This is a genomic window from Novispirillum itersonii (assembly GCF_014205675.1).
In the GTDB taxonomy this organism is placed as follows: domain Bacteria; phylum Pseudomonadota; class Alphaproteobacteria; order Rhodospirillales; family Rhodospirillaceae; genus Novispirillum; species Novispirillum itersonii_A.
On sequence record NZ_JACIIX010000011.1, the window covers coordinates 115,344 to 171,585 of the forward strand.

Annotated in this window: 52 protein-coding genes, 2 tRNA genes, 1 pseudogene and 1 riboswitch (2 of these 56 only partly in view); of the genes and pseudogenes, 26 read left to right on the top strand and 29 right to left on the bottom strand. The window is 64.7% G+C overall.

All coding sequences use genetic code 11. The features are described 5' to 3' along the window. The 10 genes from panB to ccoN all read right to left on the bottom strand — a co-directional run. Positions 1–182, bottom strand: partial view of a 3-methyl-2-oxobutanoate hydroxymethyltransferase gene (gene panB, locus FHS48_RS14390; protein ID WP_184264272.1) — the start only. 661 nt of this gene lie to the left of the window's left edge; the window shows 182 of its 843 coding nt (coding positions 1–182); its start codon is at positions 180–182; its stop codon lies off the left edge, out of view. Positions 183–472: 290 nt separating this feature from the next. Further along, positions 473–1,207: a Crp/Fnr family transcriptional regulator gene (locus tag FHS48_RS14395; protein WP_184264273.1), complete on the bottom strand. Its 735-nt coding sequence runs from the start codon at positions 1,205–1,207 to the stop codon at positions 473–475. Beyond that, a complete protein-coding gene (ccoS, locus tag FHS48_RS14400; RefSeq protein WP_184264274.1) occupies positions 1,204–1,440 on the bottom strand; it encodes a cbb3-type cytochrome oxidase assembly protein CcoS in 237 nt (78 codons plus the stop codon). The genes FHS48_RS14395 and ccoS overlap by 4 nt, the downstream gene beginning before the upstream one ends. Beyond that, positions 1,440–3,845 (bottom strand): heavy metal translocating P-type ATPase metal-binding domain-containing protein, encoded by a 2,406-nt coding sequence (locus tag FHS48_RS14405; RefSeq protein ID WP_184264275.1) that lies wholly within the window; start codon positions 3,843–3,845, stop codon positions 1,440–1,442. The genes ccoS and FHS48_RS14405 overlap by 1 nt, the downstream gene beginning before the upstream one ends. 69 nt (positions 3,846–3,914) lie before the next feature. After that, positions 3,915–4,442 carry a FixH family protein gene (locus tag FHS48_RS14410; protein ID WP_184264276.1) on the bottom strand — a complete coding sequence of 176 codons (528 nt, stop codon included), beginning with the start codon at positions 4,440–4,442 and terminating at the stop codon, positions 3,915–3,917. Between the two features lie 119 nt (positions 4,443–4,561). Then, entirely contained in the window at positions 4,562–6,067 is a 1,506-nt protein-coding gene (ccoG, locus tag FHS48_RS14415; protein ID WP_184264390.1) for a cytochrome c oxidase accessory protein CcoG, read from the bottom strand. A 542-nt stretch (positions 6,068–6,609) separates the two neighbouring features. Next, positions 6,610–7,497: a cytochrome-c oxidase, cbb3-type subunit III gene (gene ccoP / locus FHS48_RS14420; protein WP_184264277.1), complete on the bottom strand. Its 888-nt coding sequence runs from the start codon at positions 7,495–7,497 to the stop codon at positions 6,610–6,612. Next, a complete protein-coding gene (locus tag FHS48_RS14425) occupies positions 7,481–7,666 on the bottom strand; it encodes a cbb3-type cytochrome oxidase subunit 3 (protein ID WP_184264278.1) in 186 nt (61 codons plus the stop codon). Before FHS48_RS14425 ends, ccoP begins: the two co-directional genes overlap by 17 nt. Before the next feature lie 9 nt (positions 7,667–7,675). Continuing rightward, complete coding sequence (gene ccoO / locus FHS48_RS14430) at positions 7,676–8,422, bottom strand: cytochrome-c oxidase, cbb3-type subunit II (RefSeq protein ID WP_184264279.1); 747 nt, start codon at positions 8,420–8,422, stop codon at positions 7,676–7,678. Positions 8,423–8,440: 18 nt separating this feature from the next. After that, on the bottom strand, positions 8,441–9,919 hold the full coding sequence (gene ccoN / locus FHS48_RS14435) for a cytochrome-c oxidase, cbb3-type subunit I (protein ID WP_184264280.1): 1,479 nt from the start codon (positions 9,917–9,919) through the stop codon (positions 8,441–8,443). Positions 9,920–10,290: 371 nt separating this feature from the next. On the opposite strand from ccoN, the gene FHS48_RS14440 reads away from it, so the two are divergent. Beyond that, positions 10,291–11,484 (top strand): class I SAM-dependent rRNA methyltransferase, encoded by a 1,194-nt coding sequence (locus FHS48_RS14440; RefSeq protein ID WP_184264281.1) that lies wholly within the window; start codon positions 10,291–10,293, stop codon positions 11,482–11,484. 61 nt (positions 11,485–11,545) lie between these two features. Here the strand turns inward: FHS48_RS14440 and FHS48_RS14445 are convergent, their stop codons facing one another. Genes FHS48_RS14445 through FHS48_RS14455 form a run of 3 tightly spaced genes read right to left on the bottom strand, consistent with a single transcriptional unit; the run spans position 11,546 to position 15,343 of the window. Continuing rightward, positions 11,546–13,000 (bottom strand): sensor histidine kinase, encoded by a 1,455-nt coding sequence (locus FHS48_RS14445; RefSeq protein ID WP_184264282.1) that lies wholly within the window; start codon positions 12,998–13,000, stop codon positions 11,546–11,548. Continuing rightward, positions 12,997–14,481 (bottom strand): dihydrolipoyl dehydrogenase family protein, encoded by a 1,485-nt coding sequence (locus tag FHS48_RS14450; protein ID WP_184264283.1) that lies wholly within the window; start codon positions 14,479–14,481, stop codon positions 12,997–12,999. The genes FHS48_RS14445 and FHS48_RS14450 overlap by 4 nt, the downstream gene beginning before the upstream one ends. A gap of 46 nt (positions 14,482–14,527) precedes the next feature. Next, positions 14,528–15,343, bottom strand: a complete 816-nt coding sequence (locus FHS48_RS14455; RefSeq protein WP_184264284.1) for a TVP38/TMEM64 family protein — start codon at positions 15,341–15,343, stop codon at positions 14,528–14,530. 373 nt (positions 15,344–15,716) lie between these two features. Here FHS48_RS14455 and rpmH point away from each other — a divergent pair, with 373 nt between their 5' ends. The 7 genes from rpmH to FHS48_RS14490 all read left to right on the top strand — a co-directional run bounded on the left by rpmH (position 15,717) and on the right by FHS48_RS14490 (position 21,372). After that, on the top strand, positions 15,717–15,851 hold the full coding sequence (gene rpmH / locus FHS48_RS14460) for a 50S ribosomal protein L34 (protein ID WP_081628516.1): 135 nt from the start codon (positions 15,717–15,719) through the stop codon (positions 15,849–15,851). A 116-nt stretch (positions 15,852–15,967) separates the two neighbouring features. Beyond that, positions 15,968–16,492, top strand: coding sequence for a ribonuclease P protein component (rnpA, locus tag FHS48_RS14465; RefSeq protein ID WP_416046514.1), 525 nt, complete (start codon positions 15,968–15,970; stop codon positions 16,490–16,492). Beyond that, a complete protein-coding gene (gene yidD / locus FHS48_RS14470) occupies positions 16,479–16,841 on the top strand; it encodes a membrane protein insertion efficiency factor YidD (protein WP_184264285.1) in 363 nt (120 codons plus the stop codon). The genes rnpA and yidD overlap by 14 nt, the downstream gene beginning before the upstream one ends. 216 nt (positions 16,842–17,057) lie before the next feature. Further along, positions 17,058–18,779 (top strand): membrane protein insertase YidC, encoded by a 1,722-nt coding sequence (gene yidC / locus FHS48_RS14475; protein ID WP_184264286.1) that lies wholly within the window; start codon positions 17,058–17,060, stop codon positions 18,777–18,779. 90 nt (positions 18,780–18,869) lie between these two features. Further along, a complete protein-coding gene (gene yihA, locus FHS48_RS14480; RefSeq protein ID WP_260402499.1) occupies positions 18,870–19,439 on the top strand; it encodes a ribosome biogenesis GTP-binding protein YihA/YsxC in 570 nt (189 codons plus the stop codon). A 111-nt stretch (positions 19,440–19,550) separates the two neighbouring features. Continuing rightward, the gene (argB, locus tag FHS48_RS14485) at positions 19,551–20,483 is read left to right on the top strand and encodes an acetylglutamate kinase (RefSeq protein WP_184264288.1); all 933 of its coding nucleotides are present in this window, start codon (positions 19,551–19,553) and stop codon (positions 20,481–20,483) included. Positions 20,484–20,652: 169 nt separating this feature from the next. Further along, the gene (locus tag FHS48_RS14490) at positions 20,653–21,372 is read left to right on the top strand and encodes a pyrimidine 5'-nucleotidase (RefSeq protein WP_184264289.1); all 720 of its coding nucleotides are present in this window, start codon (positions 20,653–20,655) and stop codon (positions 21,370–21,372) included. 25 nt (positions 21,373–21,397) lie between these two features. Here the strand turns inward: FHS48_RS14490 and FHS48_RS14495 are convergent, their stop codons facing one another. After that, positions 21,398–22,234: a tetratricopeptide repeat protein gene (locus FHS48_RS14495; protein ID WP_184264290.1), complete on the bottom strand. Its 837-nt coding sequence runs from the start codon at positions 22,232–22,234 to the stop codon at positions 21,398–21,400. A 119-nt stretch (positions 22,235–22,353) separates the two neighbouring features. Between FHS48_RS14495 and FHS48_RS14500 the strand changes: the two genes are divergently transcribed. Next, the gene (locus FHS48_RS14500) at positions 22,354–23,238 is read left to right on the top strand and encodes an SDR family oxidoreductase (RefSeq protein ID WP_184264291.1); all 885 of its coding nucleotides are present in this window, start codon (positions 22,354–22,356) and stop codon (positions 23,236–23,238) included. A 10-nt stretch (positions 23,239–23,248) separates the two neighbouring features. On the opposite strand, the gene FHS48_RS14505 is transcribed toward FHS48_RS14500, so the two are convergent. Then, on the bottom strand, positions 23,249–24,427 hold the full coding sequence (locus FHS48_RS14505) for an anhydro-N-acetylmuramic acid kinase (RefSeq protein WP_184264292.1): 1,179 nt from the start codon (positions 24,425–24,427) through the stop codon (positions 23,249–23,251). Positions 24,428–24,548: 121 nt separating this feature from the next. Between FHS48_RS14505 and tyrS the strand changes: the two genes are divergently transcribed. After that, a complete protein-coding gene (gene tyrS, locus FHS48_RS14510; protein WP_184264293.1) occupies positions 24,549–25,817 on the top strand; it encodes a tyrosine--tRNA ligase in 1,269 nt (422 codons plus the stop codon). 270 nt (positions 25,818–26,087) lie between these two features. On the opposite strand, the gene FHS48_RS14515 is transcribed toward tyrS, so the two are convergent. Then, positions 26,088–27,236: a YbfB/YjiJ family MFS transporter gene (locus FHS48_RS14515; protein WP_184264294.1), complete on the bottom strand. Its 1,149-nt coding sequence runs from the start codon at positions 27,234–27,236 to the stop codon at positions 26,088–26,090. An 80-nt stretch (positions 27,237–27,316) separates the two neighbouring features. Here FHS48_RS14515 and FHS48_RS14520 point away from each other — a divergent pair, with 80 nt between their 5' ends. The 5 genes and pseudogenes from FHS48_RS14520 to FHS48_RS14540 all read left to right on the top strand — a co-directional run bounded on the left by FHS48_RS14520 (position 27,317) and on the right by FHS48_RS14540 (position 31,753). Further along, the gene (locus FHS48_RS14520; RefSeq protein ID WP_184264295.1) at positions 27,317–28,156 is read left to right on the top strand and encodes an AraC family transcriptional regulator; all 840 of its coding nucleotides are present in this window, start codon (positions 27,317–27,319) and stop codon (positions 28,154–28,156) included. Between the two features lie 245 nt (positions 28,157–28,401). Next, a pseudogene (locus tag FHS48_RS14525) lies at positions 28,402–29,151 on the top strand (methionine ABC transporter ATP-binding protein); the annotation flags it as partial. A 41-nt stretch (positions 29,152–29,192) separates the two neighbouring features. Next, entirely contained in the window at positions 29,193–29,852 is a 660-nt protein-coding gene (locus tag FHS48_RS14530; protein WP_184264297.1) for a methionine ABC transporter permease, read from the top strand. Positions 29,853–29,905: 53 nt separating this feature from the next. Continuing rightward, positions 29,906–30,691: a MetQ/NlpA family ABC transporter substrate-binding protein gene (locus tag FHS48_RS14535; RefSeq protein WP_184264298.1), complete on the top strand. Its 786-nt coding sequence runs from the start codon at positions 29,906–29,908 to the stop codon at positions 30,689–30,691. 276 nt (positions 30,692–30,967) lie between these two features. Further along, entirely contained in the window at positions 30,968–31,753 is a 786-nt protein-coding gene (locus tag FHS48_RS14540) for a MetQ/NlpA family ABC transporter substrate-binding protein (protein WP_184264299.1), read from the top strand. Between the two features lie 87 nt (positions 31,754–31,840). Here the strand turns inward: FHS48_RS14540 and FHS48_RS14545 are convergent, their stop codons facing one another. After that, positions 31,841–33,931 carry a methyl-accepting chemotaxis protein gene (locus FHS48_RS14545; protein WP_184264300.1) on the bottom strand — a complete coding sequence of 697 codons (2,091 nt, stop codon included), beginning with the start codon at positions 33,929–33,931 and terminating at the stop codon, positions 31,841–31,843. Between the two features lie 380 nt (positions 33,932–34,311). Next, on the bottom strand, positions 34,312–36,153 hold the full coding sequence (gene thiC, locus FHS48_RS14550) for a phosphomethylpyrimidine synthase ThiC (RefSeq protein ID WP_184264302.1): 1,842 nt from the start codon (positions 36,151–36,153) through the stop codon (positions 34,312–34,314). Between the two features lie 45 nt (positions 36,154–36,198). After that, positions 36,199–36,312, bottom strand: a riboswitch (TPP riboswitch). 317 nt (positions 36,313–36,629) lie between these two features. Between thiC and FHS48_RS20485 the strand changes: the two genes are divergently transcribed. Further along, the gene (locus FHS48_RS20485) at positions 36,630–37,676 is read left to right on the top strand and encodes a methyl-accepting chemotaxis protein (protein ID WP_184264304.1); all 1,047 of its coding nucleotides are present in this window, start codon (positions 36,630–36,632) and stop codon (positions 37,674–37,676) included. Between the two features lie 7 nt (positions 37,677–37,683). On the opposite strand, the gene FHS48_RS14560 is transcribed toward FHS48_RS20485, so the two are convergent. The 4 genes from FHS48_RS14560 to FHS48_RS14575 form a co-directional block, all read right to left on the bottom strand. Then, positions 37,684–38,046, bottom strand: coding sequence for a tRNA-binding protein (locus FHS48_RS14560; protein WP_184264306.1), 363 nt, complete (start codon positions 38,044–38,046; stop codon positions 37,684–37,686). A gap of 74 nt (positions 38,047–38,120) precedes the next feature. Further along, entirely contained in the window at positions 38,121–38,924 is an 804-nt protein-coding gene (locus FHS48_RS14565; protein ID WP_260402493.1) for an AraC family transcriptional regulator, read from the bottom strand. 117 nt (positions 38,925–39,041) lie between these two features. Further along, positions 39,042–39,278: a hypothetical protein gene (locus FHS48_RS14570; RefSeq protein WP_184264308.1), complete on the bottom strand. Its 237-nt coding sequence runs from the start codon at positions 39,276–39,278 to the stop codon at positions 39,042–39,044. Between the two features lie 83 nt (positions 39,279–39,361). Further along, positions 39,362–39,438, bottom strand: a tRNA-Arg gene (locus tag FHS48_RS14575). 192 nt (positions 39,439–39,630) lie between these two features. Between FHS48_RS14575 and FHS48_RS14580 the strand changes: the two genes are divergently transcribed. The 5 genes from FHS48_RS14580 to FHS48_RS14600 all read left to right on the top strand — a co-directional run bounded on the left by FHS48_RS14580 (position 39,631) and on the right by FHS48_RS14600 (position 43,695). Further along, positions 39,631–40,401, top strand: a complete 771-nt coding sequence (locus tag FHS48_RS14580; RefSeq protein WP_260402494.1) for a FadR/GntR family transcriptional regulator — start codon at positions 39,631–39,633, stop codon at positions 40,399–40,401. 26 nt (positions 40,402–40,427) lie between these two features. Continuing rightward, positions 40,428–41,741: a CynX/NimT family MFS transporter gene (locus tag FHS48_RS14585; protein WP_184264309.1), complete on the top strand. Its 1,314-nt coding sequence runs from the start codon at positions 40,428–40,430 to the stop codon at positions 41,739–41,741. An 89-nt stretch (positions 41,742–41,830) separates the two neighbouring features. Further along, the gene (cysE, locus tag FHS48_RS14590) at positions 41,831–42,634 is read left to right on the top strand and encodes a serine O-acetyltransferase (RefSeq protein WP_184264311.1); all 804 of its coding nucleotides are present in this window, start codon (positions 41,831–41,833) and stop codon (positions 42,632–42,634) included. 92 nt (positions 42,635–42,726) lie between these two features. Further along, positions 42,727–43,191 carry a MarR family winged helix-turn-helix transcriptional regulator gene (locus tag FHS48_RS14595; protein WP_184264313.1) on the top strand — a complete coding sequence of 155 codons (465 nt, stop codon included), beginning with the start codon at positions 42,727–42,729 and terminating at the stop codon, positions 43,189–43,191. Between the two features lie 84 nt (positions 43,192–43,275). Beyond that, positions 43,276–43,695 (top strand): hypothetical protein, encoded by a 420-nt coding sequence (locus FHS48_RS14600; protein ID WP_184264315.1) that lies wholly within the window; start codon positions 43,276–43,278, stop codon positions 43,693–43,695. 65 nt (positions 43,696–43,760) lie between these two features. Here FHS48_RS14600 and FHS48_RS14605 read toward each other — a convergent pair whose 3' ends face one another. The 4 genes from FHS48_RS14605 to FHS48_RS14620 form a co-directional block, all read right to left on the bottom strand. Beyond that, positions 43,761–45,092: an ammonium transporter gene (locus FHS48_RS14605; RefSeq protein WP_311769147.1), complete on the bottom strand. Its 1,332-nt coding sequence runs from the start codon at positions 45,090–45,092 to the stop codon at positions 43,761–43,763. 25 nt (positions 45,093–45,117) lie between these two features. Further along, the gene (locus tag FHS48_RS14610) at positions 45,118–45,456 is read right to left on the bottom strand and encodes a P-II family nitrogen regulator (RefSeq protein ID WP_184264317.1); all 339 of its coding nucleotides are present in this window, start codon (positions 45,454–45,456) and stop codon (positions 45,118–45,120) included. Between the two features lie 350 nt (positions 45,457–45,806). Then, the gene (gene purU / locus FHS48_RS14615; protein WP_184264319.1) at positions 45,807–46,682 is read right to left on the bottom strand and encodes a formyltetrahydrofolate deformylase; all 876 of its coding nucleotides are present in this window, start codon (positions 46,680–46,682) and stop codon (positions 45,807–45,809) included. A 244-nt stretch (positions 46,683–46,926) separates the two neighbouring features. Next, positions 46,927–47,011: transfer RNA gene (locus FHS48_RS14620), tRNA-Leu, on the bottom strand. Between the two features lie 201 nt (positions 47,012–47,212). Here FHS48_RS14620 and FHS48_RS14625 point away from each other — a divergent pair. Together FHS48_RS14625 and FHS48_RS14630 are read left to right on the top strand one after the other, a co-directional pair. Next, complete coding sequence (locus FHS48_RS14625) at positions 47,213–47,713, top strand: disulfide bond formation protein B (RefSeq protein ID WP_184264321.1); 501 nt, start codon at positions 47,213–47,215, stop codon at positions 47,711–47,713. 56 nt (positions 47,714–47,769) lie between these two features. Further along, positions 47,770–48,375 carry a demethoxyubiquinone hydroxylase family protein gene (locus tag FHS48_RS14630; protein WP_184264323.1) on the top strand — a complete coding sequence of 202 codons (606 nt, stop codon included), beginning with the start codon at positions 47,770–47,772 and terminating at the stop codon, positions 48,373–48,375. 689 nt (positions 48,376–49,064) lie between these two features. On the opposite strand, the gene FHS48_RS14635 is transcribed toward FHS48_RS14630, so the two are convergent. Further along, a complete protein-coding gene (locus FHS48_RS14635; protein WP_184264326.1) occupies positions 49,065–49,400 on the bottom strand; it encodes an HPF/RaiA family ribosome-associated protein in 336 nt (111 codons plus the stop codon). Positions 49,401–49,799: 399 nt separating this feature from the next. Here FHS48_RS14635 and htpG point away from each other — a divergent pair, with 399 nt between their 5' ends. Continuing rightward, complete coding sequence (gene htpG / locus FHS48_RS14640) at positions 49,800–51,668, top strand: molecular chaperone HtpG (protein WP_184264327.1); 1,869 nt, start codon at positions 49,800–49,802, stop codon at positions 51,666–51,668. 81 nt (positions 51,669–51,749) lie between these two features. On the opposite strand, the gene FHS48_RS14645 is transcribed toward htpG, so the two are convergent. Beyond that, on the bottom strand, positions 51,750–52,829 hold the full coding sequence (locus FHS48_RS14645; protein ID WP_184264329.1) for a PAS domain S-box protein: 1,080 nt from the start codon (positions 52,827–52,829) through the stop codon (positions 51,750–51,752). A 390-nt stretch (positions 52,830–53,219) separates the two neighbouring features. Here FHS48_RS14645 and FHS48_RS14650 point away from each other — a divergent pair, with 390 nt between their 5' ends. After that, positions 53,220–54,284 (top strand): NUDIX hydrolase, encoded by a 1,065-nt coding sequence (locus FHS48_RS14650; RefSeq protein WP_311769148.1) that lies wholly within the window; start codon positions 53,220–53,222, stop codon positions 54,282–54,284. A 46-nt stretch (positions 54,285–54,330) separates the two neighbouring features. Here FHS48_RS14650 and FHS48_RS20490 read toward each other — a convergent pair whose 3' ends face one another. Further along, the gene (locus FHS48_RS20490; protein WP_184264333.1) at positions 54,331–54,924 is read right to left on the bottom strand and encodes a CatB-related O-acetyltransferase; all 594 of its coding nucleotides are present in this window, start codon (positions 54,922–54,924) and stop codon (positions 54,331–54,333) included. Positions 54,925–55,272: 348 nt separating this feature from the next. Between FHS48_RS20490 and nadA the strand changes: the two genes are divergently transcribed. After that, on the top strand, positions 55,273–56,242 hold the 5' portion of the coding sequence (nadA, locus tag FHS48_RS14660; RefSeq protein ID WP_184264334.1) for a quinolinate synthase NadA. The gene runs 29 nt beyond the window's last position; 970 of the gene's 999 nt are visible here — the first part of the coding sequence; the start codon lies at positions 55,273–55,275; the stop codon falls past the right edge of the window.

Genomic DNA, 56,242 nt, shown 5'->3' on the forward strand with positions numbered 1-56,242 from the left:
GTGGTGTCCATGCCATAGACCACCATACCAAGGGAGTCGCCGACCAGCAGCAGATCCACATGGGGGTCAAGGAACTGGGCCATCGGCGCGGTATAGGCGGTCAGGCAGACAATGGGAACGCCGCCCTTGCGGGCGCGCAGGTCACGGGTGCTGACCCGCTTGATCGTGGCATGAGCGCTCATCGTTTCCTCTCGGGTCGCGTGCGGTTTCCGCATCGGCGGGCACTGTCCCCGGTCGCTGTCGCAGACGGAACAGGGCAGTGTCCCTTTATCCTTGGCCGGCGCGCCCCCGCACGGGGTTGTCCCTGGCTGCTGCCGTTTTACCTGAAGTCGGGCAGTCACGAAAGCGTAAAGCCCGCCGGGAGCCCTGCCGGTGACACATGGCAGGGGACCGGGCGGGCTCTATGGCAGGCACACCGTTTCCGCGAAATCTGATAAAACCAATTCGCAACAACAGTTAAATGAAAAAAAGCTTATTCATCACCATTGCCATCGGCGATCTGCATCAGACTGTCCGCTTTCAGGATCGAGACCACGTTCGGTGACGGCACCTCGATCAGGCCATCCTTTTTCAGGGTGGTGATGGTGCGGCTGACCGTCTCGATGGTCAGGCCAAGGTAATCCGCCATATCCAGACGGCTCATCGGGACGGCCACCACCGCCTCCGAGTCGCCACGGGTGGCAGCCCGGCGCGACAGCATCATCAGAAAATGGGCGACCTTTTCCCGTGCCGTCATCCGCCCCAGCAGCAGCATCTGTTCCTGCGCGAACCCCAGCTCATCGACCAGACGGCCAAACAGACGGCGGCGGAGATCCGCGTTCTCTTCCATCAGCGACGCCAGCCGCCGTTCAGAAAAGCGGCACAGCGAGGTCGGGATGATGGTTTCCGCCGAATAGGTATAGCTGCCTGCCAGGCCGAACCCGAAGAAATCCCCCGGGAACAGGAAGCCGACGATCTGACGGCGGCCATCCGCCATCAGTTTCGACAGTTTCACCGCGCCCTTGACGACGGTGAAGATATGGCTGGCGGCATCGCCTTCCCGGAACACCGTATGGTGGGCTTCCAGCCGGGCACTGCCCCGGATGCTGCGCAACAGGGCTGACCCCTGCGACCCCAGACCGGCACAGAAGGCCCGGTCTTCCAGATCACAGCAGCCGCAGTTGGGGCCGGTGTCGGCAATCAGCTTGGCGTAAGGGTCGGCGTTCATGTCGGGCCTCCCGCAGAACCGGCCGGACGGTTGGGGCCGCCCGGCGGAGAAACCGGACCATCAGCCTCACCCGGCGGTGTCGGTTTCATCATGTCATCGTCGTCGAACAGGATCCGGTGCGCTGCCCCGTCAAGATCATCAAACTGACCGGACTTGAGCGCCCACAGGAACGCCGCCAGCCCGAGCAGGCCGAGCATGAGCGCGACCGGAATCAGCATCAGCAGCGATGACATCAGCGTGTCCTCCGGGCAAGGCGCAGGGCATTGGCGATCACCAGCACCGACGAGGTGCTCATGGCGACCGAGGCGATCAGGGGGGTCACATAGCCTGCAATCGACAGAGGTATGGTGACACCGTTATAGGCGAGAGCCAACGCAAAATTCTGACGGACCAGCCGATCACTCCGGCGGGCAACATCCAGCGCCTCCAGCACCGGGGCCAGACGCCCGCCCTGAAAGACAATATCCGCCGCCGTCTGGGTCACATCCACCGCCGTTGACGGCGACACCGAAACATCAGCCGCCGCCAGCGCCGGAGCATCATTCAGGCCGTCGCCGACCATCATCACCCGACGCCCTTCCGCCTTCAGGACTTCCAGCCGCTGGGTTTTATCGGCGGGAGTACATTCCGCCACCCAATCGCTGATCCCGGCAGCCCGTGCCGCCGCCTCAACCGCGGCCCGACGGTCCCCGGAGAGCAGAAGCACCGACAGCCCCCGCCGCTTCAGCCCGGCCACCACGGCGGCCGCATCGCTTCTCAGCGGATCGGTGAAACAGAACCGTTGCAACCGCACGCCGTCCCGCAACCACAGCTCCGGCCCCGGATGGGCCTCCACCGCCGGGGCCTCGCAGAACATGGCACTGCCCAGACGGACCCTCCGCCCATCCAGCATGACCTGTAACCCCTGCCCGGGGATTTCCTCAACCCCGGTCAGGGCGCGGGCCAGACCGGCCCGGCGCACCACGGCGCGGGCCAGAGGATGGCGGCTGGACAACGCAATGCTGGCCGCCAGAGACAATCCGGCATCGGTCCAGCCGTGCGGACCGGACGCCGCCACCAGTTCAGGCTGGCCTTCCGTCAGCGTACCGGTCTTGTCAAACACCACGGTATCAACCGTCTGCACCCGTTCCAGCGCCGTTGCCGATTTCAGCAGCACCCCTTGCCGCAGCAGACGCCCGGAGGCGATCACCTGCACCACCGGCACCGCCAGCGCCAGCGCGCAGGGGCAGGTGATAATCAGCACCGACACCGCGATCATCAGGGCATCCTGCCACGGCACCGTGGTCAGGGTCATCCAGCCGGTAAAAGTCAGCAGCGCCAGCACATGCACCACCGGCGCATAGGCCCGGGCCACCCGGTCAGCCAGCGCCACGAATTTGGCGCGGCCCTGCTCCGCCACTTCCATCATGCGGACGATTTCGGCCAGCAGCGTCCCTTCGCCCACCGCCGCCACACGCAGGTGCAGCGGCCCGGACAGATTCAGCGTTCCGGCAAACACCTTATCGCCCACCGCCACCGGCTTCGGCGTGGTTTCCCCGGAAATCAGGCTGCTGTCGATGTCAGAACGCCCTTGCGTGATCACGCCGTCGACGCCGATCCGCTCCCCGGTGGCGACCAGAACGGTCATCCCCGGCTCGACCTGACGCGGCGGCAGCATCACCTTGTTGCCATCCTCGCGCAGGACCATCACCGCCTGACCACCCAGCGACAGCAGGTGTTCCGCCGCCGACCGGGCCCGCCCCCGGGACCGGCTGTCGAGATACCGGCCGATCAGCAGGAAGAACAGCAGCGTCACCCCGGCATCAAAATAGGCATGGGCCCCGCTCATCGCGGTTTCCCACAGGCTCATCAGGGTGGCGATCATCACCCCCAGGGTGATCGGCACGTCCATATTGGTCCGGCCATGCCGCAGGGCCTGCCAGGCTGACCGGGCAAAGGGACGGATGCAGTAAATCACCGTCGGGAAGGCGATCAGGGCGGAAATCCAATGGAACAGATCGCGGGTATGGCTGCCCATATCGACGCCGGACCATACCGACACCGAAAACAGCATGATATTCCCGGCCGAGAATCCCGCCACCGCCATTGCGCGCAGCAGTTCCTTCTCCGAGCGCCGGGTTTCCTGATCCAGCGCCTGCGGATCATACGGCACCAGCCGGTAACCGATCTGCATCACCGGGGCCGTCACCTCCGTCGCCTGCTGCGGGGTTCCGGTCCAGCTGAGGGTCAGGCGGCGGGTGGTCATATTGACCCGGGCCTGAGTCACCAGCGGCACCCGGCGCAGAACCGTCTCAATCAGCCAGATGCAGGCGGCGCACTGGACGCCTTCCACCATCAGATGCAGGGTGGAAATCCCGGTGGCCGTATCATGGTCCACATAGGTGGCGAAATCCGTGACGCTGCCGTCTTCCTCGTCAGGCCGCAGGGTTTTGGCCTGCGGATCAAAACAGCGTTTCTGATAGTACGAATCCAGCCCGAGACCGTTGATCAGGTCCCACGCCCCCTTACAGCCGTGACAGCAGAAGCCATCCTGCCCATCCGGGACAGACGCGGGCAGCGGACTGCCGCAGTGACGGCACAGGCCAGCCTCAGGACCGGTCAGCGCAGAATTCTGAGAAGGGGCGGCAACAGTTTCCACGGGAAATCTCCGTTACGCCGGATTCAGGACGCCAGAAAAAAGAAAGCCGGGCCATGCAGGCCCGGTTCCTCAGCGCAGCTCAAGCCGTGAATTCAGACGGAAAATCTGCTGATTGGGGGTTCCGGCAGCCCGGGTGGACACCACACGGACATCCCACAGCCCCGGCAGCGGCACCGACAGCACCGCCGCATATTCCCCCGGGGCAGACGGCAGCAGTTCCACCTTCTGGTCCATCCCGGCCTGAGTCGGACGCCGCAGCTCCGCAATCACCGTCAGACCATCCACCGGCGCCCCGTCTGCGGCTTTCACCTGAAAGCGGACGGCAGCCTTCCGGCCATCCCCATCGCCGGGACGCACCCCGGTGACAACAAAATCACCGCTCCAGCCAAGGGCGGCCTGAGCATCCGCCGCAGCAATTTCCTTGTTATAGGCAACGCCCTTTTCGTACGGATCCGCCGTTTCAAGACCGTTGAAGGTGGTGGTGGCGAAAAAAATCATGATCGCGTTGACACTCAGCACAACGGCAAAACCGGCGACGAAAATCCATGGATACCACCATCCATCCCGGCGCTTCTGCCCAACCTGCGCTTCAGCCATGTTCTGGCCCCTTTTCCTGAATGCCCTGTCCCCGCATAGGGAACAGGGGCACCATAGCGGTGCCCCTGCCTGTGTTTCAACCAAGTGTCTTTGGGGGTTATCCGCTCCCCCCGCCCGGATTACTGTCCGGGACCGGCAAACAGTGACTTATGTTCCTTCACTTCACCGGTCGCGGTGTTCGACAGGACGAAGATGAGATCCGTGGCTTTGCTCTTCAAGAGCTCCGGCTTTGCCGTGACATAGACCCGGAAAGTCCCCACGGAGTCGCCCTTCACCGGCAGCTCCACTTCCTTCCGGTCCTCTTCGCCCAGACCAACCACGCGCAGGCTCGCTCCTTCAAGCCCGGACAGCTTCAGGTGATAGGTCTGCGGCAGCGATCCCATGTTCAGGATCTTGAAGGTATAGCCATTGCGCAGCGAGCCATCCGACAGCGCCACGAACAGCGGGCTACGTTCATGCAGGACATTGACTTCCAGACGCGACCGGCTGGAGAGACTCCACGCCATCACCGCACTGACAATCACCAGCAGCGCCGCGTAAATAACCGTCCGCGCCCGGATGAAGTTGTGCGGGATCGGCTCGCCCTTGGCCCGGGCAATCTGACGGTTGTTGCTGTCATAGGTGATCAGGCCACGCGGCAGGTTAAAGCGGTCCATCACCTCATCACAGGCGTCGATACAGAGGCCACAGCCAATGCAGGACAGCTGGCTGCCATCGCGGATATCGGTCCCGGTCGGGCAGACCTGCACGCACAGCGTACAGTCCACACAATGACCACGGGTTTCAAAGGACGCATCCTTCTTGGCAAAACCGCGCGGCTCGCCCCGCCACTTTTCATAGGTGACGATCAGGCTGTCTTCGTCAAACATCGCCGCCTGAAAACGCGGCCACGGGCACATGTAGATACAGACCTGCTCGCGGGCCCAACCGGCCAGCACAAAGGTGAAGCCCCCGACCAGCAGAATGGTGGTATAGACCCCCCAGCCCGCTTCCAGATGCAGCAGATCAACGACCAGCTGCGGGGCATCGTTGAAATAGGCCGCCCAGCCAAAGCCGGTCGCCAGCGAGATCAGCAGCCAGACCGCGATCTTGACCGTCTTGCGGACGAATTTATTTGCCGTCCACGGGCCACGGTCCATCTTGATCCGGGCGTTACGGTCACCCTCCAGCCAGCGTTCAACCGTCACAAAGACGTCAGTGAACACGGTCTGGATACAGGTGAACCCACACCACACACGCCCCAGCAGGGCGGTGAAGAAAAACAGGCCAACCGCCCCCAGAATCAGCAGGCCAGTCAGGTAGTACACTTCCTGCGGCCAGATCTCGATTCCCATGAAATAACCGCGCTGGGTGCTGAGATCGATCAGGATCATCTGATCCGGCGCAGTCCCCGGCCGTTCCCAACGGAACCACGGCCCGGCGAAATAGATCCCGAGCAGGAGAATATTCAGGAAATTCTTGATGTTCCGGAACGTCCCGGAGACATGCCGCGGATGGATCTTATGGTAGTCAGCATACAGCGACTCCTTGACCGGGCCTTCGCCCTTGTGCGCCTTCGCCTTGGGTGCCGCAGGTGCAGCAGCCTTGGCCTTTTCTTCCGGCGCGACCTTTTCCTCGACCGACATCTCCGACCGACCTTTCATCCTCTGCCGCCCCACCCTGCCGGACCCCCGGCCGGGTGGAAACGCTCTCTCCAGACGGCGGCGCCACCCTTGGCAACGCCCTTCTTTTTATCCTTTGTACCCGCCGGAAACCGCGCCCCAGGCTGCAATCCGGCGGATACCCACATTCCGCATGTTGTAATACCGGACTTCACAGAAGGCATTGACAACTGTCAATCCGCCGCACCGCAAACCAGCACCCGGAGCAGTGCAGTACCCCACCGCACCTTCCGGCACCCCCAGTATACTGGAGGCTTTCCAGTATGTTCACCCCATCCGTTCGGAATGGTGCGGAAATACCATGCCACAGCGCGCATGGGTGCCATGCACAGACTGCCGGACACATGCCGGACAGCGGGGGAACAGGTGCAACCCTGCGGCCCGGCAGGAAAAAACCGCCCCGGAACCGGCGGCGGTTTTCAGGGCAGGCCGATCCCGCACTGCGGCCGCCTGCTGAAAAGGAAAAGCCGGGATGGGTTACCCCATCCCGGCTTCACCGGATCACATTACTTACCGCCGCCCAGCGAGTGGACATACACGGCCAGCATCTTGATTTCCTCGTCCTTCAGACGGCCACCCCAGGCAGGCATGACGCCATGCTTCGGAGCCGCAACCTGAGAGGCAATCATATCAACACTCATGTCCTTACCCGGACCGGCGTACAGCCACACCGCGTTGCCAAGGGCCGGAGCCCCCATCGCCGGGCCGCCGTCGGAAACCGGATTGGCTCCGTCGGAGGAGTGGCAGGCAGCACAATTGTTGACGTACAGGTCCTGCCCCGGACCGGCTTCCGCCTTACCCTGCGACATCGCCTTCACGTAGGTGGCGACCTGACGGATTTCATCCGCCGACAGGGTTCCGGCAAAGGCCGGCATTTCCGAGATACGGGTCTCGGCAGACTTATCAGACCGGATGCCATGTTGCAGCGTGGTCTGAATATCGGTCAGGGTGCCACCCCAGATCCATTCGTCATCGGCCAGTGTCGGGTAGCCAAGGGCCCCCGCACCGTTGGACTGATGGCAGGGAGCGCAGTTTTCCTTGAACAGCACCGCGCCGCCCGCCATGGCGTACTGACGCAGGTTGTTATCGGCATAGATCTCATCCACCGACTTGGCGGTCAGACCCTTCAGTTCCGTTTCGTGAACGGAACGCGCCTTGGCAACGTCCTTCTCCAGTTCCGCGCGGGAGCTGTAGTTGAACGTCCCCTTAATAAAGCCGTCCTTCACCGGGAACGACGGATAGACAACCCAATACCCCACGGCCCACAGGACGCAGATGTAGAAAACATAAACCCACCATTTCGGAAGCGGGGTGTTCAGCTCGCTGATCCCGTCCCATTCGTGGCCCGTCGTGGACTGGCCGGAAATGGCGTCCTTTTCAGGATTTCTCGCCATTGGCTCTCTCCTCGTATTCGTCATCCCGCAGCGGGATCATCGCATCGTCCTGAAACCGGCCTTTGTTCCGCGGCCAGTAAGCCCACACGATGATCCCGATAAAGATGATCATCAGCCATGGCCCCCAGAACTGCCGGAGAAAGACCGATAGATCCTGAAGTGCCTGCATAATGACCTCTTAGCGGTAGATGTTGGCGTCGGCCTTCTTGGCCGGGTCGAAGTCGGTGAAGTCCACCATGGTGCCCAGAACCTGAAGATAGGCGATCAGGGCATCAGCCTCGGTCACCTTCGCCGGATTACCGTCGAAGTCACCGATCTTGGCTTTCGGATACCGCTGCAACAGGGCGGCGGTGTCCGCTTCCGGGGTGGCCTGAGCCTTGAAGTCCGCAACCGCATTGGCGATGTCGTCTTCGGTATACGGAACGCCAACCAGACGCAGGGTCTTCAGGTGGGCGGCCGCATCGTCAAACTTCAGTTCGTTGCGGGCGAGGTGCGGATACCCCGGCATGATGGATTCAGGAACCACATCACGAGGATTGACCACGTGGCGGAGGTGCCAGTCGTTGGAATACTTGCCACCCACACGGGCCAGATCCGGACCAGTGCGCTTGGAGCCCCACTGGAACGGGTGGTCGTACTGGGATTCAGCAGCCAGCGAATAGTGGCCATACCGTTCCACTTCATCGCGGAACGGACGGATCATCTGCGAATGGCAGTTGTAGCAGCCTTCGCGGAGGTAAATGTTGCGCCCAGCCAGTTCGAGCGGGGAGTAAGGACGGACGCCCTTCACCTTTTCGATGGTGGACTCAACAGAGAACAGCGGCACGACTTCGACGATACCACCGATAATGATGGTCACGAAAATACCCAGAACGAGAAAGAGAACATTCGTCTCCATCTTCTCGTGGTGCTTGACCAGACTCATAATCGCAGTCCCCCCGCCTTATCGCCGCACACCGGCCGCCAGGGCTTCCGGCGACTCGTAGGGCTGTTCCGAACGGACATCACCCTTGATTGTACGGTACATGTTGTAGGCCATGATCAGACCGCCGAGGACGAACAGAACGCCGCCGGACGCACGGATCACGTAGTAGGGATGCATCGCCTCAACCGATTCGATGAACGAGTACTGCAGGAAGCCGAACTCGTCATACGCACGCCACATCAGACCCTGCATGATGCCGGAAATCCACATGGCGGTGATGTACAGCACGATACCGATGGTGGCGACCCAGAAGTGGTAGGACACCAGACGCATGCTGTAGAGAGACTTGCGGCCCCACAGGACCGGGATCAGGTAGTACATGGTCCCGAAGGAGACGAACGCCACCCAGCCCAGCGCACCGGAGTGCACGTGACCGACCGTCCAGTCGGTGTAGTGGGACAGGGAGTTCACCGCCTTGATCGACATCATCGGACCTTCGAAGGTCGACATGCCGTAGAACGCCACCGAGGAGACCAGGAAACGCATCACCGGATCGGTGCGCAGCTTTTCCCAGGCGCCGGACAGGGTCATCAGGCCGTTGATCATGCCACCCCAGGACGGCATCCACAGCATCACCGAGAAGGTCATGCCAAGGGTCTGGGTCCAGTCAGGCAGAGCGGTATAGTGCAGATGGTGCGGACCGGCCCAGATGTACAGGAAGATCAGCGCCCAGAAGTGCACGATGGACAGACGGTAGGAATACACCGGACGCTCGGCACGCTTCGGAATGAAGTAGTACATCATCCCAAGGAAACCGGCGGTCAGGAAGAAGCCCACCGCATTGTGGCCATACCACCACTGGATCATCGCCGACTGCACGCCGGCGTACAGCGAATAGGACTTCATGCCAGCGAAGGACACCGGAATGGACAGGTTATTGCCCAGATGCAGCATCGCAACGGTGACAATGAAGGCCAGCAGGAACCAGTTGGCCACATAAATGTGGGGTTCCTTACGCTTCATCAGGGTCCCGACGAACGCGGTCAGGTAGATCACCCACACCACGGTCAGCCAGATATCGATCCACCATTCCGGCTCGGCGTATTCCTGCCCCTGGGAGAAGCCCAGGACATAGGAGGACGCAGCCATCACGATAAAGATCTGGTAGCCCCAGAAAATCAGGTTCCCGGTGACCTTGCCGCCCCACAGACCGGCGCGGCAGGTGCGCTGGACGATGTACAGCGACGATCCGATCAGGATGCTGCCGCCGAAGGCAAAAATCACCGCAGAGGTGTGAACCGGACGCAGACGGCCAAAGGTCGTCCATTCCAGATCAAGGTTCAAAAACGGGTAGGCAAGCTGCCAGGCGATAAAGTCACCCGCCAGGAAGCCGACCACCCCCCAGAACATCGCCGCAACGACGAAATTCCGGACAACGTCAGTGTTGTAGGCGGTTGCATCCGCCTGGGCGCCATGCGCCATGGTCGCTTGGGTCATGACCCCTCCTGTATCGACCACTGGATTCCTTCCCGAAGGAAAAGTCTCGACCGCCTTGGTCCAACCCGTCGGCCTGAGTGGTCAAGCGGACGGTTTCCCCGTGGATCATGGCGGGTGTCTCTGCCCCCATCGGCCTGCCCCTGCGGTGCCCGGTTACCGGACGGCAGGAAACAGACAAAAGAACAATGACGGCAGGCGTGGCAGCCCTTGCAGGCGGAACCACGCTGTCGCACTATGCCCCTGACGGCTCGAAAGACCATTGATCTATATCAAACCTTAGGCCTGTTCCAAGTGAAATCAGGCCATCCGGACCGTCCTGACCCCAACAACAAATCATTGATTTCTGACTGTTTCAGTGGAGTTTTCTCTTAATGACCGCACCGCAGCATCCCCGTATCACCATCCAGAAGGGGCGGTCATCGCGCCTGCGTAAGGGGCACCCGTGGCTGTTCTCAAACGAAGTGGACATGACCCCGGAGGCCAAGGCCCTGCCGCGCGGGGCGCTGGTCTCGGTGATTGATGCGGGCGGGGAAGCCCTTGGCATCGCCACTTTTAACCCGCATTCCCTGATCGCCGCCCGCCTGCTGACGGCCGACCCCGCCGCGCAGATTGATGCCGGTTTCATCGCCAACCGGCTGCGCCGGGCGGTGGCCCTGCGCGATACCCTGTTTGCCCAGCCCTATTACCGACTGATTCATTCAGAAGCCGATGGCCTGCCCGGGCTGATCGTTGACCGATATGGCGATGTGGTCTCGGTGCAGTTCAACTCCGCCGGGATGGACCGGCTGCGCGACAGCGTGCTGGAGGCCCTGCGTACGGTTCTTAGCCCCCGGGCGATCGTCGTCCGCAATGATTCCCCGGTGCGGGGGCTGGAAGGGCTGGAGACCGGACACGAGGTCGCCGAAGGCGTCATCGACGGTCCGGTGGAAATCATCGAAAACGGCACCCGCTTCCTCGCCGATGTGGCGACCGGGCAGAAGACCGGCTGGTTCTTTGACCAGCGGCCGAACCGCGCCTTCATCGCCTCCCTCGCCAAGGGGCGGACTGCGCTGGATGTCTACAGCTACGCCGGGGGCTTCGGCCTGACCACCCTGACTCAGGGGGCCAAAAGCGCCCTGTTGGTTGACCGCTCGGAAGAGGCCCTGACGCTGGCCAAGCAGGCCGCCGCCCTGAACGGTTTTGCCGACCGACTCGAGACCCGCTGCGGCGATGGCTTCAAGGTGATGGAAACCCTGCAATCGGAAGGCCGCCGGTTCGGTGTGGTGGTCGCCGATCCCCCGGCCTTCGTCAAAACCCGGAAAGATCTGGCCACCGGGGCCAAGGGCTACCGCAAAATGGCCCGTCTGGCGGCGGCGCTGGTGGAAAACGGCGGCTTCCTGCTGTGCGGCTCCTGTTCCCACCACATGCCCGCCGAGCAGTTCTTCGAAGAGGTCAGCCATGGCATCGGTCAGGCCGGACGCAGCGGCCGCCTGCTGTGGTCGCATGGCGCCGGGTCCGACCATCCGGTCCACCCGCAGCTGCCGGAAAGCGCATACCTGAAAGCACTGGCATTCCAGCTGGACTAATCGGCTGGATGGACGGGCAGGCGGGGGCTTCGGTCCCCGCCTTTTTTCTTTGCGCCACAGGCTATCCGGCAGGCAGACGCACAACGAACGTGGTTCCGTCCGGACCGGTGTCCGCCAGCTCCAGATCGCCCCCCATCGCCCGCAACAGGTCGCGGGCAATCGGCAGGCCAAGGCCGGTCCCGCCCGGGCGGGCAGACCCGGAAAAGGGCCGGAACAGGTTCTCCCGTGCCTTGGCGGGCAGCCCCCGCCCGTTATCCCGCACCAGAATGCGCCGGAACGCCCCCGCAGGCTCTGCTGACAGAACCAGACGGCTGGCCCCGGCCTCAACCGCATTGCGGACCAGATTTTCCAGAACCCGCAGCAGCATATCCCGGTCTGCCGTCACCCATCCCACGGTCTCAAGCCCCTGACAGGGCAAGGGGCCGGACCGCAGGGCATCGGCACAGAGAGCCGCCATATCCAGCCGGACCGGCACCGGCACCGGCGGCCCTTCCGAGGCATAGCGCAGGGTCGAGGTCGCCAGCCCGATCGCCCGTTCCAAAGCCCGGGCGATTCCCTGCGTCGTTTCGCGCAGATCATCGGCGGTCGTCTCAACCTCCAGCCGGAACCGGCGCAGACTCCGCCCCGCCCCCGGCGCGGACGGCCTCACCCGCAGCACGGCGCGGGACTCCCCGGCATTCTGTTCCAGCCGGTCCGACTCCAGCAGCGCCGTGGTCAGCACCCCTTTCAGGTCATGGGCGATTTTGGAAACACCGGTCCCCACTGCGGCCAGACGTTTCTGCTGGTGCAGGGCCCGGGCCAGACTCGACTGGAGGGCCGCCAGACGGCGTTCCGCCTCCCCCACCTCATTCAGGCTGGGCGAGGCGGCCAGAATCCGCGCCGGATCCTCGGGATCCTCCTGAAAGTGCAGCATCGCCGTACTCAGCCGCCGCAGGGGCCGCACCAGCAGCCAGTGCAGGCTGATGCAGACCAGGGCCGCCGCCACCGTCGAAATAAACGCCGACAGCGCCAGAATCCGCCAGCCGTAGTCGCGCATCTCCACGATCATCGGCTGCTCGTACAGCAGGGCCTCGACAATCACCGACGGATCCTTGGGCGACGGCCCGATCACCGAGATAATCCGCTGTTCCCGCCGGGTCAGGGCCGAAAACGCATCGGCAATCAGCGGAAAGAACATCACCTGACGGATATCGTAGCGGACGTCACTGTCCGGCGGCATATCCGGCCCCAGAACCAGCTTCGGCCGGTCCGGCCGCCACGCCATCATCCCCAAGGTTCCGGCATTGGCCAGCAGGCGGCGCTGCAAATCCATATCGACCATGCCGTCCGGAGTCGCCTCCACCGCCATCAGGGCCAGATGCGCGTCAGCCAGAACCGTCTGGAGATAGGTCAACCGGAACCGCCCGATCGACGGTGCAAAGATCAGCACTTCGGCAATCATCACGAACAGCACGGTCAACAGCATTAACCGCGCCGACAGCCCCTGCCAGAAGCGGACCCTCCGTTCACCGGTCATGGCAGACCCCGCAACAGCCGCACCACAGAGCGTACGGGAGCCGAAAACACCGCCGGCCCCACCGCCGCCGCCGCCGCCGCGCGCACCACCTCCGACCGCGACGGATACGGCAGAATCTGACCGGCCAGAGCCGTCAGGCTCAGCCGCCCCTGCACCGCCAGCGTCAGCACCGGCAGCAGATCCCCAGCCCGGTGCCCGACAACCCCGGCCCCGGCCAGCCGCCAGCCCGGCAGCAGGCGGCGCCGGATCAGCACCAGCTTACACAGACCATCGGTCTGCCCTTCCGTCACCGCCCGGTCATTGCCATCAAACCCGGCTGTCACCACCCGGACCCCGGTGCCATACCGGGCCCGGGCCGCCGACTCCGTCAGGCCAACCCAGGCCAGTTCCGGATCGGTCCAGACCGCGCGCGGAACCGGGCCGCGGACTCCCCCCGGCAGACGGAACAGTATCGCGCGGATCACCTGCCCGGCCTGCCATCCGGCCAGATGGGTCAGCCGCGGCCCCGGCTGCCCATGCGGGGCCGCCACATCGCCAACCGCATAAACCCGGCGGTTGGAGGTCCGGAATCCCCGGCCAACCCAGATCCCCTCCGCCCCGAAGGCGACTCCGGCTTCCGCCAGCCCCAGCCCGGCAGTGTGCGGGCTCCGCCCGGTGGCGGCCAGCAGATGTGACACTGTCAGGCTGGTATCGTCTTCCAGCGTCAGGCGAATCGCCGTTCCCGAGGGATCAGCCCGCCGCAGCGCCCCCCCTTCCCGAAGGACAATCCCCTCCTCCAGCAGGCGGTGCCGGACACAGGTGACCAGATCGGCATCTTCCTTTGGCAGCAGCGCTCCGCCGGTGATCAGGGTCACCTCCGCCCCCAGACGCCGGAAGGCCTGCGCCAGCTCCACGCCCTGCGGCCCGCCGCCGAAAACCCCAAGGTGCCGGGGCAGTTCCGTCAGGGTAAAGACGGTCGTGCTGGTCAACACCGGCACCTGATCCAATCCGGGGACCGGCGGCAGCCGGGGCTGGCTGCCGGTGGCAATCACCACCCGCCGCGCCCGCACCACGGTCAGCCCGCCGCCCTGCCGGGCAGTGACGATCACATCCCGTGCCGACTCGAAGCGGGCCGTTCCCGGCAGGACCGTCACCCCCAGCGCGGTAAACCGCTCAACCGAGTCGTGCGGGGCAATCGTGGCCTGCGCCGCCCGCACCCGCTCCATCACTGCCGAAAAATCAATCCGGGGCGGTCCCGCCTGTATCGCGGGACCGGCCGCCGCCCGCACCGCCGCCGCCTGCGCCGCCACCGCCAGCAGGGCCTTCGACGGCACACACCCTGTATGCAGGCAGTCCCCGCCCATCACCCCGGCCAGCGGACCATCCGCCGCAATCCCGGCATCGACCAGCACCACGGACACCCCCAGCCGGGCCGCCCCCGCCGCCACGCTCAGTCCGGCCGATCCGCCGCCGATCACACAGAGATCCGGGGTTAACAGCATTGGCAGCAGCTCCTTATCCTGTTGCGGTATCCCCGTGCGGCCTCCGTCAGGGGGCGGCCCCATCATCCTTGCTGCCCCTCCACATCCGCCAGCCGACCGGCAGCAGGGCCAGAACCGCCAGCCCCAGCAGCGGCAGCAGGATCTCGGGCCGGGTCAGCAGGCCGACTCCGGGGACCGGCTCATCCGCAAGGGTGGCCAGACCGGCCCCCAGACTGACATAAATATAGGTGCCCGGCATAATCCCCACCATCGTCGCCCCGATAAAAACCGACAGCCGGACCCCGATCAGGGCTGGCAGCAGGTTGACCACCCAGAACGGCAGAACCGGCACCAGCCGGGCCGCCAGCAGGGTGGAGAACGCGTGGCGGCGCAGACCGGCGGCCAGACCGGACAGGGCCGGTGTCGACTCCATCCGCCGCAGCAGCACGCCGCCCCAGGCCGACCGCGCCAGCAGGAACACCGCCACCGCCCCGCCGGTTGCCGAAATGAACACCAGCAGCCCGCCCCACAGCGGACCGAACAGATATCCGCCGATCAGGGTCATCCACACCGCCCCCGGCAGGGAAAAGGTCACCCCCAGACAGTAGGCCCCCATAAACAGAGTGGCGGACAGGACCGGCGCGGCGGCAATGCCCTCCACCACCCGGTCATGCTGACCGGTCAGCCCCTGCCACAGGGCCCCCGGAGAAACCCAGCCCCCGGCCACAACGGCCGCAGACAGGACCGCCACCGCCACCATCAGCAGCACACCGCCCTGCGCCAGACGCCGCAGAATCCTCCCCGCCGGAACAGGCCGGAGATCAGACTGCGGGCCAGACTGGGGGCCAGACTGGGGGTCCGTCGGGGAACGGGGAACCGTCATCGGAGTAAAATCCTTCCGGATAAAAACGGTTTTCGGATGACATCAGGGCAAGATAAAACACTCCGGCCTGCCCTTTTCTGTTTACCCTGTCTGCGGGACTCCGCCGAATAAACTCCCCGTGAGGAACGGACCGGAGGGCGGAAATGCTTCAGGTTTTCCGGATCCGACCCGCCGGGATTCAGGATTTCAGACAAAAATGCCTGTCTTCGGGCCCGGGCGGCACAATAAAAATGCCCGCCCCGCTGTAACGGGATTGACTTCAGGCCCCGGCCACCGTTATACACGCCCCTCCTGAATGACCCGCAACCCTCTGCCGGGCCGCACGGTTCGTGGCGGTAAGGGTCTTTGATACAGAGTTATCGGAGTTCGTACCGTGAAGCGCACTTATCAACCGAGCAAGCTCGTCCGCAAGCGCCGCCATGGCTTCCGCGCCCGTATGGCGACCCTCGGCGGCCGCAAGGTTCTGGCGAACCGCCGTTCCAAGGGCCGTAAGCGCCTGTCCGCGTAAGCCTGCCGCGTAACGACGGAGAAGTCCCCGTGTCAGCGGCAACCACCCCGGTGGTCCTTTGCCGCCTCAAGCGGCGCGGGGATTTTTTACGCGTTGCGGCAGAACGGCGGAAGTGGGTGACACCCGGCCTGATTCTTCAGGCTGCGTCCACCCCTTCTTCTGTTCAGGCCAGAGAATCCCTTCTGCTGTCAGATCATCCGGTTCCGGAGTCTGACAGTTCCGGTTTACCGGACGGAACGACCCAGGCTTTGGCCCGGGTCGGTTTTACCGTTTCCAAAAAGGTCGGAAATTCCGTCGCCCGCAACCGGGCCCGCCGCCGCCTGCGGGCGGCTGTTGATGAACTGATGCCGCTGCTGGCTATTGACGGCACCGATTATGTGCTGATCGGCCGCCCGGCCACCATCGACCGCCCGTGGGACGCCCTGCTGAAAGACCTGCGCACCGCCCTGACCCGGATCCGCACCGTGGAACCGGGCAGCGATCCCCTGCCGCCGCGCCGCAAAGGCGGAAAGGCCGGAGCAGGCAAACCCCGCCCCCACTTCGGGCGCGGCAAAGGCCCCATTCCGGCATCCACCACTCTGGCACCCACCACCCCGGATCCTGCGGCGGCGGACGGAGACGGCAGCGATGACGGGGCCTGACCCTTCATCCCGCGTCCGTACACCGCCGCGCCTGCCTGCGCTGCTGGATCTGCCGCTGCGCCTGCTGTTCCTGACCCTGATCCATGCCTACCGCCTGCTGCTGTCGCCGCTGCTGCCGCCCAGCTGCCGTTATACCCCGACCTGCTCCGCCTATGGGCTGGAGGCAGTGCGCCGCCATGGTGCCCTTTACGGCGGCTGGCTGACCCTGCGGCGGATCCTGCGCTGCCACCCATGGGGCGGACAGGGCTACGATCCGGTTCCCGGCTCCCATGATCCCCAGACCGAAGCGGATCGCCTCCACAGGCACGGCCCCGGCTGCGGTCACACCCCCCAAAAGTCTGATAAATAAAGCCCTTTCCTGCCCCCATGGCAGGAGAGCGCCGGTCGGGGACCCGGAGTTCCCGAAAATCCCGGCAGAAGAATGGCCTGATCCGGCATTTTCCGGTCACTAAGAGCTAGACTTGCCGCGCCTCTGCCTCCATCTTCACGGCCAAACTTCTACGGCACCGGCCCCACCGTCGGGGGCGCTGCTTCCTTTTCGCCTCATACGCGGATCTTGCGCGCAATGCTTGAACAGAAAAACCTTATCATTGCGGTAGCCCTGTCGCTGGTGATCATCGTCGGCTTCGAGTTTCTGGCTCCCAAGCCGCCGAAGCCGGTCGAAACCGCCGCCCAGAGCCAAACCGTCACGCCGCAGCCGACGGCAATACCGTCTGTCGCCGCCCCGGGGATGCCGTCCTCGGTCAACGGCCTGCTGAAGGACCGCCCGGCCCTGCTGGCTGACAGCAAGCGTGTGACCATCAGCACTCCGTCCCTGTCCGGGTCGCTGTCGCTGACCGGCAGCCGTATTGATGACCTGACCCTGACCGGCTACCGCGAAACCGCGGCGGCGGACTCGGCCAGGATTGTCCTGCTGAGCCCGAAGAATGCCACGGACTCCTATTATGCCGAATTCGGCTGGGTTCCGGCCGTGGCTGGCATGGCCACTCCCGGCACCGACACCACCTGGACCGCCGACCGCGACACCCTGACCGACACCGCCCCGGTGACGCTGAGCTGGGACAACGGGCAGGGTCTGGTGTTCAAGCGCGTGATCTCGGTGGACCGTGACTTCCTGTTCACCATCACCGACACCGTGGAGAACAAGAGCGGCGGCGACGTCACCCTGTTCCCCTACGGTCTGGTGGCGCGTGGCTACACCCCGCATACCGCCGACTTCTACATCCTGCATGAAGGCCCGGTCGGCGTGTTCGACGGCACGCTGAAGGAAATCAAGTACAAGGCCCTGAAGGACGAAAAGAAGGTCGAGCATCCCTCCACCGGTGGCTGGGTCGGCATCACCGACAAGTACTGGCTGACCGCCATCGACCTTGATAACGCCACGGAAAGCAAGGCCCGCTTCCTGTACACCGGGAACAACGGCGACCGCTATCAGGTGGATTATCTGGGCGCGGCCCGTCAGATCGCCGCCGGGGCTTCGGTCACCACCAAGACCGATTTCTTCGCCGGGGCCAAGCAGGTCAACCTGCTCGACCGCTATGCCGAAGAAAAGCACATCGACCGCTTCGACCTCGCCATCGATTTCGGCTGGTTCTACTTCCTGACCAAGCCGTTCTTCTACGCGCTGCAGACCCTGCATGGCTGGCTGGGCAACTTCGGTCTGGCGATCGTCGCCTTCACCGTCGCCCTGCGTCTGGTGCTGTATCCGCTGGCGAACAAGTCCTACATCGCCATGAACAAGATGAAGCTGCTGCAGCCGAAGGTGAAGGAGCTGCAGGAACGCTTCAAGGATGACCGTCAGCGCCTGAATCAGGAAATGATGGCCGTCTATAAGGCGGAAGGGGCCAACCCGCTGGCCGGCTGCCTGCCGATCCTGCTGCAGATTCCGATCTTCTTCGCGCTGTACAAGGTGCTGTTCATTTCCATCGAAATGCGCCACACCCCGTTCTATCTGTGGATCACCGACCTGTCGGCCCCGGATCCGACCAGCCTGTTCAACCTGTTCGGCCTGATCCCGTGGACTCCGCCGTCCTTCCTGCACATCGGCGTTCTGCCGCTGATCATGGGTGTCACCATGTATCTGCAGCAGAAGATGAACCCGGCCCCGGCCGACCCGATTCAGGCGCGGATGATGAACCTGCTGCCGATCGTCTTTACGGTGATGCTGGCGGGCTTCCCGGCCGGTCTGGTGCTGTACTGGACCTGCAACAACACCCTGTCGATCCTTCAGCAGTGGTCCATCGCCCGCCGGTACAACAAACTGACCTCCGCCAAGGCGAAGGCATAAGGAGCGGACCCGGTGCGCGACGCAACCCAACCGCTGGGAAACGAGGAACTGGAGGAGGGCCGCAAGCTCTTCTCCCGTCCCTGCACGTTCATGCTGGGCATGGCCTCCCTGTCCCAGCTGCCGCCTGACACCCTGCCGGAAGTCTGCTTTGCAGGCCGGTCCAATGTGGGGAAATCCAGCCTGATCAATGCCCTGACCGGGCATAACGGGCTGGCCCGCACCTCCGACACGCCCGGCCGGACGCAGGAAATCAACTTCTTCTCCCTCGACGGCATCATGCAGCTTGCCGATCTGCCGGGGTACGGCTATGCCCGTGCCCCCAAGGATCAGGTCGCCCGCTGGACCCGGCTGATCAAGTCGTATCTGCGAGGCCGGTCCAACCTGCGCCGCGTGATGCTGCTGATCGACAGCCGCCACGGCATCAAAAGCACCGACGGCGAGATCATGACCATGCTCGACGCCGCTGCGGTCAACTATCAGGTGATCCTGACCAAGACCGATAAGCTGCGCCCGACGGAGCTGGAGGCCGTGCTGGCCAAAACCAGACTGGATCTGGCCAAGCATGTGGCCGCCCATCCGGTGATTCTCTGCACCAGCTCGGCCAAGACCAGCGGCCTGGACGAAGTCCGTGCCGAAATCGCCGCCCTGTCGCGGTTTTAAGCCTGTCACTGTTTTAAGCTGGCCCCGGTTTTAAGGCCGCCGTGCCGTACCGGGGCGGCGGTCCTGACGTCTCTCCCTTTTCCGTAAACGCGTTCACGAGGATCCGTGTCGATGTCCGACAGCAATTCTCCGATCACCAGTGAAATTCCCGCCGCCGAACGCGACCTGTGGCTGCGCAAGGCGCAGACCCTGTCCGACGCCCTGCCGTATATGTGCCAGTTCGGCGGCAAGCGCGTGGTGGTGAAGTACGGCGGCCACGCCATGGGCGAGGAAGCGCTGGCCCTTCAGTTCGCGCAGGACATCGTGCTGCTCAATCAGGTCGGCATCGAGCCGGTGGTGGTGCACGGCGGTGGCCCGCAGATCAAGAAGATGCTGGAACGCCTGAAGATCCAGTCGGAATTCATTGATGGCCTGCGCGTCACCGACAAGGCCACCGTCGATATCGTCGAAATGGTTCTCGCCGGGTCGATCAACGCCGAAATCGTCACCGCCATCAACCGTTCCGGCGGGTTTGCCATCGGCCTGTCGGGCAAAGACGGCAACCTGATCAAGTGCCGCAAGCTGGCCCGCACCAAGAAAGACCCCGACAGCTCCATTGAAACGGTGCTGGATCTGGGCTTCGTCGGTGAGCCGGTGGAAGTGAACACCCACATCCTGAAGCACTTTGAGCAGTCCGACATCATCCCCGTCGTCGCCCCGATCGGCTACGGCGAACAGGGGGAAACCTTCAACATCAACGCCGATACCGCCGCCGGGTCAATCGCCGGGGCTCTTCAGGCCGCCCGCCTGTTGATGCTGACCGACGTGCCGGGTGTGCTGGACAAAAACAAGAAGCTGATCCCGGACCTGACCATCGCCGACGCCCGCCGTCTGATGGAAGACGGCACTATCTCCGGCGGCATGATCCCGAAGATCGAAACCTGCATCGAAGCCGTCGAAGGCGGCGTCGAGGCGGCGGTGATCATGGATGGCCGCATGCCGCATGCGGTGCTGCTGGAACTGTTCACCCCGCGGGGTGCCGGAACCCTGATCCGTAAGGGATAAACCTGCCGCCCTCAGGGATCAGACCCAGACAGACCAGCCCCCTGCCCATCCCGGGCCGGGGGCTGTCTTTTTAGGAAATACCCCCATCCTGCAAGCGGGTGGGGACGGGCAGGGGGTTTCTCTGGTAAGACACTGCCATCGCCGTTTCCCCTTAAAGGACCCTGCCTTCATGACCGCAGCCGCCCCGCGTCTGAGCCCCTCCGTGACCCATATCGACACCTGGCTGTTTGATCTGGACAACACGCTCTACCCGGCCAGCAGCAGCGTGTTCCCGCAGATTGACGCAAAGATGAAGGCCTTCATCGGCAGCTTCCTCGGCCTGTCGCCGGAAGAGGCCTTTGCCCTGCAAAAGAAGTATTACCGCGATTACGGCACCACCCTGCGCGGCCTGATGCTGAACCACGGGCTGGAGCCGGACGCCTTTCTCGATTACGTCCATGACGTCGATCATTCGGCGCTGGACCATGATGCCGCCCTGCGCGCCGCCATCGCCGCCCTGCCCGGCCGCCGTCTGGTGTTCACCAACGGCACCGTCAAGCATGCCGACCGGGTTCTGGAAAAGCTGGGACTGGAAGACCTGTTTGAAGGCACTTTCGACATCCGCGCCGCCGACTTCATCCCCAAGCCGCAGAGACAGACCTATGACAGGCTGATCGCCACCTATGGGATTGATCCGACCCGGACCGCCTTCTTCGAGGACAGCCACATCAACCTGAAAACGGCGGCAGAACTGGGGATGACCACGGTTCTGGTGCGGTCCGGCCCCGACCATGCGCCGCTGTCGCAGGTCGATCCGGCGGAGCTGGCCGGATACTGCCACCACATCACCGACGATCTGGCGGTGTGGCTGGCCGATGCGCTGGCCGATCTGGGGCTGTCCCCGGCCTGAGCCGGGACACTCCCGCCGGACGGCGTTACTTCACCTTCACATCCATTTTCGCGAGATTGGCCCGGGCGATATCCGCTGCCGGAGACTCCGGGGCGGACCGCAGCACGCTCATCCACAGGGTGCGGGCGGCGGAATCATTGCCGGTGACCCGGGCCAGAATCCCCGATTCCACCAAGGCATCCGGGTTGTTCGGCTCCAGCGCCAGCGCCCGCTGAATGTCGGCCTTGGCCAGATCCAGCGTTTCCAGACGGCGATACGCCGCCGCCCGCAGCACCAGCGCCGACACCCGGTTCGGCTGGCGGTCCAGCACACCGTTCAGGTCATCCACCGCGTCCCACGGTTCGCCGTAGTCGATGCGCATCACCGCGCGGTCTTCCAGCACATCCGGGTCCCCCGGCAGCACCTTGGCCGCCGCATTCAGCACCGCCAGCGCCCGGGGCGGCTGTCCGGCCAGCGTGCGGGCCTGTGCCGCCTGCCGCAGCAGGCCGACCTTGATCTGGGCACTTTCCCGGCTTTTCTCGGCCAGGGTCTCCAGAAGATCCGCCGCCGCCTCCGGCTCGTTCAGGCCGATCAAGGCGGTGGCCCGGCAATGTTCCGCCGGAACCCCACCGCCGAAGGCCGCCCATTCCCCGGCCTGATCGAATCCGGCCTTCGGCCGTTCCCGCGCCGTTTTCATGCAGGCAGCATAGTCCGCACTGTTCCAGCCGACATCAGACTTTACCGCCGGGGCCGGGGCCGCCGCCGGAGCGGATGCCTTGGCCGGGGCCTTTTTATCCTGCGCCGCCAGCGCCGGGGCCAGCAGGCCACCCCACACCACCACGCCAGCCAGTGTCAGAACAGTGACAGTCCGCGACAGCCGCATCGCCGGAAGCTCCTAAACCACAGGACAGGCCCTTGCCGCCCCTGCTTTGGGGTCTTACGTTGAAACTCCGGCCAAATCAAGGCAGGCCCCACCCTCATCCCGTTGTCCCCGGAGGGATCATGTCGCGTCATCTGTTCTGTTTCGGTCTGGGGTACAGCGCCCGCGTTCTGGCCCGCCGCCTGCTTGCCGACGGCTGGACTGTCAGCGGCACCGTGCAGGACCCGGCCCGCAGCCCGGCCCCGGACGGCGTGACCCTGTGGGCCTATGACGGGTCCGCTCCGCTGCCGCTGCGGGCCTTTGACGGCGTCAGCCATGTGCTGTCCTCGGTTCCTCCGGCCCGGGAAGGTGGGGACTCTGCCACCGAAACCGATGGCGGCGACCCGGTCCTGCGCCATCATGCCGCCCTGCTGCGGCAGAAACTGGCCGACGGCAGCCTGACGTGGGCCGGATATCTGTCCACCACCGGGGTTTACGGTGACCATCACGGCGGCTGGGTGGATGAAGACACCCCGATCGACCCCGATCTGCCCCGCTCCGCCCGCCGCGCCCGTGCGGAAGCGGCATGGCTGGCCCTTGGTGGCCCGGTGCATGCCTTCCGGCTGGCCGGGATCTACGGGCCGGGGCGCAGCGCACTGGACTCGATGCGCAATGGCACCGCCCGCCGGATCATCAAGCCGGGGCAGGTGTTCTGCCGGATCCATGTGGAGGATATTGCCGCCGTGGTCCAAGCCTCGATGCAGCAGCCCAACCCGGGACGGATCTACAACGTCTGCGATGATGAACCGGCCCCGCCGCAGGATGTGATTGCCCATGCCGCCACCCTGCTGGGCCTGCCGGTGCCGCCGGACCTGCCGATCGAACAGGCCAGCCTGTCGCCGATGGCCGCCAGCTTCTACGCCGACAGCCGCCGGGTGCGGAACGACCGCATCAAGCAGGAGCTGGGTGTGACCCTGACCCACCCCACCTACCGCCACGGGCTGGAAGCCCAGCTCCGCGCCGGATGAGATAGGAAATTTAAGGCAAAGCCAACCGACCGCCGGTCATCGGGGCCGGGCACCCGGTGGTCTCGGGGAAGGTCTGCGGCAGACCGTCCAGATGGCGCAGGGCAAGAAAAGCGAAGGCCTGCGCCTCCAGCGCATCGCCATCCCAGCCCCGGCTTTCCACCGGCTCCACCGGCACCGCCAGCCGTTGCCGCAACGCCGCCATCAAGGTCGGGTTATGCCGCCCGCCCCCGCAGACCAGCCAGCGGGCCGGAGCCTGCGGCATCCAGTCGCGCGCCGTGGCACAGGCCTCGACGGTGAAGGCGGCCAGCGTTGCCGCCCCGTCCGCCGCCGACAGACCATCAACACAGCGGGCCAGCGCCGCAAAGTCATCGCGGTCGAGGGATTTCGGCGGGCGGCGGGAAAAATAGGGGTGAGCCATCAGGCGGCCAAGGGCGGCGGCATCCACCTGCCCCTGACGGGCCAGCGCCCCATCGCGGTCCACCGCCACTCCGGTATGGCGTAACGCCCAGTCATCCAGCAGGGCATTGCCCGGGCCGGTGTCAAAGGCCAGCGGCGCCTGTCCGGCGGCCAGAACCGTCACATTCGCCACCCCGCCGATGTTCAGCACCGCCGTCACGCCGGGGGCATCCTGCCCGGCATGATCCTGCCCGGCACAGAGGGCCTGATGGTAGACCGGCACCAGCGGTGCCCCCTGCCCGCCCGCCTTCACATCCGCCGTGCGGAAATCATAGACCACCGGGCACCCCAGCCGCGCCGCCAGCCGTGCCCCGTCGCCGATCTGGCGGGTGTGGCGCTCCTGCGGGCGGTGGTTGATGGTCTGCCCATGGAAACCGACCACCGCCACCTGCCGGGCTGTCAGTCCGGCGGCGGCCAGCAGGTCTTCCACCGCTTCGGCATGGATATCGGTCAGGGTGCGTTCCACCGCCGCAATCGCCTCTTCACCGCCACGCTCGCCCAGAATGGCGCGCACCGCCTCCCGCAGCTCCGGCGGATAGGGGCAGGTGCGGGCCGGGCCGAAGGCGCGGACGGTCCGGCCATCGCTGTGGATCAGGGCGGCATCCACCCCATCCAGCGACGTGCCGCTCATCAGGCCGACGGCCCAGCGGCTGACGGCGGATTCAGGGACATCGCTGGCGCTGGGAGCGGCCGGAGCGGAGGAAAACACGGGGCTGGCGGCGGCTGCGGTCATGGCTGCTTCGTTGTGATGCGGCGGGGAGTGTGGTAAACGACGCCTCTTACCCTTAACCCGTGGGGCACAGGCGGCGGTATCAACCTTAGCCCCTTTGCACCCCCAGTGAAAGAGACCCATCATGAGTTCCCCGCACGCTTCACTCCGGTCAGACTTCCTGAAGACCGTGGTCGAGCGCGGCTATATGTACCAGTGTACCGATCTGGAGGGACTGGACGCCGCGCTCTCAGCCGGAATCGTCCCGGCCTATATCGGCTTTGACGCGACGGCAGACAGCCTGCACGTCGGCTCGCTGATTCAGATCATGCTGCTGCGCTGGTTGCAGAAGACCGGCCACAAGCCGGTGGTCCTGATGGGGGGCGGCACCAGCCGCATCGGCGATCCGTCCTTCAAGGACGAAGCCCGCAAACTGCTGAGCGATGAGCAGATCGCCGCCAATATGGATGGCATCAAGAAGGTCTTCGCCAAGTACCTGACCTTCGGCGACGGCCCGACCGATGCCGTGATGGTCAACAACAACGACTGGCTGGGCCAGTTGAACTACATCGACTTCCTGCGGGATTTCGGCGTGCATTTCACCATCAACCGCATGCTGAGCTTTGATTCGGTCAAGCTGCGGATGGACCGGGAACAGCCGCTGACCTTCCTGGAATTCAACTACATGATCCTCCAGGCCTATGACTTCCGCGAGCTGAACAACCGCCGTGGCGTCCGTCTTCAGATGGGCGGCTCCGACCAGTGGGGCAATATCATCAACGGGGTGGAACTGACCCGCCGCAAGGATGGCCAGACCGAAGGCTATAAGGAAGTCTACGGCCTGACCTCGCCGCTGCTGACCACCGCCTCCGGCGCCAAGATGGGCAAGACCGCCAACGGCGCGGTGTGGCTGAACGAAGAAAAGCTGCCCAGCTATGACTTCTGGCAGTTCTGGCGCAACACCGAGGATGCCGATGTCGGCCGCTTCCTGCGCCTGTTCACCGAACTGCCGCTGGACGAAATCGCCCGTCTGGAAGCGCTGGAAGGCGCGGAAATCAACGAGGCGAAGAAGATCCTCGCCGACGCGGTGACCACGCTGGCCCGGGGTGCCGACTCCGCCGCCGCCGCCCGGCGCACTGCCGAGGAAACCTTCGAGAAGGGTGGCGTCGCCGGGGACCTGCCGACCATCACCGCCGACCTGTCGGCGGCGGTACCGGTGATCGACCTTCTGGTGTCGGCCGGTCTGGCCGCCTCCAAGGGCGAGGCCCGCCGTCTGGTGCGCGGCGGTGGGGTGAAGATCAACGACGCCAAGGTCGATGACGAGAACCAGACCGCTTCTGCCGCCGATCTCGCCGATGGGGTGATCAAACTCTCCGCCGGGAAGAAGAAGCACGCGCTGGTGAAGCAGGGCTGACCCCTCAGCCCTCTTTCCCTGCCGGAACCCTGCAACGGGCCGCAGTGATGCGGCCCGTTTTGCATAAGACCTGCGCCTCAATCCCCCTGCGCCCCTTCTCAAAACATTGAGGTCAAGGAGCCCGCGGCTCCTTGCGGGTTTCAGGGCAGAGCCCTGAGGGGGCGGGTTTCAGGCCAAAGCCCTGAAGGGGCGGGTTTCAGGCCAAAGCCCTGAAGGGGCGGGTTTCAGGCCAAAGCCCTGAAGGGGCGGGTTTCAGGCAAGGCTCTCCCCTCATCCCTTCGGCGTCCGCATCCCTGCCAGCATCAACAGCCCCGCCCCCATCGCCACCGCCGCCATGATCAGTCCGGCGTTGTAGCTGCCGCTGCGCTCCGCCAGAAAACCGGTCACCCCCGGGGCAATGGTCTGGGCAACCCCATAGGACAGGGTCAGACGGGCCATCGCCTGCGACGGATTGGCCGGAAACTGCCGCCCGGCCAAGGCCAGCGTCATCGCCACAATGCCGATAAAGGTGGCCCCGAACAGCACTGCCCCGGCCAGTGCCGCCATCAGGCCATCGGAGAGCACCGGCAGCAGGATCGAAACGATCTGCAAGGCATAGGCGGCGATCAGGGCCGGAATATCGCCCAGCCGCCGCGCCACCCGGTCCCACAGAATGCAGGCAGGCATGGCGGCCAGCCCGGTGACCACCCAGACGGTCGGGCCGGTGCCACGCAGATCCGGCACCCGTTCCGTCACCGCGACCAGAAAGGTGGCGCTGACCACAAAGCCGACCCCGGCACAGAAATAGGCCGGAATCAGCAGCCAGCCGCTTCCGCCGCCGGACCGGACCGGCCCCTCCGCCGCCTTGCGGGCCAGCGGAGTCATCTCCGGCATCCAGCCCCAGGCCGGGATCAACAGCAGGACCGCCAGCGCCCCCATCCCCAGCCATTGCCGGTCCCACGGCCAGAGCGCCATCAGCAGCACCAGCACCCCGGAAACCACAATCCCCAGCCCCAGACCGGCGAAATGCACCCCCAGTTCCGGGCGGCGGCCCTGCGCCACCAGCCACGCAAAGACCATCCCCGATCCCAGCAGCATCCCCCCGGCGGCGCTGACTCCGGCGATGAAGCGCAGAACCATCCACAGCCACGGATCGGTGGTCAGGCCCATACCCGCCACCCCGATCACCCCGGCCAGCAGCCCGGCACGGTACAGCCGCAGGCGCAGCTGCGGGCCGGAGACCGCCGTGGCAATCAGGGTTCCGGTCATGTACCCCGCGTAGTTGACCGTCGCCAGCAGGCCGCCCAGCGCATCATCAAGTCCCGCCTGCGCTTTCATCAGCGGCAGCAGCGGGGTGTAGGCGAAGCGGGCCAGCCCGATGGTCAGAACAAGGGAGCAGATGCCGGCGGTCAGAACCTGCCAGCGATACCGGGGCGACATGGGGAGTCTCCGTCTGGGATCCATCAGAGAACAGTGATACGGTGCCCGCCTCCGTCTGTCTTGCGATGGAATGACAAAAAATGTCGATCAACCGCCAAGATCTGTTTCCGGCCGGGGAGAACTGGCAGCCCCTGTCCGTGCCCGACGCCGATCAGCGGCCCGATCCCCTGCGGGTGCGCGCCCAGTCCCTGCCCGCCCGCCATTACTTTCCCGATCACAGCCACGACTGGCACCAGATGGTCTATGCCATCACCGGGGCGCTGACGGTGTTCCTCGACGGGCGGCGGTTCGTGATCCCCCCGGAACAGGCGGTGTGGCTGCCCGGCGGCACCCCCCATGCCGTCGCCACCCGCAGCGGGGCCGAATACCGCAGCCTGTATGTGGCGGAGACCGCCGGAACAGGGCTGGCGGGCGTCCCGTTTGTTTTCGCGGTTCCGCCGCTGCTGCGGGCCCTGATCATCGAGGCCACCGATCTCCAGCGGGCCGATGACGGCAGCGCCTATGCCGAACAGGTCAACAGCCTGATCCTTGCCACCCTGCCCCGGCTGACCGCCCTGCCCTCGGCCCTGCCCTGGCCGCGGCGGCGACAGTTGATCGTGCTGTGCGAGGCCCTTTATGCCCACCCCGACGATCCACGCGGACTGGACGACTGGGCCAAGACCCTCGGCCTGTCGGAACGCAGCCTGACCCGGCACTTTCAGGCCGAAACCGGCATGACCCTGCGGGCGTGGCGGCGACGGCTGCGGCTGTTCCGCAGTCAGGAGCTTCTGGCCACCGGGGCCAGCATCACCGCCATCGCGCTGGAGCTGGGATATGCGTCCGTTTCCGCCTTTATCGCCATGTTCCGGGCGGAAACCGGGCTCAGCCCGGACGCCTACCGCCGCAGTGATCTGTCGGCAGAGGCAGACGCGACACGGTGAGACCCCCTAAATCCACAACAAAAGAACGTTATTTTTCTCCCCGCATGACCATCATGCGCAAAACGCATGTGAAAAAAGATTGCTGTAAACGAATGGACCGACTAAGTTGGATCCAACGCGCCGATTTGCTTCTCAGCTTGCGGGCGCTTGATAAATGCGGCTAAAGCGAGGGGCTTATCGGATATCCGCTTTGCACCGCTTTACCGTCAGGAAAAGCGGTTTTTTTGTTTATCCGGGTGCCTGCCATGATCCGTCTGAAGTCTGTCGAGAAAACCTATCCCGCCCGCCGGGGGACCCCGCCGCACACCGCCCTGAAAGGGGTGAGCCTGTCCGTCGGCAAGGGCGAGATTTTCGGCATCATCGGCCGGTCCGGTGCCGGAAAATCGACCCTGCTGCGCACCATCAACCTGCTGGAACGGCCGACCGCCGGAACGGTGGAGGTGGAAGGCCGCGATGTCACCGCCCTGCCCATCCGCGACCTGCCGCTGTTCCGGCGCCGGATCGGCATGGTGTTCCAGCACTTCAACCTGCTGTCATCCCGCACCGTTTATGACAACGTCGCCCTGCCGCTGGAACTGGCCGGGGCCAGCAAAGCGGAGATTGCCGCCGCTGTGGATCCGCTGCTGCCCCTCGTCGGGCTGGCTGACAAGCGGGACCGCTATCCGGCGGAACTGTCCGGCGGGCAGAAGCAGCGCGTCGGCATTGCCCGCGCCCTGTCCAGCTCGCCGCAGGTGCTGCTGTGCGACGAGGTGACCTCGGCACTGGACCCCGAAACCACCCGCCAGATCCTCGCCCTGCTGAAAACCATCAACCGCCGCCTGAACCTGACCATGGTGGTGATCACCCACGAAATGGATGTGGTCCGCCTGCTGTGTGACCGGGTTGCGGTGATGGACCATGGCGAGATTGTTGAGACCGGCATCACCGCCGATGTGTTTGCCAACCCGGCCCACCCGGTCACCCGGTCGATGCTGCATGAACTGCACAGCCTCGACACCCTGACCGATGCCGACCTGTCCGCCGAAGAGGTGCTGTAATGCTGTCCGCCATTCTGCCGCTGCTGCTCAATGCCACGCTGGAAACCCTGTACATGGTTTCCGTGGCACTGGCGATCAGCCTGCTGATCGGCGGGCCGCTGGGGATCCTGCTCGCCACCTCCCGGCGGGGGGAACTGTATGAAGCCCCGCTGTTCCAGCTGATTGCCGGGCCGGTGATCAACGCCGCCCGTTCCATCCCCTTCATCATTCTGGCGGTGGCGATCATTCCCTTCACCCGTCTGGTGGCCGGAACCTCCATCGGTACCAGCGCCGCCATCGTTCCGCTGACCGTTGCCGCCGTGCCGTTTCTGGCCCGCATTGTCGAAGGCGCGGTGCGCGAGGTTGACAGCGGCCTGATCGAAGCGGCACAGGCCATGGGCGCCCGCCCATGGCAGGTGGTGGTCAAGGTACTGCTGCCCGAAGCCCTGCCCGGCCTGATCCATGGCATCACCCTCGCCGCCGTGGCGATGATCGGCTACTCCGCCATGGTCGGGGCCGTCGGTGGCGGCGGGCTGGGCGACCTCGGCATCCGCTATGGCTACCAGCGGTTCCGTCCCGACATGATGATCGCGGTGGTGATCACCCTGATCGTGGTGGTGCAGGGCGTGCAGATGCTGGGCGACTGGCTGGCCCGCAAGGCCGACAAGCGTAACCTCTGATCCTTCTTTCTCTCCTTCCTTTTCGTCTTCATCTGGCTCTCAGGAGTAATCCGATGCGTCTTCTGTCCACGCTGGCGGCCGCTGCCGCCCTGGCGACCCTGACTGTTGCCCCGGTTTCCGCCAAAGACATCAAGCTGGGTGTCACCACCGGCATGCATGAGCAGGTGGCCGAAAAGGTCGCCGAGATCATCAAGGCCAAGGGCCACACCCTGAAGATCATCAGCTTCAGCGATTACGTTCTCCCCAATCAGGCGCTGGCTGACGGCGATCTGGATGCCAACAGCTTCCAGCACAAGCCGTATCTGGACCGCCAGAAGAAAGACCGTAATTTCGATCTGACCATCGTAGGCACCAGCTTTGTCGCCCCGATGGCGGTGTATTCCGACAAGATCAAGTCGCTGGCGGACCTGAAGGCCGGTGATTCCATCGCCATCCCCAACGATCCGTCCAACGGTGGCCGCGCCCTGCTGCTGCTGGCCAGGCTGGGCCTGATTGAGGTGGATGCCAAGGCCGGGCTGACCCCCGGTGCCGCTGATGTCACCAAGAATCCGAAAAACCTGAAGATCGTCGAACTGGATGCCGCCCAGCTGCCGCGCTCCCTGCCCGACGTGACGCTGGCCGCGATCAACACCAACTACGCGCTGGAAGCCAAGCTGAACCCGACCAAGGATTCCATCGCCCGTGAAGATGCGGACAGCCCCTATGCCAACGTCATCGTGGTGCAGGGCAAGAACCAGAACGAAGCGTGGGTGAAGGATCTGGTTGCCGCCTACAACGATGCTGCAATCCGCACCTTCATCACCAACGACCTGAAGGGCGCCGTGGTTCCGGCCTTCTAAGGATGTGATCTCACGCGCCGGGCGCGGGCATTCGCCCGCTTGGCTTTGGGATCTGTCCCTCAGACGGCGGGCGGGCGCGTCCGCGCCCTTGCCTCACGTCCGCATGGGCGGACGGGCCCTCAATGGGCCAGTCAGCCCGGCCAAAGCCGGGCTTCCGTTCCCTGTCTCTCAGACACCGGGTGCCTGAGGACGGTTTCATTATTTTTCTTTCTCAGAGCCTCGGGGCGGGGGGTGCGCCGCCCGCCCCGGTCCAACAGCAAAAAAAGGAAACGACCGATGCGTCTTCTGTCCACGCTCGCCGCCGCTGCGGTGTCCGCCGTCCTGATCGCCGCCCCGGCGGTCGCCAAGGAAATCAAGCTGGGTGTCTCCGCCGGTTCGCATGAGCAGGTGGCCGAGAAGGTTGCCGAGATCATCAAGGCCAAGGGCCACACCCTGAAGATCGTCACCTTCAACGACTACATTCTGCCGAATCAGGCGCTGGCCTCCGGCGATCTGGATGCCAACAGCTTCCAGCACGTGCCGTATCTGGACCAGCAGAAGAAGGACCGTGGCTACGACCTGACCGTCGTCGGCACCAACTTCGTCGAGCCGATGGGCGTGTATTCCAAGAAGATCAAGACTCTGGCCGATCTGAAGGCCGGTGATTCCGTCGCCATCCCCAATGATCCGTCCAACGGCGGCCGCGCCCTGCTGCTGCTGGCCAAGCAGGGTCTGATCGAGGTGGACGCCAAGACCGGCCTGACCCCGGGTGCCGCCGACATCACCAAGAACCCGAAGGGCCTGAAGTTCGTTGAACTGGATGCCGCCCAGCTGCCGCGCTCCCTGCCGGACGTGACCGCTGCCGCCATCAACACCAACTATGCGCTGGAAGCCGGGCTGAACCCGCTGAAGGACTCGCTGGTGATCGAAGACGCCAAGAGCCCCTATGCCAACATCGTCGTCGTCCAGACCAAGGACAAGGACGCGGCCTGGGTGAAGGATCTGGTTGCCGCCTATCAGAACGATCAGGTCCGCGCCTTCATCCTCGAAACCTTCAAGGGGGCCGTGGTTCCGGCATTCTGATCCCCACCGCGAAATGACCGGATCAGATCAGAGTCAGAAAGGGCAGCCCTGCGGCTGCCCTTTTCCATCGGTGGCTTCTTTTTTCGATCAGACCCGGATGATCTGTTGCAGGAAGCGTTCCACCTCCTGCCGCAGGGCATCCGCCCGGGCTGTCATCGTTTCCGCAGCACTCAACACCTCGGTCGCCGCATGGCCGGTACGTTCCGCCCCGCCGCGCACATCGCTGATGCTGCCTGCCACTTCCGACGTTGAACTTGCCGCCTGCACCACGTTGCGGGCGATCTCCTGCGTTGCCGCCCCCTGTTCTTCCACGGCGCTGGCAATGGTGGTGGCGATTTCATCAATCCGGCGGATGATCCCGGCGATGGCCTGATTGGACCGTACCGCCTGACCGGTGGCCTGCTGCACCGCCTCAATCTGCCGGGTGATCTGCTCCGTCGCCTTGGCGGTCTGGTTGGCGAGGGATTTGACCTCGTTCGCCACCACGGCAAAGCCCTTCCCGGCATCCCCGGCCCGCGCCGCCTCAATGGTGGCATTCAGGGCCAGAAGATTGGTCTGGCTGGCAATGTCGTTGATCAGGTTGACCACCACCCCGATCTGCTCGGTCGAGGCCTCAAGGCTGCGGATCAGGGCGGTGCTTTCCTCTGCCGCCGCCACCGCCTCGCTGGCGATGCGGGCCGAGGTGCCGACATGGCTGCTGATCTCGTTGATCGAGGCCGACAGCTCTTCCGCCGCTGCCGCCACCGTCTCCACATTCTGGCGGGAGGCATCGGCGGCCCCGGCGACCAGACCGGCCTGTTCACTGGCCGAAGTGGCAATCGCATTCATGCCCTGCGCCGTGCTTTCCAGTGTCTGCGCGGTGCTGTCAACGGCCCCCAGCAGGGTGCTGACCTCCCCCTCAAACGCCCGGGTCAGGCCCTGAATGCGCTCGGCCCGCTCCACCTGTACCTGACGGGCTTTTTCCTGCTCCGCCGCCAGCTGGCGGTTCCGGTCCATGTTATCGCGGAACACCGTCATCGCATCGGCCATCGCCGCCAGTTCCTGCGGGCTGGTGATCTGCGGGACCACTTTCAGATCCCTGCCTTCGGCCAGTTCAGTCATGGCATCGGTCAGGGTCATGATCGGCCGGGCAATCCGCTGCCCGATCACCACCGCCAGCAGCATGGATGCCACAACGGCAATAAGGCCGACGGCCAGCATGGTCCAGCGGGCCTGCACTGCCTCGGCCATCACCTCGGCTTCCGGGGCGCTGACGATCAGCACCCAGCGTTCGCTGATCCCGTCCACACCAAACTGGGTGGCACTGATCAGGCTGGGAACCCCGCTGGCCGGATCCGGCATCGCCCGCTGCACCGCCCCTTTGGATCTGACATCCGTCAGCAGGGCCTGTAGGGCCGGGTTTTCCACTGTCTTCCCGATCAGCGTCGCATCGGGCGACGCCACCCACTTGCCATCGTGCGACACCACCATGGCATAGCCGCTGGCGTACAGCTTCACCTCCGCCGCCAGTTTCTGGATTGAGGTCAACGGGATATCAACCGTGGTGATCCCGACCGGCTTGCCAGCGACATCCGTCACCGGGGAGGAGAGGGTGGTCATCAGGGTTTTGGTGCCCATCACCTCGTACATATACGGCGGGGTGATGACCGTGCGCTTTTCCCGCATCGGCATGTCATACCAGAACTTTTCTGCGGCATCGCCGGTCATCGGCGCAATGGTGATGCCGGGCTTTCCCTTGTCATCACGGGCGGCATAAATCAGGTAACGGCCGGTATCATCGCCCAGATCCGTCTTGGCATACCGGGCGTCCTGACCGTCGAAATTGGGTTCAAAACCGCCGTAAAAACCAATGAAATCAGGGTTGTCCGTCAGTTCCTTCAGCAACACCTGCCCGAACAGGGCGCGGTCAAAGCCCCCTTCCTTCTGTAGAAAGGCGTGGGCAATCCCGGTGCCGGAACGGGCAAAGGCCGCCGCCCGCAGCAGCATGCCGCCCATGGTTTCCGCTTCCTGCGCCGATCGGCTGCTCAGGGTATCGCGGGCCCGGCTCTGGGCCAGATCCCCCAGCGTCGCCGACGCATACCAGATCACCGCCACCAGCGAGACTGCCACCGTTGCCAGAAACGGAACCAAAATCTGGCGGCGGATCGATCCGCCGGACCGTACCGTACGTGTTGTCATGCAGCTATCCCCCTCTTGTTCTCTTTATGGGGGCCTGACCAGCCAGCCGAAGGGTACACCCCTGTACCCCCGACAGCCTGAAAACAGCCCGTCCCCACCGCTCTACAGTAACATTCACATTCCGGCATATGGAATGAAAGTAATGTGGTATGGCCTTAAGACAGCTGCGTAAATTCCCTATAGGTCGTATCTACGACCCCCAAACAGCCTATTCCTGTCTTTTCAGACTCAGCCGCTCCAAGAGTGGGCCGACTCGGGGGCGGGGGTTTGCGGCCAAAGAAAAACCGCCGCCGGAACAGTCCAGCGGCGGTTTTCAACTTTACGGATAAAACCGGGTGCGGCTTATTCAGCCGCCCAGATCTTTTAAAACCAGGTGCGGCTTATTCAGCCGCACTGGGTCGATAGATCTCGCTGCCCTGCTCCCGGAACTTCTCACTCATATCGCTCATGCCCTTCTGGGCATCTCCCTTCTGGGCATCCCCACCGAATTCGTTGCGGATGTCCTGCGTGATCTTCATCGAACAGAACTTCGGCCCGCACATCGAACAGAAGTGCGCGGTCTTGTGCGCTTCCTTCGGCAGGGTGGCGTCGTGGAATTCCTGCGCCTTCTCCGGATCAAGCGACAGATTGAACTGATCCATCCACCGGAACTCGAAGCGGGCCCGCGACAGCGCATCATCGCGCAGACGGGCCGCCGGGTGCCCCTTGGCCAGATCGGCGGCATGGGCGGCGATCTTGTAGGTCACCACACCGACCCGCACGTCCTCACGGTCCGGCAGGCCCAGATGTTCCTTCGGGGTGACGTAGCACAGCATGGCGGTGCCGAACCAGCCGATCATCGCCGCGCCAATGCCGGAGGTGATGTGGTCATAGCCCGGCGCAATATCGGTGACCAATGGCCCGAGGGTGTAGAACGGGGCATCGCCACAGTGTTCACGCTGCTTGATCATATTGGCCTGCACCTTGTGCATCGGCACATGGCCGGGGCCTTCGATCATCACCTGCACGTCCTGATCCCACGCCACCTTGGTCAGTTCGCCCAGGGTTTCCAGCTCGGCGAACTGGGCGCGGTCGTTGGCATCGGCCCCGGCGCCCGGACGCAGCCCATCCCCGAGGGAGAACGACACGTCATAAGCCTTCATGATTTCGCAGATATCGGCGAAATGGGTGTACAGGAAGTTTTCCTTGTGGTGGGCAAGGCACCACTTGGCCATGATCGAGCCACCGCGCGATACGATCCCGGTGACGCGGTCCACGGTCATCGGAATGTAGGGCAGGCGCACACCGGCGTGGATGGTGAAGTAGTCAACGCCCTGTTCGCACTGCTCGATCAGGGTATCGCGGAAGATATCCCACGTCAGGTCCTCGGCGATGCCACCGACCTTTTCCAGCGCCTGATAGACCGGCACCGTGCCGATCGGAACCGGGCTGTTGCGCAGGATCCATTCGCGGATGTTGTGGATGTTACGGCCGGTGGACAGGTCCATCACGGTATCCCCGCCCCAGCGGATCGACCACACCAGCTTTTCCACTTCCTCGGCAATGCCGGAGGTAACGGCGGAGTTCCCGATGTTAGCGTTGATCTTGACCAGAAAATTCCGGCCGATCGCCATCGGTTCCAGCTCAAGGTGGTTGATGTTGGCCGGGATGATGGCGCGGCCACAGGCCACTTCCTGCCGGACCCAGTCAGCGGTGATATCGTCGGGGATCACCGCGTCATGCGGCACGCCGTCACGGGCGCGCAGACGGTCAACGTGTTCGCGGGCCTGCTGGCGCAGCAGGTTCTCGCGGATCGCCACGAATTCCATTTCCGGGGTGATGATACCCTTGCGGGCATAGTGCATCTGGGTGACGTTGCCACCGGCCTTGGCCCGGCGCGGCTGGCGGGTGACCGGGAAAGTCGGGGCCAGATAATCCCCGCTGGCATTGCCGTTGTCTTCCGGCTTCACCTGACGGCCGACGTAGCTTTCGGTATCGCCCCGGGCCATGATCCACGGTTCCCGCAGGGCCGGCAGGCCCTTGTCGATGGCATGGACGAAGGACGGATCGGTGTAGGGGCCGGAGGTGTCATACAGGCGGATCGGCGGTTCCCCCGAAGACGGCTCCAGCGCCACTTCGCGGAACGGCACCGGCACCCCCATCGGGCCTTCGACGTAGACCTTGCGCGACCCCGGCAGCGGACCGACCGTAATATTGGCCGGGGCCTTGGTGATGGAATTCATGTGGATCTCCCGTTCATAAAGAAGGAGATCCGGGTTTGGCGAGTGCGGCTTGAAATGGTCCGTCCCTCCGCCGGTATGACCCGGATCAGGTTCTAAGGGTTCCCGGTTGCTCCGGATCTCAGCCCGACGACACGCGTCGCGGCACCCCTCGGTACTTCGGCAGACAATGGAAGCAGGGCCACGCCCTGTCAAGGCCCGCCCCGGCCCCGGCCCGGCGGGCCTGTCATCTTCCCCACCGCTGTCAGGGGAATGCCGCACCTGCTAACAGGACAGGCAATGCCTGCCCGCACTTTAGGCAGCAACCCTGACATATTTTATCCAAAGTCAGAGTATCCCAGCGTGTAGAACCGCTTAGGCGCTACAACCAAAGTGGCATCGTTCTTGCTGATATAAGCGCAAAGAATAACGGGTGGCCATGGACCCAACGAGGTCCGCACAAAAGCAATGCAGTCCCAGCCGACAGCAGGAGGCTCCCCATGTCCAGTCCCGAGCGGATCGTCGCCCTCGCCGAAAAAGTATCCTCCGTCACCGCCGCCAAGATGAACACCATCCACCAGATCACCGGATCGGTGCGGATGCTGGCGCTGAACGCCCTGATCGAGGCCAACCGGGCCGGGCAGCACGGTAAGGGCTTTGCCGTGGTGGCGACCGAGGTCAAATCCATCTCACAGGCCATCACCGATGTGGCGAAGGAGCTGGAGCAGGAACTGGCGGGCAGCGCCCGCGACCTGTCCACCCTTGGCCGGGGACTGGTGGATCACGTGCGGGGCACGCGGCTGGCCGATCTGGCCCTGAACATGATCGAGATCATCGACCGGAACCTGTACGAACGCTCCTGCGATGTCCGGTGGTGGGCCACCGATGCGGCGGTGGTTGATGCTATCGCCACCCCGACCGCCGCCACCGCGCGCCGCGCCTCGGACCGGCTGGCGGTGATCCTGTCGTCCTATACCGTCTATCTGGATCTGTGGGTGATTGATGCCAGCGGCACCGTGATTGCCAATGGCCGCCCGGACCGCTACCCGCAGGCGGTAGGGCGGTCGGTGGCACAGGGCGACATCTTCCGCCGGGCTCTGGCCACCCGCGACGGCGGAGAATTCGTGGTCGGCGACATCCGCACCTATGATGCGCTGGCCGGATCACAGGCCGCCGTTTACGCCACCGCCATCCGCGAGAACGGCGAGACTGACGGTGCGCCGATCGGGGTGCTGGCGGTGTTTTTCGACTGGCAGCCGCAGGCCGAGGCGGTGGTGAAAGGCGTCCGCCTGAGCGAGGAGGAACGCGCCCGCAGCCGCTGCCTGCTGCTGGATTCCGCCGGACGGGTGATTGCCGCCTCGGACGGGAAAGGCATCCTGACGGAAACCCTCCGGCTGGACACTCAGGGGGCGGAACGGGGTCACCTCTCCGCCCCGGATGGCACCGTCACCGGCTTTGCCCTGACCCCGGGGTACGAAACCTATGACGGGCTGGGCTGGTATGGTGCCATCGTACAGGAGCCGGATCCGTCCCTTCAGGGGGGCTGAGGGTGACTCAGTACATCCGTCCGCCGTCCGGCACCGGCTGCTCCGGGGCCAGCAACACCACCCGCCCGTCCGCATCCGGCAGGCCAAGGGTCAGCACCTCGGAGACAAAGGGGCCGATCCGGCGCGGCGGCAGGTTGACCACACACAGCACCTGCCGCCCCGGCAGGCTCTCTGCGGTGTAGAGATCGGTGATCTGCGCGCTGGACCGGCGCAGACCGATCTCCGGCCCCAGATCAATCTCCAGCTTCCACGCCGGTTTGCGGGCTTCGGGAAAAGCCTCGACCCGGCGGATGGTGCCGACGCGGATATCCACCGCCAGAAACTGGTCAATGCTGATTGGGGCGGTGGGCAGGGCAGCGGAGGACGTCATCGCGGGAAACACTCCTGTCTGGGCAAGGGGAAAGGATCCGGCACCATCTCCCGGATGTCCCCGGCGGGTCTTGATCAGGACTGCCGGAGTTTGGACCGTTCCTGCCGCCGGTAGGCCGCCGGGGTCAGGCCGGTCTGGCGGCGCAGGGCCCGGGTCAGGGCACTCTGGTCGGCATATCCGGCGCGGTAAGCGATTTCCGCCACCGACAGATCCGTGGCCGTCAGCCAGTGCTGCACCCGCGCCAGCCGCAGCCCGGCCAGCCAACCCTGCGGCGTTGCCCCCAGATCCTGCCGGAACAGCGCATGCAGGCGGCGGGGGCTGAGGGCGGCACGGTCGGCCATCTCCGCCACGCTCCACCCCCGGAACGGATCGGCTTCCAGTGCCGCCAGCAGCCCGGCCAGCCGGGGCACCACAGCGACAGGCCGGTCCGGCTGCAGGGCATCGAGCAGCAAGGGCAGCCACAGGGTGGCCTGCCCGGATGATGCCGTGCCTGCGGCCAGCAGACTGCCCATATACTCAATCAGATGCCCCGCCGCCGGAGACACCGGCAGAAACGGCTGACCCGCCCATTGTTCCAGCCGCCGGTCGCCCAGTGCCGCCGCCTCCACATCCACCACCACAAACCGGTTGGCGGCCCGGGCCTCCTGATCATGGCGGTGACCGGGGACAACGCAGGCGGCGGTGCCACGCCGCAGCACCCCGCCACGCCCGGCAACCTCCAGTGCCATCGCCCCGGCCAGCGGCAGCACCAGTTGGGCAAAACTGTGGCTGTGCGCGGCCCCGGACCGGCCATAGGAGCGCAGTGAAATCTCAGGTCCCTGCCGGTTCTCCCCGATGACGGCGGACACAGGCACAGCCGACAGCATCGCAGCCACCATATTCCGAAAGCACTCCGCACCGCATTCACCCAGCCCGACGACAGTACCGCGAAGCCCGGCGCAGCCCAAGAGCCTGCATCCGTACAGTGGTCCGGCAGAACAGCAACCGCGCTCCCGTTACGGCCGTTCCCCCAGCGTGTCGCGGACAGCATTCCATTCCTTCAGGATCATCTTGGCCCCGCGCGCGTTGCCGGTGCACAGATGCTCGCGGTAGCGCTTGTCGTAATAGCCGTTGACCCCGATCTTGCGGGCGTCGCGGTCCCAGACAATGCGGGCACAGTCCAGCTTCAGGCGGCAGGCCTCGCTGCAACACTCAGCATCGGTGACGGGGGTTCCGCAGATTTTGCAGGTCATGGCACAGGCTCCGGCAGGACGGCAAACAACAAAAAACCCGTCAGGCTTCCGGGCCGGACGGGCATGATCAGCAGAACGGAAAGTGGCGCACCCGACAGGATTCGAACCTGTGACCCCTGCCTTCGGAGGGCAGTACTCTATCCAGCTGAGCTACGGGTGCATCCGTAAACCTGTGTGATCCACAGGCTGCTGAGGGAGCGCACCTTACTGCACACTCCCCGCCCGACGCAAGAGCGGATTTGCACTTTTTTCGCAAAACCCTGCCCGCGCAGGATTTTCGCCGGTTCTCCCCGGTGGCCCGTCACTTCGCGCTTGCCAAAATCATCAAGACATCTGATGTTTTGATGACCTGTTGTTCTCCGCTGATCCGGCCCGCTCCACCATGCCCGCCTCCCCGCTTGCAAACGCCCCTCTCAGCCCGATGCCACCCCGGCCATCGCTGGTCGATGCCACCATCGCCACGCTGCGTCACCAGATCGCCAGCGGATCGTGGGAGGTCGGCGACCGCATTCCCCCGGAAAGCCGTCTGGCCGAACAGCTCAATGTCAGCCGGGGCACCATCCGCGAGGCGGTGCGCGTGCTGTCGCATGCCGGTATGCTGGAAGTGCGGCAGGGGGATGGCACCTATGTCCGCCGCCGGGTCGATCCCGGCGAATGCATGCGCCGCATCGACCGCGCCGGACTGCGGGAACATCTGGAAGTCCGCCGGGCGCTGGAGGTGGAAGCCGCCCGCCTCGCCGCCGAGCGCCGCACCGAGGCCGACCTGTCCCGCCTGCACAGCACGCTGGAGGTGCGGCGGGCGCTGGAGCAGGCCCCCGACCCTGACAGCGACATTCCGCTGGAACACTTTGTTGACCGCGACCTGCAATTCCACCTGACCGTCACCGACGCCGCCCACAACCCGGTTCTGTCGGAACTGTACGGCCTGTTTGCCGAGTCGATCCGTCGCCACATCGTCACCGCCCTGCGGGACACCGCGCTGCCGGATCCCCGGCATGAGGCCCATCTACGGATTGTTGACGCCATTGCCGACCGCGACCCCGACCGGGCCGCCGCCGCCGCCGCCGCCGTCATCACCCCGATGATCGAGGCGCTGGACGGTCTGCTGTTCCCTTCCCCCTGATTGTCTGAAGCTCCGGATTCCCCGCCATGTCTCTCCGTGATCCTTCCACTCCGTCCGCGCCGCCGCTGGATGCCGACGCCGTCGAACATCTGGCCGAAGATCTGCTGATCGACGCCGACGACGCCAGCACCGAAACCCCGGCCGCGGCCCCGGCGGCCCCGGTGGTGGCGGGCAGCATGATGCTGATCGTCGCCATCGTGCTGGTCGGCTTCAATCTGCGTCCGGCCCTGTCCAGCGTCGGGCCGGTGCTGTCGGAGATCATGGCGACCTTCAGCCTTGGCGGCAGCGGTGCCGCCCTGCTGACCACCCTGCCGGTGGTCTGCCTCGGCCTGTTCTCCGCCGTGGCCCCCGGCATGGGGCGGCGGCTGGGAACCGAAAAGGCGATCCTGCTGCTGATGCTGCTACTGATTGCCGGGCTGGTGCTGCGGCTGGTGGTGACCTATCCGGCCCTGCTGCTGTCCGGCGTGCTGGTCGGGGCCGCCATCGCCGGAATGAACGTGCTGCTGCCGGGGCTGGTCAAGCGCGACTTTCCGCACAAGGCCGCGCTGATGGCCGGGGTCTACACCATGGCCCTGTGCGCCGGGGCCTCGCTGGCGGCAGGCTTTACCGTGCCGCTGGAGCAGGCTGCCGGAGGATCGTGGGCCTTTGCGCTGGCCTTCTGGGCCGTGCCCGCCGTGATCGCCACCGTGGTGTGGTTTCCGCAGGTCCGCGCCGGGCGCAGCGCCGCCGCCGGAAAGGGCTGGACCGTGCGGGGCCTGACCCGGGATCCGCTGGCGTGGCAGGTCACCCTGTTCATGGGGCTGCAATCCTCCATGGCTTATTCCCTGTTCGGCTGGCTGGCCCCGATCCTGCGCGACCGGGGACTGGATCCGGTGCAGGCCGGGTGGGTGGTGTCGCTGTCGATCCTGATTCAGGTGCCCTCGTCCCTTCTCGCGCCGATTCTGGCCACCCGCCGCCCCAGCCAGAGCATCGCCACCGTCATCACCCTGATCCTGACCCTGATCGGCATGCTGGGCTTTATTTTCGCCCCGCTGTCCACCGTGTGGGTGTGGACGCTGTTTTCCGGGGTCGGGCTGGGCGCTGCCTTCGCGCTGGGGATCACCCTGATCGTGCTGCGGGCCAGCGACAGCCACGTCGCCGCCCAGCTTTCAGGCATGGCGCAGGGGTTCGGCTACACCCTTGCCAGCGGCGGGCCGTTTCTGGTTGGCGTCCTGCACGATGCCTTCGGCGGCTGGACCGCCGTCGCCATCCTGTTCGCCGTCATCTGCGGGGCCGGGGCGCTGTTCGGCCTTGGTGCCGGGCGGCCGCTGCATGTGAAGGCGGAAAGCCACCCGCGCTGACCGCCCGCCTGCAAATACCTGTGGCGCCGCTGCCCAAAGCGGCCCATATCTGAGGCCCTTACCCTTCTTTTCTGATCCGGGGCCCCGTCATGACCCTTCCGAACCTTCAGGCCGCTGCCATTATCCCCGAACTGTCGTGGCAGACCCTGACCTGCGAAGCCGCCCGGCTGAGCCGGAAGGAACCGCTGCTGCAACCGGTGCTGTCTGCCCTACTGCCCGATGACGGATCCCTCGCCGGGGCCGTGGCCGGAATTCTGGCCGGGGCCCTGTGCGCCCCGGGCATGGATGTCTGCGGCCTGTCGGCGCTGTTCCACGAGGTGCTGTCGCGGGAGGCGGTGAACACCGTCCTGACCCGCGACCTTCAGGCGGTGCGCGACCGCGATCCGGCCTGCACCACCTATCTGCATGCCCTGCTGAACTACAAAGGCTTTCAGGCCCTTCAGGCGCACCGCATCGCCCACCACCTGTGGACGCACGAGCGGACGGAACTGGGGGCCTGGGTCGCCAACCGGGCTTCGATGGTGCTGGGGCCGGATATTCACCCCGCCGCCCGGATCGGGGCCGGGATCATGCTCGACCATGGGTCGGGGATCGTGATCGGCGAAACCGCCGTCGTCGATGACGACGTGTCGATCCTCCAGAACGTCACCCTCGGCGGCACCGGGAAAGTCACCGGCGACCGTCACCCGAAGGTCCGGCGCGGCGTGATGATCGGGGCCGGGGCCAAGATCATCGGCAATATCGAGATCGGCGAATTCAGCAAGATCGCCGCTGGCAGCGTGGTGCTGAAACCGGTGCCGCCGCGCTGCACGGTGGCGGGGATTCCGGCACAGGTGGTCCGCATCCACGGCACCGCCGAAATGCCTGCCCTGTCGATGAACCAGACCATCTGATCCGCCTGCGGACAGGCGGGGGACACTCCACCCCCTTGACGGATCTCTGCACAGCCCTATTGTTAGGGTCCCTAACCAATGAAGGCCATCCCGTGACCGCTGCTGCCCTTGCCGAAACACTGGAAACCCTGCACCGGCTGCTGCACCGCCGCTGGCAGGATGGGGCTGCTGACGGGGGCCTGTCCTACAGTGAGTTTGAATACCTCCGCGCCCTGCAACGCATGGCAGGCTGCGGCGTGCAGGTGTTTGAGGACGCTCCCGGCACCCCGGACCATGGCCTGCATCTACAGGATCTGGCCGCCGCCCTGTCGGTCAGCAAGGCCTCGGTCAGCATTGCCATCGCCCGGCTGGAAGAGCGTGGCTTCGTCCGCCGCACCCCCTGCTTCCGCGATGCCCGCGCCCATCACCTGTTCCTGACCCCGGACGGCCAGACTGCCCTGACCGCTGCCGCCCAGCGCTACAGCGACGTTGCCGCAGCCCTGCTGTCCCACGCCCCCGGCCTTGACCTGACAGCCCTGCGGCACGCTCTGGAGCCTTTGCTCCCCCCCTCCCCCTGACGTCGCCCCTCTCCGCAACCACCCTTTTTCCTTGCGCACACCCAATTAATTAGTTTGTCTAACTTTCTAAAATGGATCTCCACCATGACCCTCACCCTGCCCCTGACCGGCCTCGCCCTCTACGTCCTGATCTGGGAGAAACTCCCCGAATGGGGATCGTGGTTCAACCGGCTGCTGAGCCTCCTGCCCCAGCCCCTGCAAACCCTGTATCAACAGTGGACCTGCCCGTACTGCTCCGGGTTCTGGATCGCACTGGCCCTGCATGGACTGACCGGCCTGTGGACCCTGCCGGGACTCGCCGGATCGGCCCTGACCGAATACGGCGTTCCCGGCCTTGCCGCCGCATGGTTTCTTGATGCCCTTGTGACCGGCCTGCTGATGGCCTGCGGCAAGCTGGCCCTGACCGCCCTGCAAGGCCCGGCACTGGCCACCATGGCCCGCCGCCCGGCCCTGATGGCCGAAATTGCCGCCCACAAAGCGGCCCATTCCAAAACCGGATCCTGAGAAAAGCACAGCGGCCCGGGATTGCTCCCGGGCCGCCTGCTGTTCCACCGGAACTCCGGCAGTACTCAGTGGATGGTCTCGCCGTGTTCGGCCAGATCGAGACCTTCTGTCTCTTCTTCCGGAGAAACACGGATCCCCATGATCATGTCCAGAACCTTCAGGATGATGAAGGTGGCCACCGCACACCACACCACCGTGGCAACCACACCGTAAATCTGGGTGACGACCTGACCCGCGTTGCCTTCCAGCAGGCCGGTCTTGCCACCGATCGCGCTGGCGGCGAACACACCGGTCAGCACCGCACCGACCAGACCGCCAATCCCATGGACACCGAAAGCGTCGAGGGAGTCATCGTAACCCAGCTTGTGCTTCAGCCACACCGCACCCCAGAAGCAGGCCACGCCCGCCAGAAGACCGATGATCAGCGCCCCGGTCGGGGTGACGAAACCGGCAGCCGGAGTGATGGCGACCAGACCGCCGACAGCCCCGGAGATGATCCCCAGCACGCTCGGCTTGCCCCGGAAGATCCACTCAACCAGCGTCCACGACACCGCAGCGGCGGAGGCGGCAATGTGGGTGACCAGCAGGGCCATGGCAGCCAGACCACCGGCGGTCAGCGCCGACCCGGCGTTGAAGCCGAACCAGCCAACCCACAGCAGGGCCGCACCGACCACCGACAGGGTCAGATTGTGCGGCGCCATGTTCTCGGTGCCGTAACCCTTGCGCTTGCCCAGCACGATGGCGGCCACCAGACCGGCGACACCGGCGTTGATGTGCACCACGGTGCCCCCGGCGAAATCGAGCACGCCTTCGTTCATCAGGAAGCCGCCGCCCCACACCCAGTGAGCAACCGGCACATAGACCACCAGCACCCATACCAGCGAAAACACCAGCATCGCCGAGAACTTCATGCGGTCAGCGAACGCCCCGGTGATCAGGGCGGGCGTGATGACGGCAAAGGTCATCTGGAAGGCCAGGAACAGCGCTTCCGGAATGGTGCCGGACAGGGCATCAATGCCGATGCCGGACAGGAAGGCCTTGGAGAAGTCACCGATAAAGGCATTGCCGGTCCCGAAGGTCAGCGAATACCCGACCACCATCCACAGCACCGAGACAAAGCAGCAGATCGCAAAGCTCTGCGCCATGATCGCCAGCACGTTCTTCTTGCGGACCATACCGCCGTAGAACAGGGCCAGACCGGGAATGGTCATCATCAGCACGAAAGCGGTGGACACCAGCATCCAGGCGGTATCGCCGGAATTGAGAGTGGCGACCGGAGCCGCCGGGGCATCTTCGGCAAAGGCCGGCAGCGCCGCCAGCAGACCGGCGGCAGCCCCACCGGCAACGGCGGACAGACGCGGCAGGGAAGATACCATGCGCTTGGAAATGGACATCATTGCAAAAGTCTCCTTCCGTCCGCGATTACAGCGCGTCGCCATCGGTCTCACCGGTCCGGATGCGCACCGCCTTGGTGACATCGAACACGAAGACCTTGCCATCGCCGATCTTTTCGGTACGGGCGGCGGAGCAGATCGTCTCCACCACCTGATCGGCCAGATCGCTCTTCACCGCGACCTCGATCTTCACCTTCGGCAGAAAGCTGACCTGATATTCCGCGCCACGGTAGATTTCGGTCTGTCCCTTCTGGCGGCCAAAACCCTTGACCTCCGAGACGGTCAGGCCCTGCACACCGATGGCCGCGAGCGCTTCGCGCACGTCCTCCAGCTTGAAGGGCTTGATGATAGCCATGACAAGTTTCATGCGATCACCTCTGTGTTCCGCTGTCGGGGCCTGTGGCCGTCATCCCGGGGGACCCCCGGTGACAGCCCTGTTTTTAGGCGGCCCCATTTCTGTTCCCGGAAACATCCTTTTCAAGAGGCGTGCCAGTTTCATTAAGTATCTGTTTTTAAAAAACTAAATGACAAATCGACGCCCCGCCCACCCCTCTGCTTAAAAAATATGCATAAAAAACAGACATTCCCCCTGCCCGAATCTTTTGCAACGCAACAGAATGCCTCCCTTTTCAGCAAATACCCTTTCCGATCGCCGCAGCCATGAAAAAAGGGGCCATAAAGGCCCCTTGTCTTCAACCACAGCGTCCGATGCTCCGCTCAGCGGAACACCACCGTCTTGGTGCCGTTCAGAATCACCCGGCCCTCAACATGCCAGCGCACGGCCCGCGACAGCACCACGGTTTCAATATCCCGTCCGGTTCGGACCAGACTGTCGACGGTGAAGGTATGGTCCACCCGCTCCACACCCTGCTCAATGATCGGGCCTTCGTCCAGATCGCGGGTGACGTAATGGGCGGTGGCCCCGATGATCTTCACCCCCCGGGCATGGGCCTGCTGATAGGGCTTGGCCCCCTTGAAGCTCGGCAGGAAGGAATGGTGGATGTTAATCGCCCGGCCCGACAGTGCTTCGCACAGGTCAGTGGACAGGATCTGCATGTAGCGGGCCAGCACCAGCAGGTCGGCACCACTGTCCCGGAACAGGCTCAGGATCTGGCCTTCCTGTTCCGCCTTGGTCGCCTTGGTGACCGGCAGGTGATGGAACGGAATGCCGTGCCACTCCACCAGATCGCGGAAGTCCTCGTGATTGGAGATCACGCCCGGAATGTCGATCGGCAGCTGACCGCTGCGCCAGCTGTGCAGCAGGTCATTCAGGCAGTGGCCGAACTTCGACACCGCAATCAGCACCTTGGGGCGGACACTCATGTCCTTCATCACCCAGTCCATGCCGAAGCGGTCGCCGATCAGGGCAAATCCGGCCTTCAGCTTGTCGATCTGCGGGAACCGGGCCCCGCCGGAGCGGAAGGTGGTGCGCATGAAAAACAGGCCGGTATCGGCGTCACTGAAGTGGGAGCTTTCGGTGATAAAGGCTTCGTTCTCGGCCAGAAAACCGGACACCGCCGCGACGATACCCATGGCATCGGGGCATTTGATGGTCAGAAGATACTGCGGGGTTTCAGCCGGAAAAGCAGACATAGCGTCGATCCATCATCACAGAACAGGGACATCCGGAAGGCCGGGGTCGCCGCGAGTCGGCCACCTGCCAAGGCACATCCAATAAAAACAATATGTTGCCGGAAAACCGGCCCCGCGCATGGTAATCCGTTCCCCCGGCACGTCAAGAGACTGCGCGCACAAAGGGCATACCCCCATGCCGGAAGGCCATGGAGCGGATAAACCGGACTGTCAGGAGCGGTCCGTCAGCGCCGGAGCTGGAAATTGGTGGGGGTGGAGGGACTCGAACCCACACTCCTTGCGGAACACGATTTTGAGTCGCGCGCGTCTACCAATTCCGCCACACCCCCGGAAGACAGATCCGGCGCTGACGAGGCGCATAGTCATAATGACATTCTCCGCCGCCGCCAAGCGGAATCTGCCATTGCCACCATCCCACCCTATTCAGCGGATTTTTCGATCCACTGCGGTGCCCTCTTGCAAATCAGGGGCTTTTTCCCAACTGTCAGGGCAGACTTTCCTTCTGCCCCGGCTCAGGACACCCCCGGATCATGATTTTGTCCCTGTTGCAGCCCCGCCGTCCGTTTTTCCTGCTGGTGGCGGCAGTCTGCCTGACGGCCCTGTCCTCCGTGCTGATCAGCCAGTATGGCTTTGACCTGAACCCCTGCATCCTGTGCCTGTACGAGCGCATTCCCTATGTCACCGCCGGACTGACCGCACTGGCGATGGCCCTGCTGCCGACCTCGCCGCGCCTGCGCCGCTTCGGCCTGCTGCTGATCGGCCTCAGCTTTGCCGCCAACAGCGCGCTGGGGTTCTATCATGTCGGGGTGGAACAGCACTGGTGGACCAACCCCGGCTGCACCGGCGGCCCGCTGACCTCGGTCAGTCTGGCCGACATGCAGTCCGCCCTGCTAAAACCGGTCCGCCCGGCCTGCGATGACGTACAATGGAGTCTGTTCGGCATCACGCTGGCGGGCTATAACCTGCTGCTGTCGCTGGCGATGACCGCCCTGACCGCCGTGACCGCCGTGGCCGGACGGAAATCCGCCTGAGCCTGAGTCCCGCCCCGCGCCTCCCGTTTTCCGCGCTCTCGCTTCAGGAGTCCGTCATGACCGATCTGACGCTTCCCGCCGCCCCGGATACCACGGACACACCGGCCCGCCCGTCGGTGACCGCCGGAAACCGCATTCCCGGTGACCTGACACGGGAGCAGCTTCTGGACCGGATCATGCGGGTCAACCATGCCGGGGAATACGGCGCGGTGCGGATTTATCAGGGCCAGCTGGCGGTGATCGGCCGGGGCCAGCACGGCAAAACCGTGCAGCACATGCTGGAACAGGAAGTGGTCCACAAGGAATACTTCCAGAAGGCCATCGGCGAGCGGCAGGGCCGCCCGACCGTACTGCAACCGGTGTGGCATGTCGCCGGGTGGATGCTGGGAGCGGGGACCGCCCTGCTCGGCGAACGGGCCGCCATGGCCTGCACCGTCGCCGTCGAGGAAGCCATCGACGACCATTACCGCGAACAGGCGGAACAGCTGGGCGACGACGAAGCGGAGCTGCGGGAGACCATCGAACGCTTCCGCGCCGAAGAGCTGGAACACCGCGATATCGGCTATGAGAATGGTGCCGAACAGGCCCCGGCCTACCCGCTGCTGCACGCCGCGGTCAAGTCGGGCACCCGATTCGCCATCTGGCTGTCGGAGCGGATCTGACACCCCCTCCTCCGGCCACCGGATTCATGGTCCGGAATTATGACCGTTCTAAAAACCCCTCTGCTGCCCTGTCAGGCACTTGAGGGGTTTTTTATACAGAGAACCGTCATATTGTTTTCTGTCCGGCCAACACCGGGGCAACGGATTTGCCGCAGAGGCGTTTCCGCGCCATGATGATCCCATCAGCGTACCAATGACCTGCCCCACAAAACCGACCCCCGGACCTTTCCCCTCCGGCGGCTTCGCGGGCGGTGAGACACAGATCTGATGCGCCTGCCTGACGGTTGCGTCCTCCCGGCAGGCGGGCACGGATCAGGATGACGATGCAGACGGTTTCCCTCCACCGGGAGCGGCTTGGCCTTCAAGGCCGACCCGGCGCGGCCTTTCCATCCCCCCCTGCGCAAATGCCGCGCCGATCCTCCCGAAACTGCCCCCGGCCTGTCCGGGGGTTCTTTTTTGGGCTGCCCAACTCTGATGCACCGGCGCGCCTGCCTGAACGCTCCGCCCCAAAACACTCCCCCAAAAACGCCCCACCCCAAAACGCCCCGCCTGAAATGCAGCAAGCCCCGCCGGGGAGGGCGGGGCTTGCGGGAGGATCGGTCCGCTTGGCCGGGGTATCCGGCCTGATCGGAAATCTCCGTCAGAATGGTTCGGCACGGCGGACCCAGGGTCCGGTTGCCGGGAAACCCTTAGCGGCGACGGTCGACGTAAGTCTTGACCTGACGCTCCATCGCGTCAAAGGCATCGCGCAGGGCCACACCGATGTCGTCATGATGTTCCCCGTTCTTCGGGTCGCGCTTGACGATCAGGGTATCACCGGGCACCGACACGTCGATGGTGACGTGGAACGGCTCGCCTTTCAGGGTATTGACAGCGTTGTTCCTGTGCTGCTTTTCAACCGCGACGCGGCAGCTGATGATGTCAGAGCAGAACTGCTCCAGCTTGGCCAGCTTTTCATGCACGCGTTGCACAACAGCGTCCGAATGATCGACGCCATGGAACGAAACCTGGACGGGAATTTGCATAAAGGCTCTCCCTTGTCTTTTGCAAGAGACGATGTTTTGCTTGAGGCGGTGTTCCGCCGGACCCGGACCTACCTTGTGAAAGCGCCTCAGGGCCTGCTTCGCGAAAGTCCGGGGGAGAGGCGAAGTGTCTTCCTGAAGACAAGGTCATTCTCTCGCTTTTACCCCCGTCATGCAACCGTTGCCGACATCTAAGCTAAAGATTTTCCTCTTGCTTTTTGATTTCTTGAACTTCCCCGCCGTTGTCCCATATGGTGCGGCTGCGGTGGTGTGCCGGTCCGGAGCGGGCCGGGCATCCGCTGCGCCGCAGTCCGGCCTGCCGGGCCGGAGGCCGTTTCATGGCTCCGCCCCCGCCGCCTGCGGTAACGTCCTGTCCCGCTTCCTGCAAGAGGATCATGGATCATGTCCGCCGAGACGCTGACCTTTCAGGCCGAAGTGGCCAAACTGCTCGATATCGTCGTCAATGCCCTGTATTCCCAGCGCGAGATTTTCCTCCGCGAGCTGATTTCCAACGCATCGGACGCCTGCGACAAGCTGCGCTACGCCGCGCTGACCGAACCGGCCCTGATCGCCGGGGATGCCGACCTGCGCATCACCCTGCGGCTGGACAAGGATGCGAAGACCCTGACCATTGCCGATAACGGCATCGGGATGGACCGGGACGACCTGATCAACAACCTCGGCACCATCGCCCGCTCCGGCACCGCCGAGTTCCTGAAGGGACTGGGCGGCGACGCCCGTAAGGATGTCAGCCAGATCGGCCAGTTCGGCGTCGGCTTCTACTCCGCCTTCATGGTGGCGTCACAGGTCGAGGTCCACACCCGCAAGGCCGGTGGCGAACACGGCTGGTGCTGGAGCAGCGACGGCAAGGGCGGCTTCACCATCACCGAGGATGCCGACGCCCCCCGGGGTGCCCGCATCGTGCTGCATCTGAAGGACGACGCCGCCGAGTTCCTCGACGTCTGGCGTCTGCGCCAGGTGGTGAAGACGTATTCCGACCACATCGGCCTGCCGGTCGTTCTGCTGGGCGGTGAAGACGGCACCGGCGCGGACGAGACCCTCAATCAGGCTTCGGCCCTGTGGACCCGCTCCCGCTCCGAAGTGACCGAGGAGCAGTATAAAGAGTTCTACCACCACGTCGGCCATGCCTATGACGACCCGTGGCTGACCGTGCATTACCGCGCCGAAGGGGCGATCGAATACACCGGCCTGCTGTTCATCCCGACCCAGAAGCCGTTCGATCTGTTCCAGCCGGACCGCAAACAGCATGTAAAGCTGTACGTCAACCGGGTGTTCATCACCGATGACTGCGACGGCCTGCTGCCGCCGTATCTGCGCTTCGTGCGCGGGGTGGTCGACAGCGCCGACCTGCCGCTGAACGTCTCCCGCGAGATGCTCCAGCACAATCCGGTTCTGGCGAAAATCAAGACCGGTCTGGTCAAGCGCATCCTGTCCGACCTGAAGAAGAAGGCCGAGGATACCGACGCCTACGCCGCCTTCTGGGGCACCTTCGGCGCGGTGCTGAAGGAAGGCCTGTATGAGGACTTCGAACGTCGTGATGACCTGCTGGCGCTGGCCCGTTTCCACAGCACCCACGGCGACGGTCTGGTCAGTCTGGAAGACTACGTCAGCCGGATGAAGGACGGGCAGGACGCCATTTACTTCATCACCGGGGAATCGGTGGCGGCCCTGCGCAAGAGCCCGCAGCTGGAAGGCTACCTCGCCAAGGGCGTGGAAGTGCTGCTGCTGACCGACCCGATTGACGAATTCTGGACCGGCCATGGTCTGCGCTGGAAGGAAAAGGCGTTTGAGTCGGTGGCACAGGGTGCCGCCAAACTGGACGCCATCAAGGCTGAAGAGCAGGCCGAGACGCCGGAACAGGCCCCGGCTGACCAGACCGATGCCCTGATTGCCCTGCTGAAGGGCACGCTGGGCGAGCGGGTGAAGGATGTGCGGGTGTCATCCCGCCTGACCGCCTCCGCCTGCTGTCTGGTTGCCGATGAAGGCCAGATGTCGATCCATCTGGAACGGCTGCTCCGCCAGCATCAGGGGCAGGACGCCGCCCCGGCGCGGGTGCTGGAGATCAACGCCGGTCATGGCACCATCAAGGCGCTGGCCGCCCGGGCCGCCGCCGAAACCACCAGCCCGGCGCTGGAGGACATGGCCTTCCTGCTGTTCGATCAGGCGCGGATTGTCGAAGGGGAGGCCCCGGCCGATCCGGTGGAGTTTGCCGCCCGCCTCAGCCGCCTGATGCAGGCCGGTCTGGTCTGATCCAGCCCCCCGGTTCTGAAAAACGGTTAGCGGGCGGAGGGGCATCCTTCCGCCCGCTGTCTTTTCCGGCCCCGCCCTGCCTCAGGCCTCCGCCATCGCGTTTTCAGTCAACGGCTGACAGAAGGCGACGAAGCCTTTGGCCCGGTCCCCGGGCAGAATGTTTCCCGACAGCGGCCCAACGGTCATATCCACCCGCACCACCGCATCCTGCGCGGTGCGCAGGGTTTTGCGCACACGGTACGACCCGATCTGGCCCTCGGTCAGGGCCCGGTGCAGCAGGGCAACCCGCTCCCGGTCTTCCTCCACCGTATAGGGCAGCAGGGTCTCTCCGGCCAGATCGCGGGAGGAGCCGACCCCCAGCAGACGGCAGAACGACGGACTGGCCTCCACCACCCGGGTTTCCGGATCCAGAAAGACAATACAGGCGGCATCCAGCGCCATCAGGCCGCTCAGGCGGCTGTCGGTGATCCGGCGCGACTGCTCCGCCTGATCCCGGGCCGCCACCGCCCCGGCCACCTCGCGGTACCAGTCCATGCCGATACTCCACAGCATCGCCTGCGCCATCCACAGCTGCGCCAGCAGGATGCCGAGAAAATACCCCTGCTGCACCGGGCCGGACGACAGGAACGGCTGGGTCGCCGGATCCGGCATCGTCACCGCCAGCCAGACGCGGGACAGCATCATCGCCGCAAACACCGCATGCGGAACGATCAGCATGCGGGTCACGGTGCGGCAGCGGATGGCATCCCACACAATCAGCCCGGCAATCCCGGCACAGACCAGCGAAATCAGGATGATCCGCCCCGGCAGCGACGGCAGGAGATAGGTCAGCCAGATCTGCAATCCCGCAACCGCCACCAGAACCGGCAACGCCCAGCCCCACGGGAAAATCTGCCCGGTCAGGCGACGCAGGGACAGCCAGTGGCCGCCGTATCCGGCGACAATCAGCAGATTGGCGACGATATAGGTCAGGACATCCGGCGAAGCCCCCCGCACGGCGACCAGCGCGAACCCGGCCCCGAGCAGACATTCCGCCCAGGCCAGCGCCGACAGGCTGCCCCGGCGGTTGCTGACCCGCGACAACACCACGCACAGCGCCGCACAGCCAAAGCTGACCAGCACAAGAACCAACAGCAGGGTCCGCAGATCCAGAATCGTCATCGCGCCGCACGCTGTCCTTCTTCATCCCCTTACCGGCCCCCCTGCGGGGCAGGACCCGGACCGCCCCCTCCTGCGGAGCAGGACCGTCTGTGCGGCTTGCGGGTTTGGCCGGTAATCATATGCCATCATATGCTGTTCCCCCGGCCCTGTCCCCCCGGCTGGCGTAGTGCATTGGAACTATAATTCCACCCCTATCTCCGCCCTTCGTCATAGAAACCATGCCCGACACGACACAACCGGCGGGCAAAACCGCCCCTTGCCTGTCCGACCGCTTGCGGTAGGATGCGGCATCCCGGATAACAGAGACCAGCCGCCACAGCGCGGAAGCCCTATCCACCGCAGCAGGAGGCAGACCGGCCCGTGATCCCCGGCCCCATGAGCCCCGGCCCAGTGCCTCCCGTCCCGGCCCCCGCCGCAGCCACCCTGTCCCTGACAGCGGTGATCGCCGCCGTGACGGATGAGGTGCCGCGCGTGCTGGTCGCCCGGCGGATGCAGCACGCGCTGGCCACCCCGGCCCAGCAGGGGGCGCCGATTCTGGCCGCCGACAGCCGCGACAGCCTGCCCTTCGGCCCGTTTGATCCGGTCAGTCACAACACGCTGGACCATGGCTGCCGCCAGTGGGTGGAAACCCAGACCGGCCTGAGCCTGCGTTATGTCGAACAGCTGTTTACCTTCGGCGGCCGCAACCGCGACCCGCGCGAACTCTACGGCGGCCCCCGGGTGGTGACGGTGGCCTATCTGGCGCTGACACAGGAAGACCGGCTGGCAGGCAGCGGCGAAGCCAGCTGGCGCGACTGGTACGGTTTTCTGCCGTGGGAAGACTGGCGGACCGGCACCCCGGCAATCATCGATCAGGTGATCCGCCCGCATCTGGCCGACTGGGCCGCCAGCGCCCCCGCCCCGGAGGAGCGCCGCCGCCGCACCGAACGGATGGAAACCAGTTTCGGATCCGGCCCGGCCAGCGTGTTTGACCCGGTGCGGGCGCTGGACCGCTATGAAGTGCTGTATGAAGCCGGTCTGGTGCCGGAAGCGCTGCGCGATCAGGCGGAACTGGCGCGTGCCGCCGGGGATGCCGGGGCCCTGCCCGACCCGGTGCGGCTGGCGGTGGCCGCCCGTCTCGGCAGCCCGATGGCTCTGGACAACCGCCGGATTCTGGCCTCCGCCCTCGCCCGCCTGCGCGGCAAGCTGGCCTATCGCCCGGTGGTGTTTGATCTGCTGCCCCCCACCTTCACGCTGCTGCACCTGCAACGGGTGGTGGAGGCGCTGTTCGGCACCACCCTGCACAAGCAGAACTTCCGGCGCACCATCGCCAGTCTGGATGTGGTGGAAGCCACCGGCAGGCTGGAAGCCGTCGGCCGGGGCCGTCCGGCGGAACTCTATAGTTTCCGCCGCGAGGCGCTGCTGGAACGGCGGACACTGGGCATTGGCGTGCCGACCGCCCGCTCCTGCGAGTGACCTGACCCCCGACCCGCCTCGGCCTTAGCCGGGGCTGGCCCGACTCTCAGGCCGCCACCGGCAGCTCCGCCTGTCGCAGGAACTCGGCGACATCCCCGTAGAACAGGTGTTCACAGGCGGCGATCCGGGCATCATCCCAATCCCACCAGCGCAGGCGCAGCAGGCGGGTAATCTGATCCTCGCTGAAGCGGTAGCGCACCACCCGGCCGGGATTGCCGATGACAATGGCATAGGGCGGAACGTCTTTGGCCACCACCGCCCCGGCCCCGATGATGGCGCCGTCGCCGATGGTCACCCCGCTGAGGACCATCGCCCGCGCCCCGATCCACACATCATTGCCGATGCGGATCGGCCCTTTGGTCACCGCATCGCGGTTGCCCTGCTGCGGATGCAGCATCAGGGTACGGAACGGATAGGTGGACGGCAGGTCTGTCGGGTGATCCACCCGCGAAAACAGCATCACCTCCGGCCCGATCGAGCAGAAAGCCCCGATCGAAACCGGTGCCTGCGCCGAAGCCCCCAGCACCATTGACCGCGTCAGCCCATAGCTGCGCCGCCCGAGAGTGACATGATCCGGGACCCGACACCCGGAGTCGTTCCGGCAGAACATTTTCCGCAGGATTTTTTTAAGCGAAGCCATCAGACACCGTCTTTCTGTCGGCGCGTTATCCCCGGCGGCATCCTACACCGCCGGTAATGACCTGTACACCAACGACAAGTGATCTGAATTCCAGACAAAAGGCGTAGACAACCGCCCTCATCCCCGCGTTGCCCCCACCGGCGGCGTGTCGGCACGGCCCGGCAGCGGAAGACCCCATTCCGCGAATTGTTGCAGTTTCGCGTTTTATGCTCTATAAGAGCATTAAATATATGCTCCAACTGAGCATTTATAGAGTGCTCGAAACCAGCATAATTCGACACACCGCCATTCCGGGAGGTCCGGCCCAGCCTGACCGTTGCCGGAAGGTCTGAAAGGGACCGCAGCGTTATGACCGTTCAGCCCCGCCTTGATCTCGATGCCGTTTATGGCCGCATGCGCGACAGCCTGACCCCGGTGGAATGGAAGCTGATCGTCCCGGTGGTGGAGGAAATCCACCGCCTGAAGGCCGAGCGCAATGCCGTGATTCTCGCCCACAATTACATGAAGCCGGAAATCTTCCACGGCGTCGCCGATATCGTCGGCGACTCGCTGGCGCTGGCCCAGAAGGCGGTGGGAACCGAAGCCGACGTGATCGTCATGGCCGGGGTCCACTTCATGGCGGAAACCGCCAAGGTGCTGAACCCGCACAAAGTGGTGCTGATGCCGGACATGCGGGCGGGCTGTTCACTGGCCGACTCCATCACCGCCGCCGACGTGCGGGCCCTGCGGGCGAAACATCCCGGTGTGCCGGTCTGCGTTTACGTCAACACCTCGGCAGAGGTGAAGGCGGAAGCCGACATCTGCTGTACCTCCGGCAATGCGGTGAAGATCGTCGAGGCGATTGCCGCTGAAACCGGCAGCGACAGCGTGCTGTTCCTGCCGGACAAATATCTGGCCGCCTATGTGCAGTCGCAGACGAAAGTGAAGATCATTCCCTTCGATGGTGCCTGCGAAGTGCACGAGCAGTATTCGGCCAGCGACATCACCTCGATCCGTGCTGACTACGATGGTGACATCACGGTCATTGCCCATCCGGAATGCCCGTCGGAGGTGATCGGGGCCGCCGACTTTGCCGGATCCACCGCGCAGATGGCCGACTTTGTCGCCAAAGAAAAACCGGCGCGGGTGCTGCTGATCACCGAATGTTCGATGGGGGACAACCTGATCGCCGCCAACCCGGCGGTGGAATTTGTGCGCAGCTGTCATATGTGCCCGCACATGAAGCGGATCACGCTGGACAACATCGCCGCCAGCCTGCGGACGCTGGAACCGCGTGTCGAGGTCCCGGCCCATCTGATTGAACGGTCCCGCGCCAGCG

Bases quoted from the DNA above. Each gene is read 5' to 3' on its own strand.
- FHS48_RS14395 (WP_184264273.1), bottom strand. From the start codon at position 1,207: ATGAACGCCGACCCTTACGCCAAGCTGATTGCCGACACCGGCCCCAAC.
- ccoS (WP_184264274.1), bottom strand. From the start codon at position 1,440: ATGTCATCGCTGCTGATGCTGATTCCGGTCGCGCTCATGCTCGGCCTG.
- FHS48_RS14410 (WP_184264276.1), bottom strand. From the start codon at position 4,442: ATGGCTGAAGCGCAGGTTGGGCAGAAGCGCCGGGATGGATGGTGGTAT.
- ccoG (WP_184264390.1), bottom strand. From the start codon at position 6,067: ATGTCGGTCGAGGAAAAGGTCGCGCCGGAAGAAAAGGCCAAGGCTGCT.
- ccoP (WP_184264277.1), bottom strand. From the start codon at position 7,497: ATGGCGAGAAATCCTGAAAAGGACGCCATTTCCGGCCAGTCCACGACG.
- FHS48_RS14425 (WP_184264278.1), bottom strand. From the start codon at position 7,666: ATGCAGGCACTTCAGGATCTATCGGTCTTTCTCCGGCAGTTCTGGGGG.
- ccoO (WP_184264279.1), bottom strand. From the start codon at position 8,422: ATGAGTCTGGTCAAGCACCACGAGAAGATGGAGACGAATGTTCTCTTT.
- ccoN (WP_184264280.1), bottom strand. From the start codon at position 9,919: ATGACCCAAGCGACCATGGCGCATGGCGCCCAGGCGGATGCAACCGCC.
- FHS48_RS14440 (WP_184264281.1), top strand. From the start codon at position 10,291: ATGACCGCACCGCAGCATCCCCGTATCACCATCCAGAAGGGGCGGTCA.
- FHS48_RS14445 (WP_184264282.1), bottom strand. From the start codon at position 13,000: ATGACCGGTGAACGGAGGGTCCGCTTCTGGCAGGGGCTGTCGGCGCGG.
- FHS48_RS14450 (WP_184264283.1), bottom strand. From the start codon at position 14,481: ATGCTGTTAACCCCGGATCTCTGTGTGATCGGCGGCGGATCGGCCGGA.
- FHS48_RS14455 (WP_184264284.1), bottom strand. From the start codon at position 15,343: ATGACGGTTCCCCGTTCCCCGACGGACCCCCAGTCTGGCCCCCAGTCT.
- yidD (WP_184264285.1), top strand. From the start codon at position 16,479: ATGACGGGGCCTGACCCTTCATCCCGCGTCCGTACACCGCCGCGCCTG.
- yidC (WP_184264286.1), top strand. From the start codon at position 17,058: ATGCTTGAACAGAAAAACCTTATCATTGCGGTAGCCCTGTCGCTGGTG.
- yihA (WP_260402499.1), top strand. From the start codon at position 18,870: ATGCTGGGCATGGCCTCCCTGTCCCAGCTGCCGCCTGACACCCTGCCG.
- argB (WP_184264288.1), top strand. From the start codon at position 19,551: ATGTCCGACAGCAATTCTCCGATCACCAGTGAAATTCCCGCCGCCGAA.
- FHS48_RS14490 (WP_184264289.1), top strand. From the start codon at position 20,653: ATGACCGCAGCCGCCCCGCGTCTGAGCCCCTCCGTGACCCATATCGAC.
- FHS48_RS14495 (WP_184264290.1), bottom strand. From the start codon at position 22,234: ATGCGGCTGTCGCGGACTGTCACTGTTCTGACACTGGCTGGCGTGGTG.
- FHS48_RS14500 (WP_184264291.1), top strand. From the start codon at position 22,354: ATGTCGCGTCATCTGTTCTGTTTCGGTCTGGGGTACAGCGCCCGCGTT.
- FHS48_RS14505 (WP_184264292.1), bottom strand. From the start codon at position 24,427: ATGACCGCAGCCGCCGCCAGCCCCGTGTTTTCCTCCGCTCCGGCCGCT.
- tyrS (WP_184264293.1), top strand. From the start codon at position 24,549: ATGAGTTCCCCGCACGCTTCACTCCGGTCAGACTTCCTGAAGACCGTG.
- FHS48_RS14515 (WP_184264294.1), bottom strand. From the start codon at position 27,236: ATGTCGCCCCGGTATCGCTGGCAGGTTCTGACCGCCGGCATCTGCTCC.
- FHS48_RS14520 (WP_184264295.1), top strand. From the start codon at position 27,317: ATGTCGATCAACCGCCAAGATCTGTTTCCGGCCGGGGAGAACTGGCAG.
- FHS48_RS14530 (WP_184264297.1), top strand. From the start codon at position 29,193: ATGCTGTCCGCCATTCTGCCGCTGCTGCTCAATGCCACGCTGGAAACC.
- FHS48_RS14535 (WP_184264298.1), top strand. From the start codon at position 29,906: ATGCGTCTTCTGTCCACGCTGGCGGCCGCTGCCGCCCTGGCGACCCTG.
- FHS48_RS14540 (WP_184264299.1), top strand. From the start codon at position 30,968: ATGCGTCTTCTGTCCACGCTCGCCGCCGCTGCGGTGTCCGCCGTCCTG.
- FHS48_RS14545 (WP_184264300.1), bottom strand. From the start codon at position 33,931: ATGACAACACGTACGGTACGGTCCGGCGGATCGATCCGCCGCCAGATT.
- thiC (WP_184264302.1), bottom strand. From the start codon at position 36,153: ATGAATTCCATCACCAAGGCCCCGGCCAATATTACGGTCGGTCCGCTG.
- FHS48_RS20485 (WP_184264304.1), top strand. From the start codon at position 36,630: ATGTCCAGTCCCGAGCGGATCGTCGCCCTCGCCGAAAAAGTATCCTCC.
- FHS48_RS14560 (WP_184264306.1), bottom strand. From the start codon at position 38,046: ATGACGTCCTCCGCTGCCCTGCCCACCGCCCCAATCAGCATTGACCAG.
- FHS48_RS14565 (WP_260402493.1), bottom strand. From the start codon at position 38,924: ATGGTGGCTGCGATGCTGTCGGCTGTGCCTGTGTCCGCCGTCATCGGG.
- FHS48_RS14570 (WP_184264308.1), bottom strand. From the start codon at position 39,278: ATGACCTGCAAAATCTGCGGAACCCCCGTCACCGATGCTGAGTGTTGC.
- FHS48_RS14585 (WP_184264309.1), top strand. From the start codon at position 40,428: ATGTCTCTCCGTGATCCTTCCACTCCGTCCGCGCCGCCGCTGGATGCC.
- cysE (WP_184264311.1), top strand. From the start codon at position 41,831: ATGACCCTTCCGAACCTTCAGGCCGCTGCCATTATCCCCGAACTGTCG.
- FHS48_RS14600 (WP_184264315.1), top strand. From the start codon at position 43,276: ATGACCCTCACCCTGCCCCTGACCGGCCTCGCCCTCTACGTCCTGATC.
- FHS48_RS14605 (WP_311769147.1), bottom strand. From the start codon at position 45,092: ATGATGTCCATTTCCAAGCGCATGGTATCTTCCCTGCCGCGTCTGTCC.
- FHS48_RS14610 (WP_184264317.1), bottom strand. From the start codon at position 45,456: ATGAAACTTGTCATGGCTATCATCAAGCCCTTCAAGCTGGAGGACGTG.
- purU (WP_184264319.1), bottom strand. From the start codon at position 46,682: ATGTCTGCTTTTCCGGCTGAAACCCCGCAGTATCTTCTGACCATCAAA.
- FHS48_RS14625 (WP_184264321.1), top strand. From the start codon at position 47,213: ATGATTTTGTCCCTGTTGCAGCCCCGCCGTCCGTTTTTCCTGCTGGTG.
- FHS48_RS14630 (WP_184264323.1), top strand. From the start codon at position 47,770: ATGACCGATCTGACGCTTCCCGCCGCCCCGGATACCACGGACACACCG.
- FHS48_RS14635 (WP_184264326.1), bottom strand. From the start codon at position 49,400: ATGCAAATTCCCGTCCAGGTTTCGTTCCATGGCGTCGATCATTCGGAC.
- htpG (WP_184264327.1), top strand. From the start codon at position 49,800: ATGTCCGCCGAGACGCTGACCTTTCAGGCCGAAGTGGCCAAACTGCTC.
- FHS48_RS14645 (WP_184264329.1), bottom strand. From the start codon at position 52,829: ATGACGATTCTGGATCTGCGGACCCTGCTGTTGGTTCTTGTGCTGGTC.
- FHS48_RS20490 (WP_184264333.1), bottom strand. From the start codon at position 54,924: ATGGCTTCGCTTAAAAAAATCCTGCGGAAAATGTTCTGCCGGAACGAC.